Source organism: Streptomyces sp. NPDC050508 (assembly GCF_040655155.1).
GTDB lineage: Bacteria > Actinomycetota > Actinomycetes > Streptomycetales > Streptomycetaceae > Streptomyces.
Genome location: NZ_JBFAJJ010000030.1, coordinates 1 through 56,185 on the forward strand (window position 1 = coordinate 1; position 56,185 = coordinate 56,185).

Here is a 56,185-nt window from a genome sequence, read left to right on the forward strand (position 1 = left end):
CTGCCTGGACGCGCTTGCCGTTCGCGGAGGCCGTGGTGTGGATGTAGCGGGCGATGGGCGTCGAGCCGGCGATGTGCAAAGGAGACGGTCGCTACGCTCCCTTTGCCCACGCTGCGCGTGGGCGGATCCCTGCGCTGCGCTCCGGGATCCAGTGGGGCCGGCCGCTGCGCGGCCAGCACGGCGCGCGGTGCGCGCCCGTCGGGTGAGGGAGTGTCAGGTGCGGCAGTTGGTTGTATGGGTGGGAATTTGGAGAATCCTGCGGACTCCAGGGCGGGTCCGCTGCGCTCCCCCGCCTGAGAGTCCTTCCGGCTGCGCCTCCAGGACCTTGGGGCCCACTGGCGCGGGCAGGGTTGCTTGTGAGGGTGGGGGCGCTCATTCGTGTTGGGTTTGAGTGTAGTGGGTGCATCGAGTTGATGCAGCATGTACCGTTGGCGGAAACGCGAGACACCCACCAACCGCTCGGGCGGAGCGAGAACTTTAAATGGAAAAGAAATCCGGGGAAATGCCTAATATCCAACTCCGGGAACACCAGGTTTACGCGACTTCTGGTATCCGCAAGTGGGTGGGATTCCCTGCGAGATCATCTGTGCCCCCCGAGGGGATCCGTGGCACGGGCGTGTCAGCGACCGGCTCCGGGAAAACGATCACCGCCGCGTGGGCGGCGCTGGAGAACTTCCGGGACGGCCGGGTCCTCGTCATGGTGCCCACCCTGGACCTGCTCGTGCAGACCATCCAGGTGTGGCGCCGGGTCGGGCACCGCTCCTTGATGGTCGCCGTGTGCTCGCTGGAGAGCGACCCCGTGCTGAACGAGCTCGGGGTGCGCACCACCACCAACCCCATCCAGCTCGCCCTGTGGGCCGGACACGGGCCCGTCATCGTGTTCGCCACCTACGCCTCCCTCGTGGACCGGGAGGACCCCGAGGACCCGTGGGGCCAGCGGAAGGTACGCGGGCCGCTGGAGGCCGCTCTGGCTGGCGGGGAGCGGCTGTACGGGCAGCGCATGGACCCGTTCGACTTCGCGGTAGTGGATGAGGCCCACGGCACGGCCGGTGATCTTGGCCGTCCGTGGTCGGCGATCCACGACAACGCCCGCATCCCGGTCGACTACCGCCTCTACCTCACCGCCACCCCGCGCATCCTCGCCTCACCCCGCCCCCAGAAGAGCGCGGACGGCCAGGAGCTGGAGATCGCGTCGATGGGCGCGGACTCCCAGACCTACGGGCCCTGGCTGTTCGAGCTCGGGCTGAGCGAGGCGATCGAACGCGAGATCCTCGCGGGCTTCGAGATCGACGTCCTGGAAATCCGCGACCCCTCCCCCATCCGCGGGGCATCGGAGGAGGCGCAGCGGGGCCGACGCCTGGCCCTGCTGCAGACCGCCCTGTTGGAGCACGCCGCACGCTGGAACCTGAAGACCGTCATGACGTTCCACCAGCGGGTGGAGGAGGCGGAGGCGTTCGCGGCGAAACTCCCGGAGACGGCCGCGGAGTTGTACGTCACCGAGGCATCCGACGACGCCCTGACCAACGCGGAACGCCTGCCGAAGTCGTCGATCGACGCGGAGCTCTACGACCTGGAGGCCGGCCGCCACGTACCCCCGGACCGCGTGTGGTCAGCATGGCTGTGCGGCGACCACCTCGTCACCGAACGGCGCGAGACCATCCGCCAGTTCGCCAACGGCATCGACGCCGACGGCAAGCGGGTCCACCGCGCCTTCCTCGCCTCGGTGCGGGTCCTGGGCGAGGGCGTCGACATCGTCGGCACCAGAGGTGTCGAAGCGATCTGCTTCGCCGACACCCGCGGCTCCCAGGTCGAGATCGTCCAGAACATCGGCCGCGCCCTGCGCCCCAACCCGGACGGCACGACCAAGACCGCCCGGATCATCGTGCCCATCTTCCTGGAACCCGGCGAGAACCCGGACGACATGGTCGCCAGCGCCAGCTTCCGCCCCCTCGTCGCCGTACTCCAAGGCCTCCGCTCGCACGATGAACAACTCGTCGAACAGCTCGCCTCCCGCGCCCTCACCCGCAGCAAGCAGCAGCGCAAAATCCACGTCCGGCGTGACGCGGACGGCCAGATCGTCGGCGCCGGCGAAGGTGACAGTGAAGACCAGGAGCCGGACGACACCGAGGGCGCAGTGGAGTCAGCGCTGCTGCACTTCTCCAGTCCGCGCGACGCGGCGACCATCGCCGCGTTCCTGCGCACCCGGGTCTACCGGCCGGAATCCCTCGTGTGGCTGGAGAGCTACCAAGCCCTGCTCCACTGGCGGAAGAAGCACCACATCACCGGCCTCTACGCCGTCCCCTACGACACCGAGACCACGGTGGGCGTCACGAAGGACTTCCCCCTCGGGCGGTGGGTGCACCAGCAGCGGAAGGCGCTGCGGGCCGGGGAGTTGGAGGAGCGGCGCAAGGAGCTGCTGGACGCCCCCGAGGCCGGGATGGTGTGGGAGCCCGGTGAGGAGGCGTGGGAGACCAAGCTCTCCGCGCTCCGGTCGTACCGGCGGGCCACCGGCCACCTCGCACCCCGGCAGGACGCGGTCCGGGGCGAGGGCGACGCGGTGGTGCCGGTCGGGCAGCACATGGCCAACCTCCGTCGTAAGGGCCAGAAGAACGGCCTGGGCAAGGACCCGGAGCGGGCGGCGGAACGCGCGGCGCAGCTGACCGCCATCGACCCGGACTGGGACTGCCCGTGGCCGCTCGACTGGCAACGCCACTACCGGGTGCTCGCCGACCTGGTCGACGCCGACGGCCCCCTCCCCGACATCGCACCCGGCGTGCTCATGGACGGCGACGACATCGGCAAGTGGCTCAAACAGCAGCAGAATCCGGGCACCTGGGCGCAGCTGTCCACCGAGCAGCAGGAGCGGCTGTCCCAGCTGGGCATACAACCACTTCAGACACCTTCTCCCGCCCCAGCGGCTGTGCGGTCGAAAGGCTCGGGCAAGGCGGAACAGGCGTTCCAGCGAGGCCTGGCGGCCCTCGCTCAGTACATCGCCCGCGAAGGCCACGCCCGCGTCCCCAGGGCTCATGCAGAGCGGATCACGGTCGGCGGCGAGGCTGAACCGGTGACCGTGAAGCTGGGCGTATGGATCTCCAACACCAAGACCCGCCGCGACAAGCTCACCGCAGAACAACACGCCGCCCTCGCGGAGCTGGGAGTCGAGTGGGCCTAGATGAATGAGTGTGGTCCTGCGGCGCCGGATCGGGCGACCCCGCTGACGGACAGGTCAGTCCCACTGCTCGTCCGCGAGGGAGCTGACCGGCTGCGGCTTGCCGATGACGGCCAGAGCGATGAAGAAGTTGATCTGGCCGATCGCGATGGTCAGGGTGGCCAGCGCCTTCTCGTCGTAGTGCTTCGCCGCCTCGGCATACAGCTCGTCGGAGACGCGCTCCTTGCCATGCGGGGCGGGCTGGAGGGTGGCCTCCACCAAGGCCAGGGCGGCGCGCTCGGCGTCGGTGAAGTACGGGGCGTCCTGCCAGGAGGAGACGGCGGTGATGCGCTCCTCGGACTCCCCGGCCTTGCGCAGGAAGCCGGTGTTCAGGATCGTCAGGTAAGTGTTGCCGACGATCTGCCCGGCACGCAGGTGGACGAGATTCATCGTGGTGCGCGGCACCGAGTGGTTGCCCGTGGCCCGGAAGAGGGCGGCGCTGATGTCGTTCAGCTCGGGCACGAACTCGGCCGGGTTGGGCATCCGGGAGATGGAGGTGTTCGTCATGGCTGCTCTCCTTCGCTTCCGCCTGGTTGACGTCTTCACAGCACTGACGGAACGGCGCACGCAGATGTGACAGGAATCCGGAAAAGTTCTCTGGCGTGTTCCGGACCTGGTGACAGCCCTGTCCTTCCCGGGCCGCGCCTAAATTGGGTGAGCCCGATGTCTTCAGTGGTCGCAGGCGATCAGCGAGCGTTTGCCCTTGGAAGCGGCTGCCGAGGTGTTGTGACTGAGCGCTTGAGTTGGCGGATGAGAGTTTCAGGTGGCGGGCTTGTGCTCATTCCGTCCCGAGCGCTGCTGGCGGCGCGCGGCCAGCGTGCCGCCGCTCTGCCGGCAGGCGGCCGGCTCGTATCACGTGAAATTTCTGAGTTCTCGGATCCGCCGGTCGAGCTGCTCCAAGACCGATGGGAGGTGTTCGGCGGCGTATGCGAGAGACTTTGCGGAGCCCTGAAGGCCGCGGGTGTCGAAGACCTCTGCCGCGTACGCCAGTTGCCGCGCGGTGCGCGTGTCAGGGCTTCCTGGGCTGTCCGACATCACAGCGATGATGTTGCGGAGCTCTGTGAGGGCGTCCGATGTGAGCGTTCCAGTCTGCTCCAGCTGGTCGGCGACCTTCTCCAGCCGAGTCACCGGCGGGGTGAACACTGAGATGAGGAGGTCGGTGAGCTGGTCTTCGTCGAGCGGACCGATCCGGTCCAACTGCCGGCCGTGTTCGCCTTCGTGGTCGCGCTTCCACTTCCGAAGGAGCTCGGGTGGATAGAACTCCTCGCCATGGTTCTTGTCGTCGACTTCGGCGTGATGGGCGAGGCAGAGCAGCAGCAGGTTCTTGAACGACTCTCGGTCCCGTGCTTCTTCCTCGGAAGGGCAGGGGCGGTAGCGGGCGGCGGTGCGTTTGACTCCGATGATGCGGGCGATCTGAGCGTTCTTTTGGTAGACGCCCGGGCGGACTTCATAGATCACGGGGAAGGGGCATCCAGGTGCGTAGCAGCGGCCGCTGCTGAGGGTCCAGAGAGCTGCCTCGACGGCGGCGGGAATGCTTCGCCGTCGTGCTGCATCCTCGGGTGATTGCCCCATATGAGCAACCCAGGCGATGTCTTTGTAAGGGTTAAGACCAAAATCCAGCCCGGATCCAATCCGCCGAGTGCATCCGGATGAGCTCCCGATACCCGATCAGCACAACCATCCGAGCCCCGGGCGCCGCCCGCCAATCCAAACGCTCATCCGCCGACTCAAGCGCTCAGTCACAGGTGTCGGCGGGGCTCGCGGCTGTTCGAGATCTACAGGTCGAACTCAAGGTGCTCGATGTCCGTGAAGCGCACCTCCTCCAGGCTGCCGGCGCGGCGGCCGCCGTCCTGGAAGTACACCTCTTTGAGTGCCTCAGCGGCGAGTTCCTGGAGGCGCTGCTCGGTGGCGCCCTGCTCCTGGGCGTCGAACAGGCGCGCGGCGTAGCGGGGCGGCAGGGCGACGGTCAGGTGCCGGATGCGGTCCTGGTCCGTCGACCCGATCGGCGCGGTGTAGCCGAGCCGGGCACGGGTGTCGATGACGATGCCGCCGGTCGTCGCCGCCTTCTGCCGGGCCCTGGCCCGGATCTGCGGCTGCCACCGGGCCTTCACCTCGCGCTCCAGGCGGGCGGCGAGGTCGGGGCGCGGCTTCTTGATCTGGTCCTTGACGTACCGCTCGACGGTGCGCTGGGAGATGCGCAGCATCTGGGCGACCGCCTTGGTGCCGCCCAGCTGCTTGACCAGGTACCGCATCCGCGCGCCCGCGCTCTTGGGCGCCGGGCGGGTGAACGCCTTGCGCACCGCGGCGTCCAGGCCGTCCCCGAACAGGCTCATCGTCGCCTTCTCCTACTCTCCGTTGTCGACGTCGGTGACGGTGCCGTCCTTGATGTACCGGGCCAGGTTGAGCTCGGGGGCGTTGAACCGCTCGCGGACCTCTTCGCCCCACAGGACGTCCTGGGTGCCCTCGTGCTTGACCAGGCCCGGGTTGATGCCGAGCTTGAAGCCGCCCGGCAGCGGCTTTCCGTCCCGGTAGGGCAGGACGGCCAGCGGCGAGGCGCCGCCTGCCGCGTAGACGACGCAGTCGGAGAGGACCGCGATCGGGTACTGCCCGGTGAATGCCGCATGCTTGACGATCTTGCGGTGCAGGTTGATCCGGGTGCGGGAGATGACCGCCGCGCGGATGTCGGGCCGCCACGTCGGGCGGGAAAGCGCCCGCCACGGCTCGCCCGGCCGCCAGCCCTCGCCCCGGGGCCGCTCGCGCAGCTTGCCCAGGCCGCCCTTCACCGTCGCCTTGACCGCGGAGACGACGATCGCCAGTTCCGGGTCACGGCCGCGGTAGCCGTCCACCGCCGCCAGGAAGTCGGCCGGCTCCAGGTCCGCGTGCACGCCGAGGTCGGCCATCGTGGCGAGGAAGGCGTCGCGCAGCCGGTTGTACCAGCCGTCCAGATAGCGGCCGTTCTCGTACCGGACCCACGCCTCGACCGGACGCACCTCGTAGCCGAGCTCCACCGCGTACGCCACGGTCGGCGTCGCGTACCAGGCCGGGCCCTCGGGGCGCTCCCCCTTCGGCGTGAACGGGCTGGGCAGCAGACTCGCGTCCAACTCCGCCCACGTGTCCTTGCCGGCCTTCACGCGGGACAGGTCGACGTGGGACAGGTCCACCAGCCACGAGCCGGGCAGCTTCGCATCGAATACCGGCGCCGTGACATGCGTCGGCGCACCGAGGCCGACGACCAGGCCGTTGGCGCCCGCTGCGAAGGCCATGTTCACGTCGATGCCGACCAGGTGCCGCAGGGTGCACTCGGCATCCGTCATCGGCCGCGCCCAGTCGTACGCCTCCTCGAACAGCTTCTCCGCCGGGCCGCGCGCGTGGAAGCGCGGCAGGTCCTTCAGGAGCGGGTGCCCGTCGGGGGCCTCGCACGGCGCGCAGTCCACCGGGTCCTTCCCGAGCGAGCCGGGGTTGTGCTCGGAGTGCCGCTTGCCGTCGGCGTCCGGCTCGGACGCGCGGGTCGGCGGGTGCAGCGCGGTCATCAGCTCCAGGCCGGTCACGGCGGTCGAACCGCGCGGCGTCATCACCCGCGACGCGTACACGCCCAGGACGCGCGCGAGTTCCGCCGGCGGGAGCTGCCCGGCCTCGCCCCAGTGCCGGGTGTCCAGCGCGTTCCACGACGGGACGCACAGCTGCACGCAGGCCCGCTCCGAACCGGTCGCCGGGCGGTAGATCCGCGCCCACGGCCCGAACCCCCGCTTGGTCAGCTTCCACTCCGCGCGGGCGAGTTGCCTGATGACCTTGTGGCCCTCCGGGATCCGCCCGGCGAGCCGCTCCTCGTCGGTGAGGGCGACGGGCAGGCCGTAGCGCTCCAGCGCCGCCTCGGTGAGCACCAGCAACGGGTCGGCGTCCTTGCCCGGACCGGACAGCTTCGGCTGCCCCAGCTTCGCCTCGCGCAGCGTCCAGTCCACCAGGGCCGGGAGGGACTTGGCGGGCACGTCCAGGACCAGCCCGCCGACGCAGTACGCCAGCACCTGGCCGTCGGCGACGTCGACGACAGCAAGCGGCCCGTTCTCGAACCGCAGGTCGGCACCGCCTGCCGGGAGGGGCTTTCTCTCGCCCTGGCGGCGCGACACCGGCGTGGTCGTGGCGGCCGTATGCGGTGCAGCGGCCGGAGCGGCGGGGCGGCGTGCGGTGTGCGCAGGCTCCGCAGTCGGGCCTGTGGGTGCGGTGCGGGCTCGGGCCGGTTCGGCTGCCGGTGACGCAGGGGCGGCCTCAGCGGCAGGCGTCTGGGGGGCCGCCGTGTCCTCGGGGAGCACGGGAGCGTCGGCGGGGTAGAGCCGGGCGAGCTGCTTGAGCAGGCGGGCGTAGGCATCGCGCTCCGGCGGCCTGGGCTCGGTCTTGCCGGCCTCCCAGCCGCTGACCGTCGCGCGCCGCACCTGCAGTGCGGCGGCCACCTCGTCCAGGGTCAGGCCGTGCGCCTGGCGCAGCCGCTTGCGTTCCTGCGGCGGCGGCAGCGGGGAGCGGGACGCGATGAGCGCGTCGACCGCGTCGAACAGCTCGGACATGCAGCACCTCCTGTCCCACAACCCTAGCGTGAAGCGCACTTTTCGCGTACCAAGCGCGTACGGATGGCGTAAGTGGCGGTTGAGTGTTCACGTTTGCTCCCGGAGGGCGTCCTCGGGCTCGGGCTGTTGCGGGCTCTCTGGCCGAGGGTCCGCGGCGGTGTCTTGGCCATGCCTGAACCGGCCGGGGAGAACCGCCTGGTGTGAGAGATCGGGGAGAGCAGACGGCCGCCGTGCGCCAGCCATCGCGGTGACAGAACACTCGGGGGCGGGCACGGGTGAGATCGTCAAGGGGACGTGAGCGGGCGTTGCTGACCCGTCCCGTGCCCATACGCGACGCCGCCGTCCGATTCCTGCTCAAGACGCAGAAGGGCTCCACGAAGAACGTGGCCGTTTTTCTGGGGATCTCCCCGCGCACGGTACAGAGGCGGGTCACCACCCGGCCGGGAATGCGCCGCCGTCCCCGTGCCGTGCACGCGGAAGGATCGATGAGGCCGTCAGGGCACGGTGGCAGCCCCTGGTACGCGCCCGCCGGCGGGAGCGGGCCGAGGCCGACGGCGTCGTCCTCCGCACCGGGGCGCGATTCGGATCCGCCGCCCCGGCAGGCTCGTCGGACGATCCGCGAGTACGGCTGATCACCCAGTACCTGTCGAAAGAAGTGGCCCGCGAGCTGTTCGCCGCCCGGGACGCCGGCGGAGGCGAGCAGCAGCAGACGGTAATCCTCGCCCGAGCCCTGGGGCATGCCTGCTTCCGGGACACGGGCCGACGCGCCCACGGTCTCGGGATCGCCTTCACCGACGTGGAGTTCGCCGATTTCTCCATCGACTGACGTGCACCAGGGTTCGGACTCAGCGCGTGGGCGGGGTCTGGCGCCGCATCGGCATCGCGTCGTAGCGCTGTGCTTCCTCACGTTCACGCCCGTCCCACCGGGTGCGGCCGGCAGGGCCGGTGCGCTGGCCGGCGGGCGGCTGCGGCGGGCACAGCCCCGCAGCCTCCGCCACGCGCAGCAGGCGGGTGCGGTCGTGAGCGCCGGCCAGCAGATGCCGGTCCTGGCCGGGCGCGAGCCGGGCGAAACACACGGCGGCCTCCAAGAAAGACGCGCGCCCACGGCGGCACCCGGTGGGTGGCGCAGCCGTCGGTGCAGCGGGCGCGGTCGTGCAGTGCCGGGGTGGCCGCGGCATCGTCGTAGTCGCCGGGGCGGGCAGTGGCGAGCTGTGGGAAGGACGCCGGTGAAGAGCGCGGCGGCGAGGGCGGCGGCCGGACGCGGACGGGCGGTCACGGCGGCCAGGCGTCGGGCGATTTCCCGGGCTGTCTGCTCGGTGAGGGGTGCGGGTGGCGGGCGGTGCCGGAAAGTGATCGGCGCCGGCGCGCACGGGGCGGTACAGGGGGCGGGGCTGTCGTAGGAGACGAGGCGCTCCAGCGCGGGCAGAGTCAGCCACCCGCCGGCCGGCCGGACTCTTCAACAGGCGGGGCGGCAGCGGCGGGTGCGCCGCAGCAGTGACGGCGGGCGGCCTGCAAATCGGCGGTGACGCAGTAGTCGGCCGTCCGCAGCACCTGGTGCAAGGCGGCGGGCAGACGGGGACGGTGACAGACCAGGGTCGGATGGATGCCGGTAAGGGCGCGCAGCTCCAGGAAGCGCATCGCGCGGCGGGCGGTGAGGCGGTGGGCGCACAGAACAGCCAGCCGGGTGACGGGCAGGGCGGTGATCCATGCGGTGGCGGCTTCCCAGGCGGGCTGACGGCCGGCGGGAAAACCGCCCGGGAGCAGGGGCGGTTTACCCCAGGGCGGCCAGAAGGCCGTGGGCAAGACCGGTCTCGCCGGTGGTGCCCGGGCCGGGGTGCAGGGTGATCCGGCCGGACGGCACATGGTGGGCGGCCAGGGCGGTGTGCGTGTGGATCACGTCGCCGCCCGCGCCGATGACCACCGCGACGGGTGTCGGCGGCGCGGCGGGCGGCAGGGCGGCGTGGTAGTCAGGCAAGGCGGCTGAAGGCCCGGCGCAGCAGTTCCCGGTCGACACGGGGGCGACCGGTGCGGGCCAGGCCGGTGCGGGCGTGTGCGGTCAGCCGGGCCCACGCGCGGAAGTTGCCGTGTGCGGCGTGCTGGCCGGCGAAGGCGATGTCGTCGGGATCGGCATCCGCCCACACCGGATGGAACAGCAAGATGGCCTCCAGGACCTCGCCGGGGGTCAGGCGGGTGAAGTGCTGCCGGATGAAGATCCGGGAGGACAGCATCGGTTCGCGGCGCAGCACGGTGTGGCAGCCCTCCCCGCCGACGAAGACGACCGCGAGCCGGATCGAGGGTTCGTCCCACAGACAACGGAACTACTCGAACACCTCCCCGCTGAGCCACCGGGCCTCGCCCACCAGGAAGGTGCGGGGACGTTCGGCCAACGCGTTCTTCAGCAGACGGTCGAACTCGCCGGGGTGGCGCGGCGGTTCACCGGCCAGGTCGAGCGCGGTGAACACCTCGTAGCGCACCGCGCGGGCGGTGGGCCGGGCCCGGAAAATGATCCTGCGGACGTCCTCGTGCGACCTCGTCCAAGTGGCCCTCGGCCACATGGAAGCCGGCGCAGCCGAGGCATTCCTCGCGCCCCTGGGGGTCGTGCGGCATCGCGTCGACCGCGCATCCGCAGGCCAGCGCGCATGAGCAACTGGCCAGGTAGTTGCCCGAGATGTTCCACGTCATGACTGCTCCTGAAGGAGGGAGTGCGGCCGTCGTCCGACGGTGCGGACGGCGCTGGCATCAGGAGCGGACCGGCGGGGAACGCGCGGCCTGCGCGGAACGAACACCGCACACCCCGGCCCCGAGCCCGACTCCCCCGTCGGCGGTGCGCGATGCCTCGCCGCTCACGGCCGGGATCCCTGCTGGCGCGACGGGTGCTTCCATGGCCGACTCGACCCGCGAGGTCCGCGGGCGACTCCTCCGCCCCGCGAACCCCTTCTGATTCCCGCGTAGGCGCGCCCGCGGAAGGCATACAGGTCACACCCATGGGCTCCCCCCGCGCCGCCGACTGCACGTGGCTCGTCGCCGTGGCCGTCGGCCGTGCGATCGAACCGCTCAGGGGTGCCCGTTGAGTGTCGTACGGGATGCGATGTGGTCGAGCATCGCGTCCAGCGCCACCTCCAACGGCCTGACCTCACGCTGGATTTGGGTGAGCAGGAGGCCGCCCTGGAGCGCGGCCAGGGTGGCGAGGGCGAGGTCGTCCGGGTCGCCGTCGAGTTCACCGCGCGTGTGCATGGCCCGCAGGCCCTCGCGGATGGCGGCCTCCCAGCGCAGGAACCCGGAGGCCACCGCGAGCCGCGCCTCGGGGTTCGTCTCGGCGACCTCGCTGCCCAGCGAACCGATCGGGCAGCCCCCGCGGCACTGCAGCCGGCGCTGGTATTCCACCAGAGCGTCCCGCCAGCGCCGTAGGCCCGCCATGGAGTCGAGGCTGGCGAACAGGGACTGCTGCATGTCCAGCACGGCCTCGGTCTGGTACTCGATCACGGCCAGCAACAGCGCCTGTTTGTCGGCGAAGTAGTGGTAGATCTGCGAACCGCTCACCCCGGCCGCGGCGCGCACGTCCTCCAGCGTCGCCTCCGTCACGCCCCGCTCGTACATGAGCTCGGCGGCCGCGGCCACGATCCGGTGCCGGGTCTCCTGCCCCTTACGGGTCAGCTTCTTAACCGCCGGGCGGCGCGTCTCAGTGCTCACAGTCGTCCACGCTAGCAGATTCTGGATTGGACAACCCATTTTTTCGTCACCATTGTGGGTCAGGTAACCCATTCCGGTCGCGCGGATCGCGGCCGGACTCCCGGAAGGACCCAGCATGGAACTCTCCGACAAGGTCGCCCTGATCACCGGCTCGACCGGCGGCATCGGCAGCGAGACGGCCCGGCTGATGGCCGCGGCCGGCGCCGAGGTCGTCGTGTCCGGCCGCGACGCCGGACGCGGCGTCGCGACGGTGCGGTCGATCACGGACGCCGGCGGCCGGGCACGCTTCGTCGCGGCCGACCTCACCGACCCGGCCGCGGTACGCCGTCTCGCCGAGGAGGCGGGCGACGTCGACGTCCTGGTCAACAACGCCGCGATCTTCCCCGGCGCACCGACCGTGGACCAGGCCCCGGACTCCCTCGACGAGGCGCTCGCCGCCAACGTCCGGGCCCCGTACCTCCTCACCGCGGCCCTGGCACCCGCCATGATCGCCAAGGGCTCCGGCAGCATCGTCAACGTCAGTACCATGGCCGCCCGCATCGGCATGCCCGGCCTGTCCGTCTACAGCGCGACCAAAGCCGCACTGGAGTCGCTGACCCGCACCTGGGCCGCCGAGTTCAGCCCGGCCGGTGTCCGCGTGAACACCGTCGCGCCCGGCCCGACCCGGACCGACATGGTCCTCGCCACCGTCGGCGAGGAAGGCGCCGAACAATTCGCCAAGACCACCGTGCTCGGCCGGCTCGCGACCCCGCGCGAGATCGCCGAGGTGATCCTCTTCCTCGCCTCGGACCGCGCGAGCTACCTCACCGGCGCCACCATCGCGGCGGACGCCGGCCGGACCGCCGTATAGGCCGTACAGCGGATGCCGCCCAGACCCCCGGACCGGGCGGCATCCCTGCGGAGGCCACAGCGAGCGACAGCCCCTTCGATCCGTGGAGCCCACCCGCACAGTCGCCAGCGGTGGCACATCCGTGGCGGCGCAGGGAAGCGTCCGGTCGACGCGCCGCGCGTCGACCGGACCGGACGGTCGTACGGCAGGGCGCCGCCCGCCCGGCGAGCGAGTCAAGGGCGGCGTCACAGCCCTGCGCAGGACCTGGGCGTCAGCCCGGCGCGGGAACGCGGGTCAAGGCCGGCAGCGCAAGGAGACCGGCCATTGCCCTGCAGAGCAAGCCGCCCCCGCTCCCGCGCCGTGACGAGAGCCATGCACAGCACATCCCGCAGTGCCCGGTGATGGCGGTCCAAGAGGCCCAAACCTCCGGATCGCCGTTCTCCGCCCCGGCCTGCGCGTTGGAGACCAGGCAACACCCACGGGCACACTCCCCGAGCGCCGGGCCTCCATCAGCCCGCCGAAGAACTCGGAGACGGCCGGCAGTGCCCGTTCGTCCTCCGCGAGACGGCGGAGCATCGGCACCGAGCACTGCTCCGGGTAGCAGCGCAGCATGGATCTGATGGAAGTGCCCCGGGGTGGCGTCGGTCGTGACGTACGACTCGGTCAGGTACAGGACACCGGTGCCGCAGGACGCGGCATCGGCCCGGGACATCGTCCTGCACGACCACGGGCCGACCGGCCGGCGCCGCTGCTCATGGGCGGACCTCGCCCTGAGTGGCTCGGCCCGGCGCGACTGGGCGGAGACGAGTGAGCAGATCGCGTCGACCACGGACGGACAACCCAAGCCGGCCGGCTCGCTCGACATCCATCATGCCGCTGAGCAGTCCGAGAACCGCACGGGGCGGTCCGTCCAGAACGAGGTCCGGGTCGGTGGCGCGGCCGAGCCGGGTGTGGATCCGACCGCCTCGCAGCTCGATGACCGCCAACTCGTCGGACGCGACGAGCTGAATGACCGCGGGCGGGCCGTCGGGATCGGCGTCGGTGGTGAACCACGCCGGGCCGTAGGCCAGCCACTGTGCTTGGAACGCGTCGTCCGGCCGTTCCACGGCCATGAACCGCAGACCCCACAACCCGAGCGCCTTCAGTACCGGCTCCAGCTCCAGACCGGCCTCACTCAGGGTGTAGAGCACGGTGGCGACCGGCGGCGGCGCGTCCTCGCGCGTGATCAGTCCGGCGGCCTCAAGGTCCTTGAGGCGACTCGACAGCAGGTTCGCCGCGACACCCGGCAGCCCGTTCTTCAGGTCCGTGAACCGGCACGAACCCTTCAGCAACAGCTCCCGGACGATCAACAGCGTCCAGCGGTCCCCCACGACATCGAGGGCCCGGGCGATCGAACAGTACTGGCCATAACTCCGCATGCACCGAGCCTAGCCCGCGAGTAGTTTATTTTCCGAATCAAGTGGTAGAAAATCTCTACTACATGCGCTTAGTCTTCCACCATGACTCGTACACCGTCGAAACCGCTTGTGCTCGTCGCGCTACTGATGGCCTCGTTCGTGATCAACCTCGACACCACTCTGGTCAACGTGGCGCTCCCGACACTGACGCGTGAACTGGGCACCTCCACCGCACAGCTGCAATGGGTGGTGGACGCCTACAACCTCGTGTTCGCCGCCCTGCTGATGACCTCGGGAAGCCTGTCCGACCGCTTCGGCCGCAAGGGCATGCTCATGGCCGGTCTGCTGGTCTTCGGCGTGGCCGGCTTCGCCGGGGGGTACGCCGGCACCCCGGCGGAGCTGATCGCGGCCCGGGCCGTGATGGGTCTGGGGGCCGCGATGACGTTCCCGGCCACGCTCTCCCTGCTCACCGGCGTCTTCACCAGCCGCAAGGAGCGGGCGCTGTCCATCGGCCTGTGGGGCGCGACGGCCGGTGTGGCCATCGCCCTGGGGCCGATCGCGGGCGGCTTCCTGCTCAGGCACTACAGCTGGTCGAGCGTCTTCTACGCCCTCGGCCCGGTGTCCCTGGCCGTCATCGCCCTGGTGGCATGGTTCGTCCCCAGATCGCACAACCCCCTCCCCCACCGCCTGGACTTCCTGGGCCTCGTCCTGTCCGGCAGTTTCATGGGGCTGCTCGTCTACACCATCATCGAAGCCCCCGACCGTGGCTGGGCATCAGCGGCGTCGCTCGCCGGCTTCGCCGGTACCGTGCTGCTGCTGATCGCGTTCATCGTCGGCGAGCGCCGCGCCGACGAGCCGATGCTCGACGTACGGCTCTTCAGCGACATGCGCTTCAGCGCCGCCAGCGCCTCGGTCACGATCGCGTTCTTCACGCTGTTCGGGTTCATCTTCCTGATGACGCAGTTCTTCCAGTTCGTCCGGACGTACAGCCCCCTGTCCACCGGCGTCCACCTGCTGCCGGTCGCGGTCTCCGTCGCCGTCGGATCGACCCTCGGGACGCGACTCGCGGTCCGCGCCGGCACCAAGGCAATCGTCACCGCCGGGCTGACCCTCCAGGCGATCTTCTACTTCTGGGTCGCCAGCGACATTTCCCCGACACTCAGCTACCGGATCATCGCCATCCAGATGGTCGTCTACGGCCTCGGCATGGGCCTGACCTCCGCCCCCGCGACCGAGTCCATCATGGGAGCAGTCCCCGCCGACCAGGCCGGCGTGGGGTCCGCCGTCAACGACTCCACCCGCCTGCTCGGCGGCACCCTCGGTGTCGCGGTCATCGGCAGCGTGTACGCCTCGCTGTACGACGCCCGGCTCAACTCCGCGCTCCCAGCGGGACTGCCGCCCGCGCTGGCGGACCTCGCCCATCAGTCCGTCGGGGCGGCGTTCGGCGTCTCCAGCCAACTCGCCGCCCACGGCCAGTCCGGCGCAGCCAACGTCGTGCGCCAGGCCGCGACCGGCGCCTTCGACCACGGTCTCAGCGTCGGCTGCGTCGTGGCCGGAGTCGTCGCGCTCGCCGGTGCGCTGCTCGCCGGCCTCTTCCTGCCCGCCCAGCCCCCGCAGCAACCCGCCCCGCAACACCAGCCGCTTGAGCCGGCCGACTCCGCCGGCAAACGAAAGGACCCGGTGCCATGACCTACGGAGAAACCGCCGTCCACCAGACCATCGACCGACTCCTGAGCGACCACCGCGATGTCGACGCCGCGGCCGACGGAGCCCTGGACAACCTCGACCAGTTCCACATCGGCGGCGCCGACGCAGTCGAACTGCTCATCCCCGCCCTCGCCCTGACACACGGTGATGTCGTCCTGGACGTCGGCTCCGGATTCGGCGGACCCGCGCGCCAGATCGCCCGCCGCACCGGCAACCACGTCGTCGGCCTCGACATCACCCCGGCCTACGTCGACGCCGCACGCGACCTCACCGCCCGGGCCGGACTCAGCGACCTCGTCCGCTTCCACACAGGGGACATCGCAGACTTCCAGCCCGACCGGGTCTTCGATGCCGCGCTGACCATGCACGTCCAGATGAACGTGCCGGACAAGACCACCTGGTTCCGTCACATCGCCGAACGCCTCGCCCCGGGCGCGCACCTGGCCGTCTGGGAGGTCTGCCAACCACACCAGGCCGACCTGCCCTGGCCCATGCCCTGGTCACTCGACGGCACCGACAGCTTCGTCGTCTCCGCCGAAACACTGCTCGCCTGCGTCAAGGGCGCGGGGTTCGCCGCGGTCGAATGGACGAACAATTCGGCATGGGTCCAGGACTGGGTCGCCAAGACCTTCGCGAACGGCCTGCCCGCCGGACCCGCACTGCCGATGCTCCTCGACGACGGCTATACCCGCGTCATCAACTACGCCACCGCGCTCACAGACGGCTCCCTCGAAGTCTGGCGCGGCTCTTTCACCAAGGACCCCGACTAACCGCCCCGGGGGAAACAAGGAACACCCCGATCAGGCCGTGACACGAGAAGGACCGCACGGGTTGCGTGAGTTGTGCAGCTGAACTGAGCCCGTTCGATCTGCCGCAGCCCGCCTTGTCCGGCGTCTCCGGCACACATTCCGGCGAGTTGCAGTCACAACTCGCCGAACCGTGGGAAGCGGCCAGCCCGTCCGCGCTGTTCCCGGAGGCCATTCGCTGTAGACCGACTTCCCGGCCGCCAGGGCGACCACGCCGATGTCCACATGCTCAGTGACCTCCACCGACGCGACGACCCGGTCGACGCCGGGATGTGCGATGAGGTCTTGGTGGTTGCCCTACGCCGAGACTGCTTACTGCGCCGCGACGTGCTGACGGCACGCAGCTCGGCCTCCGGCGACGCGGTGAGCGACTGGGGGCACTGCCCATCCTGCTGCGGCGCACCTCAGCGGTAGTCGGGGTTGGCCGCGTCGAGGCGGCAGCCGGCGTCCCACTCGGAGCGCTGGTTGCCGTGCGCCGGGATGCCCTTGGCGCGCTTGAGCATCGCCGCCATGTGCATCAGGTTCCATGCCATGAACGTGGTGTTGCGGTTGGTGAAGTCGTTCTCCGGTCCGCCCGAACCGGGGTCGAGGTAGGAGGGTCCGGGTCCCGCCGGACCGATCCAGCCGGCGTCGGCCTGGGGCGGGATGGTGTAGCCGAGGTGCTGGAGGCTGTAGAGGATGTTCATCGCGCAGTGCTTCACGCCGTCCTCGTTGCCGGTGATCAGACAGCCGCCGACCCGCCCGTAATAGGCGTACTGGCCAGCCGGGTTGAGCAGTCCCGAACCGCCGTAGAGCCGCTCGATGACCTTCTTCATGACCGAGCTGTTGTCGCCCAGCCAGATCGGCCCGGCCAGCACCAGGATGTCCGCGGCCATCACCTGCTCGTACAGCCCGGGCCACTCGTCCCTCGCGAAGCCGTGCTCGGTCATGTCGGGGTAGACGCCGGGGGCGAGTTCGTGGTCGACGGCCCGGATCTCGGAAGTGGTGACCCCTCGCGACATCATGATCGACGCGCTCTTGTCGATCAGCCCCTGGGTGTGGCTGACCTGCGGCGAGGGCTTGAGCGTGCAGTTGATGAACAGGGCAGTGAGGTCGTCGAAGCGGTATGCGTCGTCGGCGGGGTTCTCGACGGTCACAGCGGGCTCCTTCGTATGGGACAGAGGGCCGCCCCGGAGCGGGACGCGTCCAGCCGCAGCCTCTCGCGTGGATCTCCGTTTGTCGCGCTTTGTCCGCCACCCGTCATCGTTCCGACAGATGTCGCGCACGCTCCCGCACTCGCTGGGATCCTGGGCCCATGGCAATCGACGTGACGATGCGGCGCGTGATTCCGCTACCACCCGAACAGGTGGCCGCGTACGCCATGGACTGGCACCACGACACCGAGTGGACCCAGGGCATCGGCAGCGCGGAGCTGACCCGGGAGGCTGACGGCGGCGGAGTCGGGGTGAGCGCCGAGGCCACCCGCACGGCGCGCTTCCTCGGCCGACGCATCCACTACGTGCTGCGCGTGGCCGCGTACGAACCGCCCCGGCTCCTGGACATGATCGCTTCGGCCGCCCCCATGCCCATGCACGTCGCCTACGCCTTCCAGGCCCACCCGTACACCAAGGACCTGCGTGGCCTCGAACAACGGCTCACCGACCGGGAAGGCGACACATAATGGCGTACGACGAAGGGCTGGCCGAGCGGATCCGGGAGCGGCTCGGGGCGGATCCTGACATCACCGAGAAGAAGATGTTCGGCGGCATCGCCTTCCTCCACCGCGGCAACATGGCCGTCGGCGTGACCGGCGACGACCTCATGGTCCGGGTCGGCCCCGATGCCACGGACGCGGCGCTGACCCGGCCGGGTACGCGGATCTTCGATATGACGGGCCGCCCGATGCGCGGCTGGATCGTGGTCGCGGGCTCCGCCGTCGCGGAGGACGAGGCGCTCGGCGAGTGGATCGACGAGGGCCACGCCTTCGCGGCGAGCCTCCCGCCCAAATAGCGGCCCCGCTGGCGCAAGGATCCTTCTGCCGGCCAGGTCCAGGTCTGCGGGAGCCGCCACCGGGTTCACATGGCCGTCCGGTACACGGGCGGTCCCGGAGCCTGCCGCGGAGTGTGGAAGACGAGGAGATGAGGGTCATGACCGGACTGGTATTGACCGAGGTCAGCGCCGTCGTCGCACCCGCACGTGAGGCCGATCTCGTCGCGGCCTATCGTCAGCTCGTCGCCCGCCCCTTCCCCGACGGACTGGTGCGAACCGAATTGCTGAGCGGACAGGACGGGCACTGGCGGATTCAGACGCTGTGGCACGACCGCGCAGCCCTCGACGCCATGCGCGCCGCCTACCCGGGCGGCCCGCCGGCACCCCGACTCTTCCGAGAAGTCGGCGCCGACCCCGCACTCGCACTGCTCCACGTCAAGGTCCACAGCGTCGCGCCGGGCGAACCGAGCTGACCTGGCCCTGAGCCCGGCTGGAGGTGGCGCTTGCACGGATACCACCACCATTAGTCATCAGACGGCAGTCGGTATTCGAGAGGCTGACGACCAGCGCGGCATGCAGGGCTGCCAGGACGGATTCAGCCAGGTCGCCGTCGTCGAAGTCACGGATCATCAGCATCTCCCGGGCGTACTCGTGGTGGGTCGGCAGCCGCTCCGGGTACAGCTTCAGACACGACGGATCACCGGCCCCAGCTGCTCCGCGACGAACTGCCGGCCACCCCAGGCGGAACTTCGGCCGGCGCCGACAAGAAGGTGCCCAGCGGTGCAGGATGGCCGCGAGGGCCTCGGCCAGGCCGGGAACGATGTTCCCGGCCGCCGCGGTGCCGGGGACGGTCTGCTCGTCGAGAGCGGCCACGACCTGCTGGGCCACCTGCCGCGCGGTCCGCAACCTGGGGGCCGCTTCGAGGAAAGTGCGGGTGATCTCCTCGCCTCCGGCCTGGGCCAGTGCAGGGCCAGCACCCCCGGATCATCAACGGCAGGGGCAAAGACTCCTACCGGCCCTGGAGGCCACGAACCCCAACCGGGCTCCACAAGCAAGGGTAGCGGGGAAGAGGAACTCCAGGACGTAGGTCCGGAAAGCGAAGGTGAACGCGTCGATCTCGCGTTTCAGTGCCGGTGGGAGTCCACGCGTCGCGCGCACCCACGGATGCTGGGCCAGGTGGTGCTTGGATTGCACCAGAACGTGCAGGCTCAGCACTGCCTGCGAGGCAGGCGAATAGGAGAACCCCACCCGCTCCGTGGCAGTAGCCCGGACCCGGAACTCGATCGTCATGCTCCGCCCGTTCGGTCCGGGTCACGCATGCGCAGATGTAGCTCTGTCAGAGGGGGATAAGTGACGTGCTGCCCGTTTCGTGCTTGCAGCTGGGGCTGTCGGGCTGGCGGTGGCCTCTCCGGGTGGCTATGGCCGTGAGTGGGTGAACAACCCCTGCTCGGGCTCGATGAGGATCCCGCGTTCGACCAGCCGCTTCAGCTTCAGCCGGACGTTGTTGACGTTGCTGGGCGCGATCTCCAGATCCATCGCTTCGCAGACCGCCCGTGCCCGCAGCGGGGCGTCGGCCGCGGTGAACACCGCCATGATCTGCCGGTAGGCCGGATGGTCCGGCAGCTTCGCGGCCGGCGGCGTCGGCGGGGACGGATCAGGCAGCGCCAGCAGGGTCTTGCGGGTGATGCGGACCTCCTCGGCGACCCGGTCGAACTCCTCCAATTGCGCGGCGAGTTCCGCGATGCGTCCTCGTGTGGCCTCGGCCTGCGCGGCGATCTCGCGCTCTTGCTCCTCCAGGCGCGCCAGCACCGCTCCCAAGGTCAGCTCGCCACCGCTCACGCGCCGCGCCAGGTGGGAGTGGAGGTCGCGGTCAGCATCCGGGCCATCCGGTCGCTTATGGCCCAGTACACCCTGGACTCGGCGGAGGCGGGCCGGTGCTCGTAGTCCCGTACCAGCCTGCGGTACAGCATCATGATCCCGTTTACCTGCTCCACCACCCACCTCTTGGGCTGCGGGACGAACCCGCTGGCTGCCGGGTTGCGCTCGACGACTTCGACGTCGATGCCCACCTTCCGCCCGCGGTCGATGACAGCGGTCTTGAACCCCTGGTCCACCAGGGCCTTCTGTACCGCGTCGATGTCGGCGGCGACCTTGTCCAGCAAGGCGATGCCGGCGGCGTTGTCGTGCGCCGACGCGGCCAGCACCACCACCGCGATCACCAGACCGAGAACATCAACTGCCAGGCCGCGCTTGCGGCCTGGGACTTTTTTTGCCGCGTCCCTTCCGGTGGTGTCGGCGGGCACTCCGACGGCCGCGTGCAGGCTCTGGGGGTCGAGCACCACCAGGCTCGGGTCGGCCTTGCGCCCCGGCTCTCGCGGACCTGCCAGCGCAGCAGGTCGTGGATGGTCTGGTCGGTGCCGTCGTCGCGCCACGTGTAGAAGTAGTACTTCACCGCGCCGACCGGGGGCAGGTCGTGGGGGAGGTAGTCCCACTGGCAGCCGGTACGGGACTGGTAGAGCAGGGCGTTGACGATCTCCCGCATCTCGTAGGCGCCCTGGTGGCCACTGACGGGGGGATGCTGAGCCTTCCAGGAGGCGATGACGGGCTCGATCAGGGCCCACCGCTCGTCGGACAAGTCGCTCTTGTAAGGCTGGCGGTCGCTCACGAAGAACACCCCAGCACGACAGGACTCCCCGATCAGTCCCGATACGCCTGTGCCACACATTCCAGCGACGACAAACGCGGCATCACGTCATATACCACCCTCTGAGGCGGGCGGCGTCAGCTGGTGTCCGGCCAGTCCTGCGGAAGGCCACCGTCTCCTCGATCCCGGCACGACGCAGAAAATCGGCACCCATCCGTGTGGGCGACGGCTACGAATGACGGGCGAGGGACAGGAAGCGGTGCTCTCACACGTCGCCCGGCTGCTGCCGGGACGCTCCAGCCGGGCGACGAGAGGGGTGCCAGGCGGGTGCCATCAGGCCCATAAAGGTGCAGGTCGAAGCCGACAAACCACATCGTCTATGCGGTTAGGGGCTGGCCGACGCCGTTGCGGGACCCTACCGGCTCACGCCTCGGCGGGCTGCTGGCCCATCTTGTGGGAGAGGCGGGCGGCCACCTCCGGGGTCACCAGTTCCACCTACTACTTCGCCGCGGGGCGAGACGACGGGGCTGACCAGATCATTCATGAACTCCTGCGCTGCCAGGTCCGTGAGAGGGCTCACCGATCAGAGGACCGGACGCTGGCGGTGCTGGACACCCAGAGTTTCCACGTGGCTGCGGGGTCCCCGCTTCCACGACCGGCCACGATCCCGGCAAGCGGGTACCGGGCCGCAAGCGCGGCTTGGCCGTGGACGTGCTGGGCCTGGTCATCGTGGTCGTCGTCCTTGCCGCGAACATCCACGACAACACCGCGGCATCGTCCTGCTGGACCAGGTCGCCGAACACACCGGTGACACCGTCCGCAAAGCCCTGGTCGACAGCGGATGGCCTTCTGTCGGCGGACCGGTATGGAACGGGGGCATGATCAGGAGGAGGCGGCGTCAGTGCGTGATCAGCGGCACCTGGGGCTCGGGGCCCGCGTCCGTGAGCGGGTCGGTCGGTGTGTGGCGGGGGTCGGCCTTGACGAGGGTCACCACTGTGACGCCGGCGGCGAGCACGATGCCCACGCCGACCCAGGCGGCGTTGGCGTAGCCGTGAACCATGCCGTGGAGCTGGATCAGTTGCCGCTGGGTCGTCGTCGTGGCCGGGGTGACGTGGTCCCTGACGTAAGAGGTCATGGCGGATGCGGCGACGGTGTTGAGCAGGGCCGTGCCGATCGCGCCGCCCAACTGCTGCGAGGTGTTGACCATGGCGGAGGCGACACCGGCGTCCCGTGGCTCCACCTCGCGTGTGGCCACGGTGTTGGCGGGCATGAACACGGCGCCCAGGCCGAGGCCGACGATCAGTTGGGCCGGCAGCAGGAGGCCGACGTAGGAGGAGTCGACCTGCATCCGGGTCAGCAGGAACATGCCGATGGCGACGGTCAGGAAGCCGGGGCCCATCAGTAGCCGGGTCGGGACGCGGTTCACCAGGCGGACGCTGATCTGGGTCGAGCCGATGACCACGCCCACGATCATGGGCAGAAAGGCGAAGCCGGTCTGCACGGGCGAGAAGCCCTTGATGACCTGGAGGTAGTAGGTGAAGAAGAGGAACACGCCGTAGACCGCGATGTTCGCGAGGCCCAGGGAGAGGAAGGCACCGCCGCGGTTGCGTTCGGTGACCACGCGCAGGGGCAGCAGCGGGGCCTTGACCCGGGCCTGGGTGAGGACGAAGGCGACCAGCAGGACGACGGAGGCCGCGAACACGCCGAGCGTGAGGGGGTCGGCCCAGCCGTCGGACTCCGCGCGGGTGAAGCCGTAGACGAGTGCGAACAGGCCGGTGGCGGACAGGATCACGCCGGGGATGTCGAGCGGGGAACGGTTGCGGCCGGTCTGCGGCTCGCGGATGACGAACCAAGCGCCCACTACGACGATCGCGACGACGGGGATGTTGACGAAGAAGTTCCAGCGCCAGTCCAGGTACTGGGTGAGGACTCCGCCGAGGACGAGGCCCACGACGCCGCCGGCGCCGGAGACCACGCTAAAGACGCCGAATGCCCTGGCGCGTTCCTTGGGGTCGGTGAACAGTACGGAGAGCAGGGACAGTGCGGCGGGGGCGAGTACCGCGCCGAACACGCCCTGCAGTGCACGGGCGCTGAACAGCATGACCTGGTTGGTGGCGGCGCCGCCCAGTGCCGAGGCCGCGCCGAATCCGATCAGACCGACGATGAAGGCGCGCTTGCGCCCCCACAGGTCGGAGACACGGCCGCCGAACAGGAGCAGGCCGCCGAACGCGAGGGCGTAGGCCGTGATGACCCATTGCCGGTTGCCGTCGGAGATGCCCAGGTCCCGCTGGGCGGACGGCAGGGCGATGTTGACGATGGTGGCGTCCAGGACGACCACCAGCTGGGCCAGCGCGATGAAGACGAGAGCCTGCCAGCGGTTGGCCTCGGGGCCCGTGGGAGCTTTACGGGCTGTTTCGGACATGGAGAGTGTTCCTTCGCGACTCGTAAGGGAATGGCGTGACGTGGAGTGGCGTAACGCTTCGGGCCGGTCGCTCGTGTCAGGCCGAGAGGGCGGCGGCGTAGGACACGCCGGTCAGGTCCTCGGACAGGTCCCACAGTCGGCGCGCGGTCTCCGGGTCCTCGGCGGCGGGATCCGGCTGGACGACCTTGGGGTGTCCGCGCAACTCCCGCCAGCCGTCGGGGCCGTAGAACTGTCCGCTCTCGGCATCCGCCGTGGTCGCCGCGTACAGCTGGGGCAGGACGCCGGTCTCGGCGTCCTGCCCGATCAGTCGGGTGGCGAGGGAGGTTCCCATGCGGAGCAGTCCGGTGGGGCCGCTGGTCTGCAGGTTCGTGGCCGAGAGTCCGGGGTGGGCGAGCAAGCTGCGCGCGGGGCTGTGGGCCGCGCGGAGTCTGCGGTCGAGCTCCAAACCGAACAGGACGTTGGCGAACTTCGACTGGTCGTAGAACTTCATCGGCGCGTAGGTGCGGGCGCCAGTCAGGTCGTCGAAGTGGATCCGGCCGCCGTGGTGCGCGATCGAACTGACCGTGACCACGCGGGGATCGCGGCCTGTTCGAAGGAGGTCCAGCAGCAGGCCGGTGAGGGCGAAGTGGCCGAGATGGTTGGCGGCGAACTGCAGCTCGTGCCCCTGCGCGCTGAGGGCGTGGGGCGGTGCCATCACCCCCGCGTTGTTGATCAGGACGTCCACCGGCACGCCGTCGGCGTGGAGGCCGGCGGCGAACGCCCTCACCGAGTCGAGGTCGGCGAGGTCCAGGCGGCGGAGTTGGAGGTCGGCGCCGGGCTGGGCGTCGCTGATCCCGGCGGCGGCCCGGCGGCCCTTGACCTCGTTGCGGACGGCCATGACGACGTGTGCCCCGTGGCGGGCGAGGTGCCGGGTGGTGGCCAGTCCGAGGCCGCTGTTGGCCCCGGTGACGACGAAGGTCCGGCCGCTCAGGTCGGGGATACGGGCACTGTCCCATGCGCTCTCTGCCATGCGGCCCAGGCTGACACTCATGGCACAGTGAGTCAAGCTTGGCCTTTCGAGACGAAACTAGCGCGAGGTAGCATCGGTGCGTGGTGGATACGAAGACGGCTCCCGCGGCGAACATGGTGGAACGCAAGCGTCGGCTGGTACGTGACGAACTGGCCCGGGCCGCCATGAAGTTGATGGCGTATCAGGGATTCGAGGAGACGACGGTCGACCAGATCGTGGCCGCCGTGGGGATGTCACGCCGTACGTTCTCCCGCTACTTCGACTCCAAGGAAGACGTGGTCGTGCACACGATCACGGAAGCCGCCGAGCGGATGTGCGCGGAGCTGAGCGGGCGGCCCGCCGACGAGCCGTCCGCGGTGGCACTCCGCCACGCCGTGTCGGTACTGACCTGCCTGAGCGTCGACGACGCGGACAAGATGCTGCGGCAGATCAGGCTGATCCTCGACACACCGGCCCTGCTGGCCCGCTACCTGGAGCGGCAGTCGCAGTGGCAGGCCGAGATCACCGGCATCCTCGCCCGGCGCACCGGACTGGACGCCGACGCCGACCTGCGCCCCGCCCTCGCCGCGGGCGTCGCACTCACCGCGGCCCAGACCGCGCTGACCCACTGGGCGGACAGCGGCGCCACCAAGAACATGGACGAACTGGTCGACCAGGCCTTCGCGCTCGTGACACCGGCACTCACCCTCACCGACGACGCGAGCTGACCCCACCCGTCGGCTCTGGTCGAGGCGTAGCTGGAATGCAGGCCGATGCCGGTGAGCCACGCCATGCCGCCACTGGACATCAGCATGCCGACGAGGTCACAGCACCAGGTAGGCCACCGTCTCGGTCAAATCCCGACGGCAGTGAGCCCGGGCGCCCGCCCAGGCCGGCTCCGGGACGATCGGCGCGATCGCGGCCCGCTGCGTGTCGGACCGATCCGTCGGACACCCACGCCGGCGCGGTTGGCGATCCGAGTCGTTGCCGTAGCGATGCGCCGGGCTGTCGCACGATATGGCGGGGCACTCGGGGCCGGCCTCGTCGATCGCGCACAAGAAAGCACCGGGGCCTCCTGATGTTCGTCAACTCTGCTGGGGCTGCCCGGTGCGCACGATGTTCGCCAGTTGCTGCCCGGCCGCGAATCGGGCCAGTTGTGCCGCGATCAAGCGGTCGGCCCGCGGCGCGAACGCGGAGCTCAATCCGCCGACGTGCGGCGAGATCAGCACGCCGGGAGTGCGCCACAGCGGGTGGTCGGGGGGCAGCGGCTCGGGTTCTGTGACGTCCAGCGCGGCTGTGATGCGCCCGGAGGACAGTTCGGCCACCAGGGCTGCGGTATCGACCAGCTTCCCGCGTGCCACGTTGACCAGCAGCGCGCCGTCGGGCAGCAGGGCCAGTTCGCGTACGCCGAGCATGCCCTCGGTCTGCGGTGTGTGCGGGGCGGTGACGAACACGACGTCCGCCTGCGGCAGTAGCGCGTCCATGTCGCTGAAGGGGTGGACGAGCGGGGACCCGGCCTGGCCTCGGCGGGACACCCGGGTCACCGAGTCGACTTCGAAGCCTTGCAGGCGTGCCTCGATCGCCGCGCCGATACGGCCGTAGCCGACGATCAGCACCCGCTTGTCGGCCAGTGAGCGGCCGGGGTGCCGGTTCCAGATGCCGTGGGGCTGGTTGCGGGCGAACACGTCCAGCTGCCGTCCGCCGGCCAGGGCCAGTGCCACCGCCAGTTCCGCGGTGCTGGCATCGTGCAGCCCGGCCGCGTTGCACAGTGTCACCCGGTCCGGCAGCAGCGGGAGGACGTCCTCGTAGCCCGCGGTGAGTGCTTGCACGGCCTCCAGCCGCGGCATGTGGTGCACCTTGTCCAGCACCGACGTGCCCTTCAGGTAGGGCAGGACGTAGAACGCGACCTCGTCGAGCGAGTCCGGCAGCTTGTCGCCGTCGGCTCGGTAGAAGTCGAGGTCCAGTCCGTCGGGGATGCCGCCCAGGCGCCGTTCCGCTTCGGCACGGTCGGCGTAGGGCACCCAGGCGAGTGGCACGGATCGTTCTCCTTCGGGTTCAGCCTGCTCTCCATGGCCCCGGCCTGGGGGACATGGTCACGTGGACGGTGTTCCCCAGGCCGCTTCCGGCTTTCCGCCGTGACCGTGAGCTAGCCGAGGAGCCCGTATCGCTGTGCTTTGGCGCGTTCTTCGGTGATGCCGAGGAAGGAGTCGAACTCCAAGTAGGCGTCGTAGCCTCCCTCGGGTTCGGGGGCGATGCCGTCCTGCGCCAGGGCCTGGAGGGCCTGCTCGATGGAGGCCTTCGCCGCCAGTTGGGTCAGGGCCAGGTAGATGATCACGTCGGCGTGTTTGCCGAGGGCGGCGGTGGTGCTGCCCAGCCGGTCGAGGGCGAAGATCGGGACGCTCACCTCCTGGCGGAGGCGGGCGGCGTCCGGCTCGTCGGGGATACCCGACATCATGACTGCGCTCGCGCCGGCTTCCTGATACGCCAGGAGGCGGTCGATGGCGGCGTTCATTCCCTCGGTCCCGGCCGCGTCGGTCCGCGCGATGATCAGGAGGTCCTCCGAGTCGCGGGCGTCGAGCGCGGCCTTGAGCTTGTCGACGGCCTTGTCCAGGGGAAGGATCACTTTCCTGGCACCGAGGTGCTTGCCGAACTCGTGGTCCTCAAGGTGGATGGCTGCCGCTCCGGCCTCCTCCAGGACGCGGATCGCGCGGGCGACGTGCAGCGGGTTGCCCCATCCTCCTTCGCCGTCGACGACGAGCGGCATCTGGGCCGCGGCCGCCAGCCGTCGCACCTGGTCGGCCATGTCGTCCAGGCTGATGAAGCCGATGTCGGGGAGGCCGTACTTCGTGGCGCCGGTGGCCCAGCTGCCGATGTAGGCCGCTTCGAAGCCCGCGGCTTTGGCCGCCAGGGCGGAGATGCCGTCGTAGATCGACGGTGCGACGAGCGGGTGGCGGTTGTTGATGAGGCTGGTCAGTGAGCTCATTGCCCGGCTCCGATCTGTGCCCGGAGGAGGTCGCGGTCGAGGCCGGCTCCTCCGATGATGACGCGGTCGATGTCTCGTGTGTGCGTGATGTCCGTGAGCGGGTCGCCGTTGAGGACGAGCAGGTCGGCCCGTTTGCCGGGGGCGATGGCGCCGCGGTCGGCAAGGCCGAGCAGCTGGGCCGGCACGGCGGTCGCGGCACGGATGGCCGCCAGCGGAGTCATTCCCGCCCCGACCATCGCCTCGAGTTCGCGGTGCTCGGCATATCCCGGGATCTGCCAGGCCCTGGCCCCGGTGTCGCCCGACAGGGCGATCCGTACTCCGGCGTCGATGTACGACCGGAACGAGTCCTCCAGGACGGCGTAGGCGTCGGCGACCTGGCGGGCGCTGTCCGTCGGCAGCTGTTCACGGATCGCCTGGATGACAGTGCGCGGGACGGTTTCGGCCAGCGCCGGTTCGTCGAGCCACGACGCGTCGTGGGCGTTCTGGATGGACAGCGACGAGAACTGGAAGACGTCCCGCTCAAGGATCGCTTCGAGGACGGCCCGGTCGGGTGCCCGGGTCCGCACCAGGTGGGCGAGCCCGTCGGCGCCGGCGGCGACGGCGATCTTCGCGTCGCTGAGGTCGTGGATGTGGGCGATGGCCGTGAGCCCGTGCGCGTGGGCTTCCCGCACCGCTGCCTCAGCGAGGTCCGACGGGAGCTTCGCCTTGGTCCCGCGCCGGTCGTCGATCCACAGCTTGACCACGTCGACCCGCTTGCCCGCGACCCGTCGCACAGCCTCCCGGGCCTGCTCCGCCGTCGTGGCCTCGTTCATGACGTCGGTCGCGAAGTGCGGTCCGCCGTTGCCGTTACCCGGGGTGGGCGCGACGATGCCGGTGCCGGCCGTCAGGAGCAGGGCCAGCTCCGGATCGGAAAGCTTGCCCGCGCGCTGTTCGTCGCGGATGCCGATCTCGGTATCGTTCCGGTCGGTGCCCAGGGACAGCAGGGCACTGACACCGTAGTAGGCCAGACGGCGCAGGTGGTCCAGCGCGTTCTCGCGGGAGAAGTTCTGCGAGGCTACCCGGCCCGATTTCCAGTACCCGAGATGCCCGTGCGTGTCGATGATCGTCGGCATGACGGTCTTGCCCGTCAGGTCGATCCGCTCCATGGCGCCGCCGGGTACCGCGGTGCCGACGGACTCGATGACACCGTCCCGGACCGTGATCGCAGCCCCGTCGATCGGCGCGGTACCGTCGCCGGGGATCACCCGGCATCCCGTGTAGACCGTCGCGGCCCTATCAGGCACCGGGCACCTCCAGCCGGAAGGAGGAGCCGTCGCGCACCACGAGGCCTCCGGTCGGTTCCCCGAAGTGGCTCCCGAGCACGAGCGTCCGCGTGCCGGCGAACCTGTCCAGGAACTCACGCCGGGTCCGGGCGGCACGGGTCTGATCGGTGTCCAGGCTCGCGGACCACTCGGGCCGGGCGATCTGGTACGGGGAGTGCATGAGGTCTCCGGTGATCACGGCGCTCTCACCCCGCGACTCGATCAGCACCGACACGTGACCAGGGGTGTGGCCCGGGGTGCCGATCAGCGAGATCTCCGGCGCGACGTGATCGCCCGCCTGCGCCCACGCGATGAGCCCGGCGTCGGCCACCGGTTTCAGGGAGTCCTCGAACACGGCCTCACCGTCGACCTGGTCGTGCGCGTCGGCGGAGTAGACGGCGCCCATCGCCGGGTCGCTCGCGTACGCCTGCCAGTGCGCGTACTCGTCCTTGCCGAAGAAGTGCTTCGCCTGCGGGAAGGTGGGAATCCAGGTGTCCCCCTCCAGCCGGGTGTTCCACCCCACGTGGTCTCCATGCAGGTGAGTGCAGATCACGCCGTCGACGTCCTTCGGGGCGAACACCTCCCCGAAACGCTCCAGGTAGTCGGTCGCCAACCCGTCGAAGAACGGATTCGCCCGCTTCTTCCCGTTACCGATACCGGTGTCCACGACCAGCTTCTGGTCGGGCGTCTCGATCAGGAAGGAATGCACACCCCCGCCCATGGTGCCGTCCCGAAGGAACGTCGGGGTCAGCCAGGCTATGCGCTCGACCTCCTCGCGAGACGCGTCCGGAACAGCCGACTGCGTCATCTCGACAGGCGCCCAGCCGCCGAACTCAACGAGCTTGGTGATGCTTACGTTGCCGATCGTCCATTGCTCCATTGCCGTCCACCTTTTTCCCGCCCTCGCCCCACCTTCCGGCGAGGGCGGGGCAAATTACCTGAAACATGCCGTTCGACCACGCGAGCCGGTTGGCCGGAGCGATGAGAAGAACGAGCGCGGTGTGCGCTGTCGCCGCGGTCCGAGACGCCGGGCCCACTCGGGTTCTGACGCCGGGGCCCGTCGCGACCGCCACCGGACCTGCCGCTCACAACGGGACCGACATGTCATCAACTACTGATCTGGACCTGGTGATGCCTTGTCCGCGACGGCGGCAGACAGCCCGCCGCCGTCGGCGTAGTCCAGGACTGCGGGCCGCTACCAGGAGACCGCCGGCTTGGCTCCGCCTCCGTCGACGTCGATCGTCGCGCAGTTGACATAGGCGGAAGCCGGCGAAGCCAGGAAGGCGACCACCTCTGCCACGTCTTCGGGCTCACAAACCCGGCCCAGCGCCATCATGTCCGCGAACCGCTGACGCGTCTGCTCGTCGAAGATCTTGCGAACACCGTCGGTGAGCACGAACCCCGGCCGCACGACATTGCTGCGGATGCCGCTCGTGCCGTGCTGGGCGCCCGTGTACAGACTGAACGTCTCCAGGGCGGCCTTGCAGGCGCCGTAGGCGGCCTTGGTGGCGGTGGGAACACGGGACGCACCGGACGAGACGTTGATGATCGACCCGCCGCCGTCGCTCGCGAGCATCGCCGGGATCCCGTGCCGCGCGCCCCAGACCGCCGCCATCACAGCGATGTCGAACGTCTGCTGCCACGCCTTGTCCGTCGAGGTGGCCGTCCCGGTGTCCTCGTGTTGCTCCAGTACGGCGTTGTTGTCCAGCACATCCAGGCGTCCGAACGAGTCGAGCGCGGCGTCGACCAGGCTCTTGACGCCTTCCTCGGTGGAGATGTCAGCGTGCAGTGCCACCGCACTGTCGCCCAGCTCGCGGGCCACGACGTCCAGTCCTTGGTCGTCGATGTCGCCCAGCACCACCCGCGCTCCGTCACGGACCAGTAGACGCGCCGTCGCAGCGCCGATGCCGTTCGCGGCGCCGGTGACGATCGCCACCTTGCCTTCCATGCGCTTCGCCATAGTTCTCACCTTCACGTTTCCACCGGAGACATTCAGTCTCTTATGTGAGACAGAGTATCACTACAGGCACATGGTATCCTTTGATCATGGAAATTCCACCGGGTGAGCAGGCTCTGCCACTGCGAGCGCGCACACGCCTGGCCGTGAAGACCCAGGTCGCCGAGATCGCGCTGGAACTGTTCCTGTCCCGCGGCTTCGAGAAGACGACGATCGACCAGATCGCCAAGGCCGCGGGCATGTCGCGCGCGACGTTCTTCCGCTACTTCCCCACCAAGGAAGACGTGCTGTTGGTCATGGTGGAGGACTACGCCTGGCACGCAAGGGACGCACTAGCGGCACGGCCGGACGGCGAACCGGTGTGGACAGCGCTGCGCCACGCCCTGGAGCCCGCCGTACGCCAAGAGGGGAAGGACCCCGCAGCCGCGCTGCAGACGGCCCGGGCCATCGTCCAATCGCCCTCGGTCCGCAGCCGCTACCAAGAGCGCTACCTACAGCTGCGAGAACTCCTCCATCCCGAGATCGTCCGTCGGCTCACACTGCCGGACCCCTCACAGGCCGATCCAGGCGCATCGGCTCTCATTGCCAGTGCCCTGAGTTGCCTCGACGCGGCCATCGAGACCTGGGTCGAGCGCGGCGGCACGTCCGCCTTGCCAGATCTTCTGGACCAGGCCATGGGTGCGGTTCACCCGCTCGACCCCCACTAGGGTCCGTCTTCAAAGATCACCGGATGTGAAGGGGCCCACCGCTCCGTGGCGAGGGCCGGTGGCCGCGTCGTCGCGGGCCGGTCAGCTGGAGATCGCGCCCAGCAACGTCAACAACGTCCGGCTGAAGCTGAAGCGGCTGGTCGAACGCGGGATCCTGATCGAGCCCGAGCAGGGGTTGTTCACCCAGTCGCGGCCATAGCCCCCCGGAGAGGCCACCGCCAGCCCGACAGCCCCAGCTGCAAGCACGAAACGGGCAGCACGTCACTTACCACCCTCTCAGAAAGCGTGTCTCCGCGTCGCGCGGATCGAAGCCGCTCACGTCGCGGATGCGTTGCAGGCGATAGCGGAAGGTGTTCGGGTGGCAGGTGCAGCTGCGCGGCCGCGGCGTTGGTGTCGCCGAAATGGTCCAGGTAGCAACGGAGGGTGGCCAGGAGTTGGGTCCTTGAACGGTCCTCGGCGTCGGCGTCGTCCGTCAACTCCGGCCACAGGAGTACCGCGTAGGTGGTGCGGTCGTGGCTTGCGACGAGGGAGCGGGGGTGCGCTGTCGTCAGGTACAGACGCAGGACGTCCGACGGGATCTCCCCGAGCGCCGTATCGCTCACCGGCTGGCACGACGCGGCGGCCAGCACGGTGGCCTTGGCGACGGTCAGGCCCAGCCGGACGGCAGCCTGTTCGGCAGCCGCCGTGCCGAGCGGCACGGCCCCCAGGTCGTCCTGCTCGGTGGTGCCCTGCCCGCCGGTACGGCTCATGCGGACGGCGATCGCCTGCGCGGCGGCACGGAAGTGCGCCGTCTCTTGCGGGTCGAACGGGGTCTGCGTGCTGGCCCAGAGGTATCCGAGGTGCGGCCCGTCGTGTTGGACGCGGCAGGCCATCCGGGGCTTGGCATGGTCGGCAGCTGGCTGCAGGAAGGCGGGCTCCGGGAACCTGATCAGGCGCGCCCGCGAGCGCAGCACCTCGACAAGCCAGGGTTGGGCCTGCCGCTCAAGGATCCCCGAGACCCTTTCCTCATCCGCGGACTGCTGACCTTTCGACCAGGCCAGCGAGGTGTCCTGCGGTGGCGAAACGGCTCATGTCGACGCCGATCTCGGCGATCAGGACCTGGGCGAGGGTCAGGCTGATCCCGGGAATCGTGATCAGCAGGTCGACCTGCTGCCGCAGGGGCTACAGCTGACGGTCGATCTCCTCGCTCAGGCGGGAAATCCGGTTGTCAGCCTCGTCGATGGCCCGCAGCATCGAAACGATCATGAACGCGTGGTGCCCGTTGAAGTCACCGGTCAGGGCACGGGTGAGCAAGGGGACCTTGCCTTGCAGACTGCCCAGGGCGAGGGATGCCAGCACCTACGGGTCCCGTTCGCCTGCCACCAGGGCATCCAGGATGACCCGCGCCGAGCAGCCGGTGATGTCGGTGACGACCGAGGACAGCTTGATCCCGGTGTCTTCCAGGAACATCGCGTGACGGTTCACGTCGCGGGCCCGGTCCCGGACGGTCTCGGTGCGATACCGGGTTAGGTCCCGCAGCTGACGGATGCCACGGGGGTGCCCCTATCTGTTTGGTCAAGGCGGGTGAGGATGGTCGGCATGACGGATCGAGATCGGTTGGGGCGGACGGCGGTGCACTATGCGGCTGCCGATGGGGACGCGGATGGCCTGAGGGTGCTCTTGGCCGGAGGTGCCGCCGCGGAGGCAGTCGACGATGCGGGGTGGACGCCGCTGCATTTCGCGGCTCAGGCTCAAGCCCCATCGGTTGTCGAGGTTCTCCTGGCCGCAGGTGCGGCGGTTGATACCGCGGATCGTCATGGCAATACGCCGTTGTGGAGGGCGGTGTTCTGTTCACAGGGCGAGGGCGCGACGATCCGGCTGCTGCTGGAGGCCGGTGCCGACCCTGACCGAGACAACGGCCATGGCATGAGCCCGCGGGTGTTGGCGGGACGCATCGCCAACTATGACGTGGCTGCTCACTTGCCTGCCGGAGACGCGACTTCCGCCTAGGCTCCACCGCCCGTGGTGGCGGGCTGGGGCTCGTAGAAGGCCCCATTGCGGAGCCACGAAAAAGGTAACTGTGAGAGTGGAGCTGCGGCCCGGGTTGGGTTGCTGTCAGGATCGAAGCCGACGTTCCGGCATGACTCACAAGGTAACTGACGGCTCGTCAGAGTCTGTCGTGCCCCCGAGATGTCTGCCGCACGTCGACGTCGGCCTGGCCCACCCCGTTGGCTTGATCAGCAGCTTGTCCGCCATCTCGACGTGACTCATCACAGTTCTGCGGGGGGAACGAAAGAGGGGCGGACCAGGCCGTGTTCGACCAGCTTGCAGATCCACTGGCAGTCCTTCACGTCGGTCTTGCGACCGGGAACCGTCTTGATGTGTTGGGCGTTCGGCAGCCACGGCTCGATCCCCTCAGTGGCCTCGAGCAGGTAGAACAGCGGCTTCCAGTACGAAGCCGTAGCCTCCATGCCGATCCGGGCGATCCTGTTCTCCGCCAGCCAGTCCCGCAATTCCAGCACCACTGGACTCCTGCGCTCGGCCCAGCGTCCGACTACCAAACGGGCTCAATGTTCGACACCAAGCTCGATCGACGTCCTCCGGACGGGCACCAGCCCCGATTTTTCCGGCTGCGGGGCGCGACCGACAGGGCCCGGGATGACTACCAAGAGGCCCTGCTGCCATGCGTCGGCCCTCACGCGATCACCCGATCGACTCGGTGGCGCAGGGTGACGAAGATCCCGTCGGCGCCGGCGCACGTAGTGTTCGGCGGGGCGCGGGTGGTCGCCAGGTCGGCGTCCTGGCCGCGCTTTGAAACTCAGTAAGTCGCACGGCGGGCGGCTCAGGATCGCTCCCGTGCCGCCCGCGCTGTGGTGCTCCAGACGATCAGGCTCCGCGCTGTGCGATCAACTCACCGATCGAGGCGTGGATCTCGGCGAGGGCATCGTGCTTCCAATACTGCGTGCTGAGGTGCACGGCCCGTTCCCTGTACGTGGGCGTGTCGAGCACGCTCTCGACGGCCTTGCGGATGTCGGCGACCGCAGGACGCTGCGTGGCCAGGTTGATGGCCGCTCCGGCCCACGCCGTGCGCGCGGTGACCTCGACCTTGTCCTCCGACTGTCCGGCGAGCACCATCGGCACGCCGTACCGCAGCGCCTGCTGAACCCCACCGTAACCGCCGTTGCTGACCAGAACGCTCGCGTGCGGCAGCAGGTCGGTGAAAGGGATGAACTCGGCAACCCGCGCATTGGCCGGGACGTCAGCCAACTGAGCGTCACGTCCGAGGGCCGCGACGACCAGGACGTCGAGATCCGCGAGAGCCTTGAGCGTGGGCTCTATCAACTCGGTGAGATCGTGGTTCGCGAGTGTGCCCTGCGTGACCACGACCACCCGCTCCGCCGCCTCCACCTCCGACCACCACTCGGGCAGCGGCACAGACCGCGTCGAGCGCTCGTCCGGCACCGCACCGACGAAACGCAGCGACGCGGGCGCATCGCTGCGCGGATATTCGAGATCTTCGATCGACAGGTGCAGGTAGCGGTCCGGCACGGTGACCGCAGCGTCGAGGAAGAAGGGCAGTTCCCGGGTCGCGCCCGTCGAACGGACGGTCTCGACAGCGAGGCTCTGGATCTCGGCGAATGCATCCTGGACCGCGCGGTTCGCCTCGATGTTGCGTGCACGGCCTTCGGGCGACGCGTCCGGCGGCAGCCCAAGGCCGAAGGGGGCCGTGTCGGTGCTTGACAGGGTGAGCGGCACGATGCCGATTCCGATCACCGCGGCCGGGCGGATGCCGGGAGCGCCGAGCCCCATGGGCATCGCGCCCAGGTAGGAGGTGTCGTGCAGGACCACCACCGGCTCGCCGTGGTGCTCCGCGAGCAGTCGCTGTAGCGCGGCATGCTGCAGCGGGATCGGCTTGATGAACACGTTGGTGAGATCCCAGGACATCGCCGCCGGGCCGGGCTCGAGCTCGGCGCGCTCAGGGTGCCGGGCGACCAGTTCCGCGATATCGAAATCGGCCTCCCCCGGCAGCGCGACGAACCGCGCGCCAGTCTCCTCGATCGAGGCGCGGAAGGCGCTGCCGGTCAGGAAGGTCACCTGGTTGCCGCGGCGCACCAGGTCCGCCGCGATCGGCCGCAACGGTGCGACGTGCCCGTAGGCCGGTGTCGCCGCGATGATGATGTGGGTCATGGTTCTGATCTCTTTCTCGAGGCGCGTCTCGCCGCCTCGCGGTGTACGCCGGCTCTTCGAACTTGGGGAGGGTTTGACTGCTCGTGATGCCGACAGGCACACATGCAGTAGTGAGGGCCACTGGCTGCCTGAGTGATCATGTCGGTTGTCTACGCAGAACGATCACAACAGGGAAGAGCCACGGGCATGGTCAGCGATACGACTCGTCTGCCGGGCCTTGCCGGCCTGGCCGTCGTATCGTCCGGGTTGCTCGCTCGCGCGATCTGCGCGGTCAGAGCAGGGACTTGCTCACCGGAACGGGAACGGAGGGACGACGCACAACCCGACAGCTACATCGGCCTGCGGAACAGCACCGAGCATGCCCGTTGATCACGCCGCCGCACCGGGAAACTCCAAGATCCCCGACAAGTCAAGCTCAGTGGTGCCATGCGCCGTGCTTGTCTGCAGCCAGGCGTCGATGGTTGCCGCCAGCTCGTCGAGTTGAGTGAAGACATGTCCGTTCATGCCGGTGGTCTGCGCGGCGCGTACGTTCTCCTCGCGGTCGTCGACGAAGAGGAAGTCGGCGGGCGCGGCTTGCATGGCGACAGCGCAGTGATGGAATGCTGCCGGGGCCGGCTTCGCCGCCTTGATCTTTCCGGAGAAGGCCACGTGGTCCAGACGGTGCAGCCAGGGCTGCGCGGCGAGGAAGGCGTCCGCGTGGTCCGAGGGAATGTTTGACAGCAGGGCGACCTCGGCTACGTCGCGCAGGGACTGGACGTAGGCAACCATGCGGTCGTCGACACGTGACCAGCTGTCGATGTCGGCGAGCCGCAGCTCCTCGATCCTGTCGGCGTCGACGGGGAGAGACAGCGACCGCAGGACGGCCGTCCAGTACTCGGACGCGGAGCACTGCCCGGCGTCGTAGGGCAGGCGGTGGGCCCAGTAGGTGTCAGCGAAGGCGTCGGCGGGTGCGTTGCACCGGGCGGCCATCTCTGCCAGGGCGCCGGGGCGCTGGTGGAGGGCGATGACCCCGAAGAGGTCGAACAGCACGATGCGTCGGTCGGTGGGCATGGCGAGGGGTTCCTCCGGGTTTTGACGGTTCCGGTTCAGGGGCGGGGATCGAGGGCGCGAGCGAGCGAGTCGAGGGACACCAGGGCGTCGGGGCCGACCGGAGCGAGGACGACGCTGGTCGCGCCGGCCGCGTGCCGGGCCTTGATCGCTTCGTGTGCCTGGTCGGGAGTGCCGGCGATACTCAGTTGGCGGATCCAGGCGGCGGGCATGGTCTGGGTGAACTGCCTGGCGTCGGCGCAGGCTGCCTGGTGTTCGCGGAGCTGCGCGGCGAAGGGCAGTGGGTCGATGTGCGCGGCCCAGTCCGGATCGCCGATGGCGATCAGGGCGCCGCGAACGCGGGCAAGAGCAGCGTCCTCGTCGTCATCGACAGCGGCGGCGTCGTAGGTGACGATTTCGGCGCCGCTCGCGTCCGAAGCGCTGCCCATATGCCGCAGCGAGGCGGCGATGTAGGCGGGGGCCGCGGGCTCGGCCAGCAGGAGTCCGTCGGCGACTTCACCCGCGGCTGCCTGTGACCTGGGGCCGCGTACACCGAGGATGACCGGCGGGACGATCTCCGGGGTCTCGGTGAGGACGACGCCTTCACAGCGCACGTAGCGGCCGTTTGCCGGGCCGGGCTCGCCGCGCATGAGCAGCCGCAGCGCGGTCGTGTACTCCTTGATCAGCGTCAGGGGACTGGCGGGCCAGGCTCCGGCCTGACGCATCCAGTCGGGCATGCCGTGGCCGATGCCGGTGATCAACCGGCCGGGGTAGAGCTGGGCGAGGGTTGCCAGTTCCATCGCGGCGAAGCACACGTTGCGGGCGCCGGCGGGCATGATGCCGATACCGACGGTGATGCCGGTAGTACTGGCGAGGACGGAGGCGGCCTGTGCCAGTCCGCCGCGCCAGCCGAGGTCCTCCACCACCCATACCTGGTCGAATCTCAGCTCCTCGGCTCGCCGGGCGTAGGGCAGCACGTCCCGGATGGGCAGGTCGCGGGGGAGCATGACACCGACACGGCCACGGGCGGGAGTGGCGTCTGTCTCGGTCATCAAGGGCTCCTTCTGTTGGCGGTGGGTTCCCCTTCACCGGTCTGGCGGCCGGCCGGGGGCGACGAGGAGAGGCCTGTGCGGCACGGAGTGAGCCGTGCCGCACAGGCGGTCAGTGGCTGCTGCGTGCCATCTCGCGCGTGCGATCGGATTCGGTGCGCAGGACTCCGGCGGCCGCGGCGGCGATGGCGCACAGCAGGGTCAGTAGCAGCAAGGCATGGTTCAGTGGCACGAGATGGGTCAGCCAGCCGATGACGGCGGGTCCGGAGAGCATGCCGAGGTAGCCGATCCCGGCGACGCGGGAGACATTGGCCCCTGTGGCGGAGGGGTCGACGCGCCCGGCCGCGCTGAAGAGCTGGGGGACACAGCCGGACAGTCCCAGGCCGAACAGCGCCCAGCCCGCGAACGCGGCCCACAGCCACGGCGAGACGGCCACGATCGTGATCCCGACGGCGGCCGTGGCCGCACCGTAGCGCAGGATGGCCATGGGCCCGAACCGGCCGGACATACGGTCGGCGAGCAGTCGGCCGGTGGTCATCGCCGCCGCGTAGGTGCCGTACCCGACGGCGGCGACGCTCGCAGATGCGCCGAGGATGTCCTTCAGGTGCAGAGCGCTCCAGTCGTTGGCGGCTCCCTCACTCAGCATGACCATCGCAGCCAGGGAAGCGAGGACCCAGATACGCCCGGAGGCCCGGCGCCGCTTCCCGGCAGGGGCCCCCTCACTCTCCGCGGTGGCGGCGGGCGCCGTCGCGGTCGGCAGCAGACCACGGGCCGACACCAGTGCCGTCGCAACGCCCACGAGTCCCACGGCGCCCATGCCCGCCGCCGGGCTCATCCCGGCGCTCGCCGCGCCGGCTCCGACGAGCGAGGCGAAGACGCCGCCGACGGAGAACATGGCGTGGAAGGCCGACATGACGGGCCGGTTGTATGCCTTCTCCACATGCACGGCGTGGGCGTTCATGCTCACGTCGAGCAGGCCGTTGCAGAAGCCGAAGACCAGCAGGGCACCCGCCAGCATCCAGGGATCCCGGGGCAGGCCGGGCAGCACCACAGCCACGCTGGACAGAACGCCGGCGACGGGAAGCACGACGCGTGCCCCGAGGCGGTCGGCCAGCCGGCCGGCCACCTGCATACCGGTGAAGGCCCCGATGCCCAGCAGCACCAGGAGGCTCCCCAGCGTCGCGTGGCTGATGCCCACGCGCTCCTCCATGGCGGGGATGTGCACCACCCAGGTGCCCATCAGGGTGCCGCAGAGGATGAAGTAGGCGAAGGTCGCCACACGGGCGGCTCGAAGCGGACGGTTCATACCGACCAACATAACGAACATTTCCAATGCGCGAAAGTCCATCTAGCAACCACATTGAATGTTCATTTCGAGTGGTGTTCAATCGCGGTATGAGCAACACAGACCGGCACGGGACGATCGCCCACGCCGTCAGGGAGTCGGGCAGCGCCACGGTCCAGGAACTCGCCGAGCTGACCGGCGCCTCGGAGATGACCATCCGACGCGACCTCGACACACTGTCCGCGCAAGGCGTCCTCGAACGCATCCGGGGCGGGGCGCGCACCCTGCTGCTCCGGGGCGAGGAGCCGCCCTTCGCGCTGCGTGCTCACGAGGCCGTCGACGCCAAGCGCCGCATCGCCGCCGAGGTGTCCTCGCTCATCGCCGACGGCGAGACCGTCCTCCTCGACAGCGGCACCACCTGCCTGGAGGTGGCCCGCCTCCTGCGTCAACGGCCGGTCAAAGTGATGCCCCTGTCGCTGCAGGCCATCCACCTACTCGGCGAAACGCCGGGCCCGACCACACTGATGGTGCCCGGCGGACGACCCCGCGCCGCCGAGGGAGCCCTCACCGGCCCCCTCACCCTCACCTCCCTGTCGGCACTGCGCTTCGACACCGCAGTCATCGGCTGCTGCGGCCTGAGCGCAGCCGAGGGCCTGACCGCCTACGACCTCGACGACGCGGCGGTGAAGAAGGCAAGCATCGCCTCCGCACGCCGCATCATCGTCGCTGCGGACGGCAGCAAACTCGGCCACACCGCCCACGCCTACGTCGGCCCGTCCACGCTCCTGCACACCCTCGTCACCGACACCACGGCGCCCGCCGAAGAAGTCGCCGCACTCGAAGCCGCGAGCACCGTTGTCAAGACAGTCTGACGAGCGGCGTCGGTCCGGGCTGGTGGTCAAGCAGTCGATCCAGCGCCCACCGACGAGGGCGGCCCAGCGCTCTGTCGTGCGGGACTCAATGCCGATGAGGTCGGGCAACCACGATGGGTCGCAGGTCGGTGATCGCTTCCGTCATGGCGGTGCGGCGTGCGGCGCGGACAGCAGGTCGAGGCGACGCAACGCGTCCGCGAGGCCCATGGGTTGCGCGCCCGGCCAGGGGCCTGCCCCGGCAGCAGGAAGGCCGGACCGCCGCCCCGGGACGAGCCGGCGGATCGCGGCCGCGCGTCGTCGTTGGGTGGGAGATCCCGGGAACGAAGGCAGAGTTCGAGCTCAAGGGATGTCGCACATTGGATCGACAGGCGGACCCGCGGAAGATGCCTGCGACTTCCTGGTGGACCGGTCCATCAGAGAGAGCCCGATGACGGCGATCACCGCGAAGGTGGCCGGTACGAGGAAGACATGGGGCAGGCCGACCGCCGCGACCCCCAGCCCACCGACGGACCCTCCCAGCGCGGAACTGAGCGCCGTGGAGCTCATGAAGATCGCGGAAGCGGTGGCCACGGCACTGGGGAGAAGGCGCTGGGCCATGATGATCCCGAGTGCCGCGAAGACCCCCCACACCCCGCCCATGAGGATCTGCCCGGCGAAGAGTCCGGGCGCGCTGCCGGTGGTGGCGAAGCAGACGTTGGCGGCGACGCCGAAGCCGGCCGCGACGACCATGAGCCGCATCATGCCGATCCTTCGGGCGGCCAGGACAGCGAACGGCATCAGTATCAGTTCCACCAGCGGCTGGATGCCGATGATCGCGCCTTCGATCCCGGAGGGGAGGTTCAGTCGATCGGTCATGTAGATCGGCAAGTATGCGTATTTGATTGGCTCGCCGGCGTACACGAACACATACAGCGCCGTGAACAGCAGCAGCGGTCGCATCGTCCGCACCTGCGTCCGAAGGGGGGCATCCGGCCGCATGGGCTTCGGCGACGGGTTCACGTGCGCCGGTTTCGACGGCGTCCGGAGCATGCCCAGCGGGACGAGCTGCAGCAGGGTGCACAGTGCGGTGGCGAACAGCATGGGCCGCAGTCCGAAGCGGGCCGCGAGGATGGCTCCGGCGGACGGTCCGACGATCCAGCCGGCGGTCAGCGCCATCCGCACGATGGAGACCACGCCGTCGCCGGCCGCGCTGGGGTGGATGCTCAGTTCGTCGTGGATGGCCGCGAAGATCTGGGAGGCGGCGGCACCGGCGAAGCCGAGGACGACGGCGCTGATGGCGAAGGGCATCCACAGCTGCGTCGCGCAGGCGATGCCCGCCCAGCCCAGGAAGCCCGCTACAGCGCACAGGCGGGACAGTCCCAGCCGTCCCCCGGTGCGGTCGGACCGTGCACCGACCAGGTAGCCGGCCACCGGCGCGGTCAGGCTGGTGAGGTAGAACAGGCCGGCGGTGGTCAGCGAGCCGCCCAGCTCCTTGGTCAGGAACAGGGCGATCTGCGGCGCGGCCGCAGACTGCCCCAGCCCCGCCAGGAACAGGGCGATGGTCGCGCCGCGGTACAGGGGCGAGGCCAGGACCAGCCGGAGCGCGGAGTCCCGTGCCGGAACCGCGCTCGCCACCGCTCCCGGGACCACGTCTTCGATGGAACCCGGCTGCCGCCCGATGCCGTCACGTTGGCTCATGCGCTGACTGGTGTCCTCCCTGCGGGCGTTCCGGCGCCCGCCTCAACCAACGATGTTTCTTGCCGACCGACCCGCCGCGGTGATCCTGCCGGTCGGCCGGCGCAAGACTGCAGATACGGTCAGTCGGTCCACCAGAGGGTGCTGTCCCCCGGTAGCACGACATGGTTTTCCGCTACGTGGATCCCGTCCGTGGCACTCGCCAACAGCAGTTGGCCGTGCACGGGTATGCGTGCAGGCTCCTGTGTCGTGTTTGAGGTGCACACAAGGCGTCGACCGTCTTCCGCGGTCCGGCGGAAGGCAAGAACACCGGCCGCCGCATCAAGCCACTGAACGCAGTTCCCTGCCCCGAGCGCAGAGTGCTGGCGCCGAACAGCCAGAGCCATTCGATACAGTTCGAGCGTGGACTCGGGCCTGCCGGACTGTGCCTCAACGCTCAACCGGCCCCAGTCCGCGGGTTGGGGCAGCCAGGAACCTCCCGAGCCGAATCCGTACGACGGCCCGCTGACGGTCCAGGGTATGGGCACCCGGCAACCGTCACGGAACCCGTCCTGGCCACGTGCACGGCGGAACGACGGGTCCTGGCGTGCCCCGTCCGGCAGCGAGACGACGTCTGGCAGGCCGAGTTCCTCGCCCTGCCACAGGTAGGCGGAGCCGGGCAGCGCCAGCATCAGCAGCGTCGCGGCACGGGCGCGGCGCAGCCCGAGCTCCACGTCCCCCGCGGTGCCGATCTGGGTGCCGAGGCCGGGCGGGTTCGCGAAGCGGGTGGTGTGCCGGGTGACGTCGTGGTTGGACAGCACCCATGTCGTGGGAGCGCCGACGGGGCGCATGGCGTCGAGGGAGCTGTCGATGACGTCGCGCAGCTCCTCGGCGTCCCAGTAGGCGCTCAGGTAGTGGAAGTTGAAGGCCTGGTGGAGTTCATCGGGTCGTACGTAGAGGGCGGTGCGCTCCGCGGTCGGCGTCCACGCCTCGGCGACGAAGACACAGTCGTCTCCGTATTCTTCGAGGACTTTCCGCCAGCCTCGGTAGATCTCGTGCACTCCGTCCTGATCGAAGAACGGCATCGTGTCGTTGCCGAGCAGCGTCAGCTGGTCGCCCGTGCCGATGTCCGGGAGCCCGGCCGCCTTCACCAGTCCGTGGGCGACATCGACGCGGAAGCCGTCGACACCCGTGTCGAGCCAGAAGCGGAGGATGGAGCGGAATTCCTCGTCGACGGCGGGGTGTTCCCAGTTGAGGTCGGGTTGCTCGGAGGCGAACAGGTGGAGGTACCACTCCCCGCCCTCGACCCGCGTCCAGGCCGGGCCGCCGAATATGGACTCCCAGTCGTTGGGGGGCAGTTCGCCGTTCTCGCCCTTGCCGGAGTGGAAGTGGAATCGCTTGCGCAGCGGGGAGCCCGGTCCGTCCTGGATCGCCTTCCGGAACCACGCGTGCTGGTCGGACACGTGGTTGGGGACGACGTCGACGATGATGCGCAGCCCGAGCGCGTGGGCGTCGCGGATGAGGGCGTCGGCGTCGAGGAGGTCGCCGAACATGGGGGCGACGGCCCGGTAGTCGGCGACGTCGTAGCCCGCGTCCGCCTGCGGCGATTCGTAGAACGGGCTGAGCCATACGGCATCGACGCCGAGCTCCTTGAGGTAAGGCAACCGGCTGCGGATGCCTTCGAGGTCTCCCATCCCGTCGCCGTTGCCGTCGGCGAAGCTGCGCGGGTAGACCTGGTAGATCACCGCGTCCCGCCACCACTCGGGCTGACTCGCGGTCGCGGGGTCGGTGATCTGGGACTGGTCGACTGGGTGTTGACTCATGATGTCCTTGTTCTGCGTGGTGGGGCTGAGGACAGCGCGCGTCGGCAGCAGGACGCGACGGCTGCCCCCGGCCGTCGCCAGGTTCCGGCCCGGGTCGATCGGTGGCGCGCCGCTCGGGTCACGCGGACGCGATCGCGAGGGTGTTGCTGATCTGCGGCGAGGTGATACTGCGGCCGGCCTCGATGGCGTAGGCGCCCGGCTCCGTCGTCCATTGCCCGGCGGTTTCGTCCCAGATCTGGAAGGTGCGGTCGGGCAGGTCGATCGTCGCCTCGACGCTCTCGCCGGCCCCCGCTTCGACGGTGGCGAAGCCTGCGAGCCAGCGCACCGGCCGCTCGACCCGGCGATCGGCCGGAGTGACATAGACCTGGACGACTTCGCGCCCTCGTCGTGTGCCGGTGTTGCGCAGCCGGACCGTGAGGGTGCGACCCGCCAGGTCCAGCCTTTCGTAGGACCAGTCGGTGTAGCCCAGGCCGTGGCCGAAGGGATAGGCGGGGGCGATCCCGGTCCGCTGCCAGGCGCGGTAGCCGATGAAGATGCCTTCGTCGTAGTGCAACGTGCCGTTCTCGGGGACCACCTGCGTCACCGGCGCGTCCTCCAGGCGCACGGGCCAGGTGGTGGGGAGACGGCCGCCCGGTTCCTCGATACCGAGCAGGACGTCGGCGAGTGCAGCGCCCGCCTCCTGCCCGGGGAACCAGGCGATCAGTACGGCGGCCACTTCCTCCCGCCAGGGCAGCTCCACCGGGGCGCCGGCGTTGACGACCACGATGGTGCGGGGGTTGGCGGCGGCGACGCGGGAGACGAGTTCGTCCTGGCGGCCGGGCAGCTTGAGCGAGGTGCGGTCGGCGCCTTCGCCCTCCACGGTCTCGGTGGTCGCCACGACCACCACGGCGACGTCGGCGGCCTCGGCGGCCGTGACCGCCTCCTCGATCAGTTCGTCGGCGTCGCGCTCCGGTTCGCGGTACATGAGCGAGAAGACGACCGCCTGGTTGTGGGCCTCCACCGGCTTCGGGGCGATGTGGAACAGGCTGACTTCGACCGGTTGCCCGGCGGTGAGGTCGGCGGTTCCGCAGGAGACCGGCGAGGTGAAGTAGGCGGCAAGCGGATCATCCGTCTCCGGTGCATCGGTCTCGTCGTCGTAGCGCACCTGACCGTTCACGATCAAGCGGAGGTGTCCCAGCCCCTTGAAACCGAAGGTGTGCGCTCCGCTCTTGCGCGGCGTGAAGGTACCCACTGTTTCCACGCTGTGCAGAGTCTCGTACGACACCCCCTCGGGCATGTCGGTGCCGGACCACTGCACCTCGGCCGTGGGCAGGGCGCTCTCACCCAGCACGTGTCCCTCGGCGTCTCGCACGATGGCGCGCAGGCTGAAACCCTCGGCGGCGAGGTCGAGTTCGTCGGTGAGCCGGGTGCCGAGGCAGTAGGTGAGGTGGACGTCGTCCGGCAGGGCCTGGCGCAGCCCGTCCAGCGGGGAGACCACTCGCTCGGGGAACACCTGGGCCGCTCCCCCGCCCATCACTCGGGCATCCCGCGCCGCGCTGCCGATGAGCGCGATGTCCCGCAGCACCGTGGCGTCGAGGGGCAGCGCCGCGTTCTCGTTGCGGAGCAGCACGAAGCCCCGGTATGCGACCTCCCGGGCGAGTGCGGTGCCGTCGATCGGCATGGGCGGCTCGGGGACGGCCGGGGGCGCGCCCTCCAGGAGTCCGACGCGGGCCGCGAGCAGCAGCACACGCCTGACGGCGTCGTCGACCAGGGACTCCTTCACGAGTCCCTCGCGCACGGCCCGGGCCAACGGGCCGCCGTACACCGTCTGCGGGCCGGGCATGGCCACGTCCATGCCGCCGGTGATGGCGCCGACGGTGTCGCGAGCGGCCATCCAGTCCGAGACGACACAGCCGTCGAAGCCCCACTCGCCGCGCAGGACCTCGTTCTGCAGGTAGTGGTGCTCGGTCATGGTGGGGCCGTTGACCGCGTTGTACGCGGACATGATGCCCCAGGGGTGGGCCTTCTCGACGACCGTCTCGAATGGGGCGAGGTACAGCTCGCGCAGGGCGCGCGGGCTCACGATGTTGTTCACCGAGTAGCGGGCGGTCTCGGCCTCGTTGGCGACGAAGTGCTTGGCGGTGGTGCCCACACCACCGTCCTGCACTCCGGCGACGTAGGCGGCGGCCAGGACACCGGTGAGATACGGATCTTCACTGAACGCCTCGAAGTGCCGCCCGCCCAGCGGGGACCGGTGCAGGTTGATCGTCGGACCGAGCAGGACGTGCACGCCCTTGCGGCGCGCCTCCTGTGCCAGCAACCAGCCGACTCGCCGGGCGAGTTCAGGGTCCCAGGAGGCAGCCAGCGCGGTGCCGCTGGGCAGGGCGATCGACGGATCCTCGGGCGTCCAGCGCACTCCGCGCACGCCGATCGGGCCGTCGGAGAACACCAGTGGCCGCAGCCCGATCCCTGGCAGGTCCGGCAGGGCCCATTCGTCCTGGCCGGCGAGCAGCCGTGCTTTGGTGTCGAGGTCGAGTCGGGCGAGGGCGGCCTCGACGACCCGCATGCGCTCGGTGTCGGTCATGGTGCGTGCTCTCCGATCAGTTCGCTGAGGTACGCGTAGCTCTTGGTGGCCGCTTCGAGGGAGCCGCACTCCACGGAGAGCACGACGTCGTGGTCGGCCTTGGCGAGCGTGGCGACGATGCGCTCCCAGTCGATGACGCCCTCGCCGCAGGCGCAGCCGAGCATGCCGCGGACCTTGCCGCGGTAGCGGGCGGCGTCCTCGTGCGAGATGTCCTTGGCGTGCAGGTGGGTGACCCGGTCGACGATGGACTCCAGCCAGGCGTGGGGGTCGTTGCCGCTGAGGTAGCTGTTGCCGGTGTCGAGGTTGATGGTCAGCGCCGGGCTGTCGATGAGCTTCATGAGCCGGTCGAGCCGCTCGGGGGTGGCGGTGTACTCGCCGTGGGTCTCGACAGCGATGGCGATGCCGCGCGGTTCCGCGACCAGGGCGGCCTCCTGGAGGGTGTACCGCATGAGGGTGTAGTTCTCCTCCTCGGTGGTCCAGGACGGCATTGGCCCGTCGTCGATCATGATCATCGGGGCGCCGCACTCGGCGGCGTAGCGGATCGACTGCCGCAGGTATTCGACGCTTACCTCAGGCTTGGCGAGCGGCGCGTGGCTGGACAGCGACGAGATGCTCAGCCCGCGGCTCTCCGCCGCCCGCTTCAGGCGCAGCGGGTCGTCGAGCATGGAGATGCTGTGGAAGTACCCTGCGGCGCTGAGGAGTTCGCGGCCCCAGTGGACCATCGGCTCGACGTACCTGTAGCCGATCTCGGCGGCGTGATCCATGGCCCACTCGAAGGAGCCGTTCTCGAACCGGGCGAATTCCAGGTTCAGTCCGAGCTTGATGTTGCCCATCTCGCGTGAACCTCCCTTCTTCCTAGAAGCCGCGGCCCTGGACGTACTCGTCGCGGGTCTGGCCGTGGTAGGCGGGGACGGTGATGTCCCACCAGCCGGTCGGGTGCATCTCGGTCCAGGGCAGTTCGTGGGCGCTCATGGCCTCGATGACCACGGGGCCGGGGGTCTCGAAGGCGCGGCGTACGGCGTCCTCGAGCTTCTCCGGGTCCTCGACGCGCTCGGCGGTGCAGCCGAGGGAGCGGGCGAACTCGGTGATGTCGGCGAAGTACGGCTTGCCGTCCTTCGTGGTCCAGCCGCTGACGATCTGGCGCTCGCGGCCGAAGAGGTTGATCTGGAGGTCCTTGATCGCCTCCCAGCCGCCGTTGTTGAGCACGACGACCACGAGCGGCAGGCCGAGCATGGCGGCGGTGGCGAGTTCGGTGCCCGTCTGCAGGAAGCTGCCGTCGCCGACCATCGCCAGGACGGGCTTGTCGCCGGCACCGACCTGCGCGCCGATCGCCGCCGGCAGGCCGAAGCCGATGCCCGACATACCGCCGGCCACGATGTTGGTGCGGGGTCCGTAGACCGGGAATTCGTTGAAGGCCTGGTTGGCGGGGTTGCTGGAGTCCGTGACGAGGATGCCGTCGCGCGGGAGAGCCTTGCGGATCTCCACCATGGCGCGTGAGTTGGTCATCGGCAGGTAGTCGGTCGTCCGCATCGGGCGCAGGTGCTCCTCCCACTGCGCCTTGAGGTCCCGCAGCTCGGCGAAGTAGGCGGAGGCGCGCCAGTCCGGGGCCTCGCCCAGCTTCGCCAGCTCGCTCAACAGGGAGGCAAGGCAGGACTTGGCGTCGCCCACGATGCCGACCTCGGCGGGGTAGTTGCGGCCGATCTCGAAGCCGTCGATGTCGATCTGCACCAGCTTGGTGTCCGGGATGCTGAAGGTGACGCCGGGCTTGTACGAGGAGGTGATGCGGTCGCTGAAGCGGCAGCCGACGGCGAGGATCACGTCGGCGGTCCGGGTGACGGCGTTGCCGGGGATCGAGCCCATGTCGCCGCAGGGCCAGGCGTACAGGTCGTGGTCGGCGGGGAAGGCGCCCTTGCCCATGAAGGAGTGGGTCACCGGAGCGCCGAGCCGCTCGGCGACGGCCAGGAGTTCCTCGCTCGCCTCGGAGGCGATCACACCGCCGCCGGTCAGGATGACCGGGCGCTGGGCGCCCGCGAGCAGTCGGGCCGCCTCGGAGATCTGCCCCGGGTCGCCTCCCGTCCGGCCGTGCGCGCGCCGTCGCTGCGTCACCTCCGGCTCGTACTCGCCGTACTCGGCCTGCAGGTCCTGGGGAATGTCGAGCAGGACCGGGCCGCGCCGGCCCTCGTACATCGTGTTGAAGGCCTGCGCCAGGACGGTGGGCAGCTGGTCGACCCGGTTCGGCTGCCACCAGCGCTTGACGACCGGTTCGGCCATGCGCGGGAAGTTGTTGCCGTGCGGCCGGTCGATCTCCTGCAGGACGCCCCGGTTCTCCATGTACGTGTGGACGGCACCGGTGATCAGCAGGAAGGGCTGGGAGTCGGCGAAGGCCGTGGTGAGGCCGGTGAGCGTGTTGGTCGCGCCCGGGCCGATGGACGTACAGCACACGGCGACCTTGCCGGTGGCACGGTAATAGCCGTCGGCCATGTGGGCGGCGCCCTGTTCGTGCATGGCCGGGACGACCTCGATCTCGTCGGCGCGGTCGACGAACGCGTCGAGGAGTGCTGTGTTGCCGTGTCCGGGGATGGCGAAGACCTTCTCGACTCCTTCGCGGATGAGGAAGTCGACGACGATCTGGCCGCCGCTGTACTGGGGCATGGCTACCTCTTGGTCGTGTGCTGGGCGGGGGCGGTTACGGAGGTGGAGGCGTTGTCGGGCGTGGTGCCGGTGAGGTGGTCCGCGACCCGTAGGGCGTTCGCAGCGATGGTCAGCGCCGGGTTCATCACCGGCAGCGACGGGAAGAAGGCGGAGTCGACGACGTAGAGGTTGTCGACGTCGTGGGAGCGGCAGTCGGCGTCGAGGGCGGAGGCCGCCGGATCGCTGCCGGCCCGCACGGTGCCGGCCTGGTGGGAGTTGACCTCGATGCCCGTGGTCTGGCTGAAGACCAGGGGATATCCCATACCGCGCAGGAGCTTGCGGGTCTCGCGGACGAGGACCTCGTGTGCGCGGACGTTGTTGGGGACCCAGCGGATCTGGATGTCACCCTTAGGAGTCAGCGAGACCCGGTTCTCCGGATCCGGCATGTCCTCGGTGAACAGCCACCAGTCCATGCTGCGATGCGCGGCATAGCTCAGAGCCCACTTGGGGATGGCCGGGCGCCGGCCGGCCAGCATCTCCGCCTGGAGCTTGCCGATGAGCTGCACATGGCCCAGCGGATAGGGATGGTCCGCGGTGCCCTTGGTGTAGAAGTCGTTGAAGTACAGGGTCTTCTGGAACTCGGCGGTGTTCTTCCGGGTCGGATGGACGGCCACCATCACCGTGTTGTTGTGGACCATGTAGTGCCGACCGACGGTTCCGGAGGAGTTGCCAAGGCCCTGCGGGTGCTGGTCGGTCGCCGAACGCAGTAGCAGGGCGGCCGAGTTGACGGCTCCGCAGGAGACGATGACGGTTCCGGCATCGATGCTGATAGAGGTGCCGCTGTGGGTGACGTCCACGCCGGTCGCGCGGGTCCCGGTCGCATCAGTCCGTACACGGGCGACATACGCGTTGGTCAACAGCTCCACCGAGCCGGACTCCAGGGCGGGGCGGACACAGCGGACGTCGGCGTCGGACTTCGCCAGCACGCGGCAGGGAAACCCGTCGCAGGTGGCACAGCGGATGCAGCTGCCGCCGTCGCGCAGGTCGATGCCGAGCGGAATGTTCGAGGGCGTGAAGCCCATGCGCTTCATCGCGTCGGCCGCCTCCTGGACGGGAGGCTCGTGGCCAATGGCCGGATAGGGGAAGGGCTCGGAGCGCTCCAGCGTCGGGTCGTCGAACTGGTCGCCGTGCACCCGGTAGAGCTGCTCTGCGCGCAGGTAGTAGGGCCGCAGGTCGTCGTACTGGAAGGGCCATGCGGGAGAGGTGCCGTCCGCGTGCTCCGTCGCCCTGAAGTCCTCGCGGCGGAAACGCACCAGAGAAGAGCCGTACAGCTTGGTATTGCCGCCGACGTAGTAGTAGTTACCGGGGGTGAAGGCCTTCCCCTGGGGGTCGTACCACTGCTCGGCATTCTGGTACCGGTGCTTCACGAAAATCGCCTCGGCGTCCCAGTTCTGCTTCTCCTGCGGCAGGAAATCACCGCGCTCGATCAGCAGCACGCTGGCACCGGAGTCCTTCAGGGCGTACGCCATCGTGGCACCGCCCATGCCGGAGCCCACGATCACGAAGTCGTAGTGCGACCTCGTCGGGCCGTCGTCGGGAAGGGTTGGTTCTACGGTCACGGGGCTTCGTCCCTCGCTGAGATCCGGGCTTGCGAAAGATTTTGGTTATTCGATTAACCAAATAGGAGGCTAACAGCCTGGCCTGCGGTGTCAACGGCTAAGGTGGGGGCCGTCCGGGAGAGGGGAACAAGCACCCGTGGTCACGATGCGCGACGTCGCCCAGGCGGCGGGGGTGTCCCAGGCCGCGGTCTCGTACGCCTACAACCGTCCCGGCAAACTCTCTGAAGCACAGCGGGACCGCATCTTCCAGGTCGCCGAGGAACTCGGCTACATCGGACCGCACGCCACCGGCCGCAGCCTGCGTACCGGTCTGGTCGGCGCCCTCGGCCTGATGATCACCGACTCGCTGCCCTACGCCTTCGACGATCCGGCCACCGCCGCGCTCCTCAAGGGCATCTCCGAGGTCGGAGAACTTTCCGAGGTGGCCCTGACCCTGCTGCCCTGCCCGCTGGAGTCGGACCGGATGGCACAGGGTTCGGGGGTATTGCTGCGCGGTCTGGTGGACGGGTTCCTCGCCTATGCGATGCCCGAGGGACATCCCGCGGTGGAGACCGTCCTGCGGCGGCGACTGCCGGTCGTGATCATCGACGGCCCGAATCCGGGCGGGCTGCCCCGGGTGGGCATCCGCGACCGTGAGGCCGCGCGCGAGGCGGCGTCGTACGTGCTGTCGCTCGGGCACCGCTCGGTCGGCATCCTGGTCGACCGGCTCCTGCCCGACGGCCACAGCGGGCTTGTCACTCCGGCCAGACGGCGGCAGGCTCGCGACCTGGTGATGAAGGAGCGGCTGGCCGGCTACGCGGCCGCCTTCCGCTCCGCGGGCATCCCCTGGAGCTCTGCAACCATCGTCGAGGCGGGTGGATTCCACGAGGAGGCCTCGCTGGCAGCCGCCGAGTCCCTGCTCGGGGGAGAGCCAGTGAGCGCCGTTCTCGCCGCCACCGACGTCCTCGCCCTTGCCACGATCGGTGCTGCCCGGCGGCGGGGCCTGCGCATCCCGCAGGACCTGTCGGTGATCGGTTTCGACGACCTGCCGGTGGCGGCCGCCGCCGACCTGTCCACCGTGCGGCAGCCCCTGGTCGAGAAGGGCCGGCAGGCGGCTCGCCTGCTGCTGGGTGTCATCGGGGGCGAGGAGCCGCGGGAGATCGTCCTGCCGACGGAGTTGGTCGTGCGGGCGACCACCGCTCCTCCGGGCGGCTGAGGGGAAGATTGACACGGCTACGACCTCGCGTCGCCGAGGCGTACGTCGTGCCCCGTCCACGGCAGCGGGGCCCCGCCGTGGCGCGCGGCACGCAGGTCGCCGGAGCGGGCGTGTCCCTCGAAGTTCTCCAGCCGGGAGGCCCGGCCGCAGATCTCGCCGAGCATGGCGCTGCTGCCGGTGTCGCGGATCTCCTGGTAGGTGACGGTCTTGAGGTACTTGCCGACCCACAGACCGCCGGTGTAGCGGGCGGCGCCCAGCGTCGGCAGCACGTGGTTGGTGCCGATGACCTTGTCGCCGTACGCGACACAGGTGTCCTGGCCGAGGAACAGCGCCCCGTAGTCCCGCATACCGGTGAGCGCGTCGCGCGGCTCGGCGGTGAAGATCTGCACGTGTTCGCTCGCGTAGGTGTCGGCCAGGGCGAAGGCCTCCTCCTGGTTCTCCACCAGGAGGACCTCGCCGTGGTCGCGCCAGGCCGCCCCGGCGACCTTGCCGGTCGGCAGATCGGGCAGCAGCGCGTCGACGTACCCGATGGCGCGCAGGCCGACCTCGCGTGAGGTGGTGATGAGCACGGCCGGGGAGTCGGGACCGTGCTCCGCCTGGCTGAGCAGGTCCACGGCGATGGTGAACGGGTCCGCGGTCTCGTCGGCGACGATCAGCACCTCGGTCGGGCCGGCGAACAGGTCGATGCCGACCTCGCCGAAGAGCTGCCGCTTGGCCTCCGCCACGTACGCGTTGCCGGGACCGGCCAGCATGTTGACCGGATCGATCGTCTCGGTGCCCAGCGCGAGGGCGGCCACGGCCTGCACACCGCCGAGTACGTGGATCTCCTCGGCGCCGGCCAGGTGCATGGCGGCGACGCTGATGGGCGGCGGTGCCCCTTCGTTGGGCGGGGTCGTGGCGGCGACCCGCTCCACGCCGGCGACCTTGGCCGTGACGATGGTCATGTGCGCCGACGCCGTCAGCGGATACCGGCCACCGGGGACGTAGGCTCCGGCAGCCGTCACCGGGATGTTGCGCTGCCCGAGGAAGACGCCCGGAAGTGTCTCGATCTCGAAGTCGTGGACGGAATCTCGCTGTGCCTGGGCGAAGTTCTGCACCTGCCGCTGCACGAACCGCAGGTCGTCGAGAACGCTCGTCGGAACTCCGGCGACGATCGACCTGATCTCGTCGGCGGCGAGCCGGTACGAGGGCCTGTCCCAGGCGTCGAACTTCGTCGAGTACCGGCGGACCGCCTCGTCCCCATGGGCACGTACGTCCGCGATGATCTCGGCCACTGTGTCGACGACATCGGGACGACTGCTGTGCACGCTGCTCTTGGACGTCGCGGACTTGAGTACGACGGGCACGGCTGGGTCTCCTCGCGGGGGTGAAAAAGACGGGAAATGAGGGGGATTGTGCAGCGCTCAGCGCTGCCAGGTGGCGCGGGTAGCGCTCTCGACGGTCAGTCTCGCCGTCGCGCGCCGCCGCGCCACAGACGCACAGTGGGAATGAAATCCCGGATGGACTGCACACTCTGTACGGTCGTGCCTGGGTCAGGCTCGGAAGACCAGGCAGAGTCCGTCGTGGCCCGGCAACTCGACGCAGACGGCTCGCATGTCGTCGACCACGCCGACATCCCGGCCGGTCAGGGCGTCGTAGGCCGTCCATCCAGGCTCGAAGAACTCCGAGGCCACCGCACCCGAGACAGGTGTGGAACCGAAGTTGAGTACGGTCGCCTGAATCCGTCCCGTCCCGTCGATGCGGTGAACCATGGCGAGCAGCGCCGGGTGCGGGACCGGGGGGATTTCGAGTTGGTCGGCCGTGGCGATCCCCGTTTCCTCGCGCACCCGCAACAGGTGTTTGAGGCGTGAGGCGAAGGAGTTGGGGTCCGCGAGCTGGGCCGGGAGACTGCCGTACAGGCTGTGTCCCTTCGGCATGCCCGAGCTGGAGGTGGTCGCGTCGGGCTGGTAGTCCATCAGGTCGTAGGCGGCCCGGTGGATCCATCGGGTGTCGCCGGTGGCCAGCAGCGTCCCCACCCGCTCACGGTCCAGGGTCAACAGACCGCACAGGTCCCAGCCGGAGAGCGAGAACACCCCGGGTTGCAGGGCGTTGAACATCGCCAGGAGCAGATGTGCCCGCTTGATCTCCCGCACGTCCTGGTCTGTCAACCTGTCCAGCGTCGTGTGCCCGAGTGCGGCAGCGATGATGCTGACCGTCGTGGAGGCGATGCCGTTCGTGGTGAAGATGGCGTTGTAGGACGCGTTGGGGCCGGTCAGTGTCTGTACCAACTCGGCGCGGATGTGCTCGGCCAGCTGCCCGCCGGTGACCTCCACGCCGTGGTAGGTGAAGAGATCACTGCTGTGGAGAGTGGCGAAGTGCACCAGCTCGTAGGTGAGTTCGTCATGGTTCTGCAGTGCGTGGACCAGGCCGGCCGCCGCTACTCCGCTCTGCAGGGCGATGTTCAGGGTGAGCCTCAGAAACTCGGTGTCCGAGGTGGCCAGGGCGTGGTGGTAGGCGGGCCGGTTGACGAAGTCGTACGACAGGTCGGCGCCGGCCTCGGACGTGATCCTGATGTCGTCCACGGTCAGGTTCAGTTCCTGGAAGGTGAAGCCACCCAGCTTGCGCACCATGCTCGCGATGAGCTGGTTGGCGGCCTCCGACAGCGGGTGTCCCTCCGACCAGGCCGGCAGACCCTCCGCGCTCTTCTCGACACCGAGGAAGCCGTTGGCGTCCAGCCGCAGTGCGCCCGAACCGAGGTCGCCGATGGAGTGGAGGGCGTCGCCGATGACGAGCCTCATGCCGGCGAAGGTGGCATCGAGCCAGTTGATGGACGGTTGGCCCTCCTTGAAGTAGTGCAGGTAGACCCAGCGCCGGGTGACACCGTCGGTCCCGAGGACGGGGCCCGTCGCACTCCAGTTGGTGTCCTTGACGCCGGGGTCGTGGAAGATCACCCGCTGGAGGCGGCCGATGATGTAGCCCGCCTTCTCCAGCGCCTCTTCGGCCCCGGCGTCGAGGTTGGCCGAGTCACGCCCTGGCCCCACCGCGGGCAGCAGGTGCCAGTCCTCCGGGGCGATCTGGACCATGTGGTAGATGCCGGGGTAGTCGTCGACGTTCATCTCGGCGAGGCGGAAGTCGGGTCCCTTGCCGGTGTGCCCGGGCACGACGTCGTCGATGATCGTGCCGCCTTGGTCGGCGGCCACCTGGCACATGCGCCGGAAGTCGTCCTCCGTCCCGAACACCTCGTCAATGGCAGTGCTGATGCGGTCGAAGTGGCCGTCGACGCTCGCCGTGGTGTCCCAGCCAGAGATGCCGCCGGCGCGCTTGACCGGCCCCGTGTGCACTGCCCGGATACCGATCTCGGCGAAGGTGCGCCACAGGTCCGGGTCGGCCAGCGTGCCGAGGAAGCTCCGGCCGGCGGGGGTGATGAGGGAGATGGGGTACGCCGTGAACCACACCGGGGCGGCGCTGACAGCGGCCTTGGGATTGGGGCGCGCGAACGGGTTCTGCCACATGCTGCCCTGGCCGGTGAGCTGGACGGAGAGGTCCCGAGCGTCCTGCAGCATGGAGTTGCGCCGCAGCCAGGAAACGTACTCGGGGTTGGTGCCGACCGGATCTCCGCTGCGCTCATGGGGCCGGGGCTGTTCCTGAGGCCGCAGCCGTGCGCGCGGACGCAGGGAGCGGGGGCGCGCCGGATAGAACTGCTCGGAGTACGTGATCTCTGTCGGTTCGTGCCGGATCTGGTGCGGGTCGTCTGCCGGCCCCTGCTCGTCGGTCATGAGTGCGCTTCTCCCTGCTGCTTCGGTTCAGGCGAGTCGGTTACCCCGGAAGGAGCCGCGGAACGGTCGGCGAAGGACCGAGTCGGCAGCGGACGTATCGCGCCAGTCAGCAGCACGGCGGCGGCGAGCAGGGCGGCAACGGCGGCCACAGCGCGCACCACGGTCACCTCGTGGCCGAGGAACCCGATGAGTGACGGACCCGCCAGGAAGGCCGTGAAGGCGATGGAGGAGCAGACGCCGACGCGAGCCGCGGCCATGCCCGGGTCGTCGGCGGCGGCGCTGAGTCCCACGGGAAAACCGAGGGAGACACCGGCACCCCACAGAAGAGCGCCCGCCAGGGCCAGCGGTGTGGCGATGTCGGCGACGAACAGCGCGACACCGGCGATGCTGACGATGCCGAGCACACGCACCGCGCGCACCCGCCCGTAGCGGCCGATCAGTTGCGGACCGAACCAGCGGCTCACGGTAATGGCCGTCAGGAAGGCCACAACTCCCAGTGTGCCCACGGCCGGTGTGGCCCGGTAGTCGTCGACGAGCGCGACGCTGATCCAGTCGTTGCCCGTGCCCTCGGCGAATGCGAACGCGAGGATGAAGAGGCCGATGAGCAGGGTTCGGCGTTCCCGCCAGGCCCGCAGCGGAGCGGCTGCCGTCTCGGCTGCGGGTGGGTTGGGGATGAATCCGCGGACGGCGAAGGGAATGGCCGTGGCCACGACGACACCGACCAGGGCCAGATGCACGGCGAGCGGAACCCGCAGCGCGATCATCGCAGCGCCGGCGAGTCCTCCGGCAACCGTGCCGACGCTGTAGACGGCGTGGAAACGCGACATGAGCGCGCGTCCGCTGCGGTGTTCGACGACCGCTCCCTGCATGTTCATGGCCACGTCCCAGCCGCCTTGCCCGAAGCCGAAGACGAAGAGGCCGACCACAACCGGAATCACCCCGAATCGGTAGCCGACGGCGATCGTCAGAAACCCCGCTCCTGCGACGAAGGACGTCACCGCGACGGCGTGCCGTGATCCGAACCGGGCAACCGCTGGGCCTGCCAGCAGAAGTCCGAGAAGGGATCCGGCGGCACCCGTCAGCAGCACCAGGCCCAGCGCGGACGGATCCAGCTTCAACTGCTCCTTGATCTGCGGGATGCGGGAGAGCCAGGACGCGAAGACGAACCCGGCGCCGACGAAAGCCGCATAGGTGGCACGGGCCGCCGAGCGGGCATCGGTGGGGTCGGGCACGGAAACGACGTGAGTCACGGAGCCTTCTTGCGAGACGCTGGAGGGTCTACCGGGGCTTGCGAGACGGGGTGGGTCTACGCGATGGGTGCCGTGGTGCGTTGTTCGGCGGGCCGGGCGAGTTGGCGCTCGGCGGCGTCGAGGACGGCGACGAT

Annotated in this window: 54 protein-coding genes and 2 pseudogenes (1 of these 56 cut by a window edge); 15 read left to right on the plus strand and 41 right to left on the minus strand. The window is 69.5% G+C overall.

Annotated elements, in window-relative coordinates; all coding sequences use genetic code 11:
• Positions 1–502: 502 nt before the first annotated feature.
• Positions 503–3,172 carry a Helicase associated domain protein gene (locus AB0I69_RS45440; RefSeq protein ID WP_363101721.1) on the plus strand — a complete coding sequence of 890 codons (2,670 nt, stop codon included), beginning with the start codon at positions 503–505 and terminating at the stop codon, positions 3,170–3,172.
• Between the two features lie 54 nt (positions 3,173–3,226).
• Here AB0I69_RS45440 and AB0I69_RS45445 read toward each other — a convergent pair whose 3' ends face one another.
• The 4 genes from AB0I69_RS45445 to AB0I69_RS45460 form a co-directional block, all read right to left on the minus strand.
• On the minus strand, positions 3,227–3,715 hold the full coding sequence (locus tag AB0I69_RS45445) for a carboxymuconolactone decarboxylase family protein (RefSeq protein ID WP_363101722.1): 489 nt from the start codon (positions 3,713–3,715) through the stop codon (positions 3,227–3,229).
• Positions 3,716–4,060: 345 nt separating this feature from the next.
• The gene (locus AB0I69_RS45450; RefSeq protein WP_363101723.1) at positions 4,061–4,666 is read right to left on the minus strand and encodes a hypothetical protein; all 606 of its coding nucleotides are present in this window, start codon (positions 4,664–4,666) and stop codon (positions 4,061–4,063) included.
• Between the two features lie 317 nt (positions 4,667–4,983).
• Positions 4,984–5,541 carry an XRE family transcriptional regulator gene (locus AB0I69_RS45455; RefSeq protein ID WP_363101724.1) on the minus strand — a complete coding sequence of 186 codons (558 nt, stop codon included), beginning with the start codon at positions 5,539–5,541 and terminating at the stop codon, positions 4,984–4,986.
• 12 nt (positions 5,542–5,553) lie between these two features.
• Positions 5,554–7,764 (minus strand): helix-turn-helix transcriptional regulator, encoded by a 2,211-nt coding sequence (locus tag AB0I69_RS45460; RefSeq protein ID WP_363101725.1) that lies wholly within the window; start codon positions 7,762–7,764, stop codon positions 5,554–5,556.
• Between the two features lie 655 nt (positions 7,765–8,419).
• On the opposite strand from AB0I69_RS45460, the gene AB0I69_RS45465 reads away from it, so the two are divergent.
• Positions 8,420–8,590, plus strand: a complete 171-nt coding sequence (locus AB0I69_RS45465) for a terminal protein Tpg-like protein (protein WP_363101726.1) — start codon at positions 8,420–8,422, stop codon at positions 8,588–8,590.
• Between the two features lie 19 nt (positions 8,591–8,609).
• Here AB0I69_RS45465 and AB0I69_RS45470 read toward each other — a convergent pair whose 3' ends face one another.
• From AB0I69_RS45470 to AB0I69_RS45495, 6 genes are all read right to left on the minus strand, one after another.
• Complete coding sequence (locus AB0I69_RS45470; protein WP_363101727.1) at positions 8,610–8,840, minus strand: hypothetical protein; 231 nt, start codon at positions 8,838–8,840, stop codon at positions 8,610–8,612.
• 352 nt (positions 8,841–9,192) lie between these two features.
• A complete protein-coding gene (locus AB0I69_RS45475; protein WP_363101728.1) occupies positions 9,193–9,567 on the minus strand; it encodes a hypothetical protein in 375 nt (124 codons plus the stop codon).
• On the minus strand, positions 9,536–9,739 hold the full coding sequence (locus AB0I69_RS45480) for a hypothetical protein (protein WP_363101729.1): 204 nt from the start codon (positions 9,737–9,739) through the stop codon (positions 9,536–9,538). The genes AB0I69_RS45475 and AB0I69_RS45480 overlap by 32 nt, the downstream gene beginning before the upstream one ends.
• Positions 9,732–10,010, minus strand: a complete 279-nt coding sequence (locus AB0I69_RS45485) for a hypothetical protein (RefSeq protein ID WP_363101730.1) — start codon at positions 10,008–10,010, stop codon at positions 9,732–9,734. The genes AB0I69_RS45480 and AB0I69_RS45485 overlap by 8 nt, the downstream gene beginning before the upstream one ends.
• Positions 10,011–10,082: 72 nt before the next feature.
• Positions 10,083–10,319 carry a hypothetical protein gene (locus AB0I69_RS45490; protein ID WP_363101731.1) on the minus strand — a complete coding sequence of 79 codons (237 nt, stop codon included), beginning with the start codon at positions 10,317–10,319 and terminating at the stop codon, positions 10,083–10,085.
• 499 nt (positions 10,320–10,818) lie between these two features.
• On the minus strand, positions 10,819–11,454 hold the full coding sequence (locus tag AB0I69_RS45495) for a TetR family transcriptional regulator (protein ID WP_363101732.1): 636 nt from the start codon (positions 11,452–11,454) through the stop codon (positions 10,819–10,821).
• A gap of 115 nt (positions 11,455–11,569) precedes the next feature.
• Here AB0I69_RS45495 and AB0I69_RS45500 point away from each other — a divergent pair, with 115 nt between their 5' ends.
• Positions 11,570–12,304, plus strand: a complete 735-nt coding sequence (locus AB0I69_RS45500) for an SDR family oxidoreductase (RefSeq protein WP_363101733.1) — start codon at positions 11,570–11,572, stop codon at positions 12,302–12,304.
• 731 nt (positions 12,305–13,035) lie between these two features.
• Here AB0I69_RS45500 and AB0I69_RS45505 read toward each other — a convergent pair.
• A complete protein-coding gene (locus AB0I69_RS45505) occupies positions 13,036–13,701 on the minus strand; it encodes a helix-turn-helix domain-containing protein (protein ID WP_363101734.1) in 666 nt (221 codons plus the stop codon).
• 81 nt (positions 13,702–13,782) lie between these two features.
• On the opposite strand from AB0I69_RS45505, the gene AB0I69_RS45510 reads away from it, so the two are divergent.
• Both AB0I69_RS45510 and AB0I69_RS45515 read left to right on the plus strand, forming a co-directional pair.
• Positions 13,783–15,369 carry a DHA2 family efflux MFS transporter permease subunit gene (locus tag AB0I69_RS45510; RefSeq protein ID WP_363101735.1) on the plus strand — a complete coding sequence of 529 codons (1,587 nt, stop codon included), beginning with the start codon at positions 13,783–13,785 and terminating at the stop codon, positions 15,367–15,369.
• A complete protein-coding gene (locus AB0I69_RS45515; RefSeq protein WP_363101736.1) occupies positions 15,366–16,157 on the plus strand; it encodes a class I SAM-dependent methyltransferase in 792 nt (263 codons plus the stop codon). The genes AB0I69_RS45510 and AB0I69_RS45515 overlap by 4 nt, the downstream gene beginning before the upstream one ends.
• Before the next feature lie 440 nt (positions 16,158–16,597).
• On the opposite strand, the gene AB0I69_RS45520 is transcribed toward AB0I69_RS45515, so the two are convergent.
• Complete coding sequence (locus AB0I69_RS45520) at positions 16,598–17,329, minus strand: flavodoxin family protein (RefSeq protein WP_363101737.1); 732 nt, start codon at positions 17,327–17,329, stop codon at positions 16,598–16,600.
• A 158-nt stretch (positions 17,330–17,487) separates the two neighbouring features.
• Between AB0I69_RS45520 and AB0I69_RS45525 the strand changes: the two genes are divergently transcribed.
• From AB0I69_RS45525 to AB0I69_RS45535, 3 genes are all read left to right on the plus strand, one after another.
• The gene (locus AB0I69_RS45525; RefSeq protein ID WP_363101738.1) at positions 17,488–17,853 is read left to right on the plus strand and encodes an SRPBCC family protein; all 366 of its coding nucleotides are present in this window, start codon (positions 17,488–17,490) and stop codon (positions 17,851–17,853) included.
• Positions 17,853–18,182, plus strand: a complete 330-nt coding sequence (locus tag AB0I69_RS45530) for a TfoX/Sxy family protein (RefSeq protein ID WP_363101739.1) — start codon at positions 17,853–17,855, stop codon at positions 18,180–18,182. The genes AB0I69_RS45525 and AB0I69_RS45530 overlap by 1 nt, the downstream gene beginning before the upstream one ends.
• A gap of 137 nt (positions 18,183–18,319) precedes the next feature.
• Positions 18,320–18,634 carry a hypothetical protein gene (locus tag AB0I69_RS45535; protein ID WP_363101740.1) on the plus strand — a complete coding sequence of 105 codons (315 nt, stop codon included), beginning with the start codon at positions 18,320–18,322 and terminating at the stop codon, positions 18,632–18,634.
• Here the strand turns inward: AB0I69_RS45535 and AB0I69_RS45540 are convergent.
• The 4 genes and pseudogenes from AB0I69_RS45540 to AB0I69_RS45555 all read right to left on the minus strand — a co-directional run bounded on the left by AB0I69_RS45540 (position 18,597) and on the right by AB0I69_RS45555 (position 20,826).
• The gene (locus AB0I69_RS45540) at positions 18,597–19,049 is read right to left on the minus strand and encodes a hypothetical protein (protein ID WP_363101741.1); all 453 of its coding nucleotides are present in this window, start codon (positions 19,047–19,049) and stop codon (positions 18,597–18,599) included. The genes AB0I69_RS45535 and AB0I69_RS45540 overlap by 38 nt on opposite strands.
• Positions 19,050–19,148: 99 nt before the next feature.
• Entirely contained in the window at positions 19,149–19,451 is a 303-nt protein-coding gene (locus AB0I69_RS45545) for a DUF5937 family protein (RefSeq protein ID WP_363101742.1), read from the minus strand.
• A gap of 126 nt (positions 19,452–19,577) precedes the next feature.
• Positions 19,578–20,000 carry a hypothetical protein gene (locus AB0I69_RS45550; protein WP_363101743.1) on the minus strand — a complete coding sequence of 141 codons (423 nt, stop codon included), beginning with the start codon at positions 19,998–20,000 and terminating at the stop codon, positions 19,578–19,580.
• Positions 19,997–20,826 (minus strand): annotated as a pseudogene (locus tag AB0I69_RS45555) (IS5 family transposase). Before AB0I69_RS45555 ends, AB0I69_RS45550 begins: the two are co-directional and overlap by 4 nt.
• A gap of 466 nt (positions 20,827–21,292) precedes the next feature.
• Between AB0I69_RS45555 and AB0I69_RS45560 the strand changes: the two are divergent.
• Positions 21,293–21,650: pseudogene (locus tag AB0I69_RS45560) on the plus strand (transposase); the annotation flags it as partial.
• 53 nt (positions 21,651–21,703) lie between these two features.
• On the opposite strand, the gene AB0I69_RS45565 reads toward AB0I69_RS45560, so the two are convergent.
• A complete protein-coding gene (locus AB0I69_RS45565) occupies positions 21,704–23,227 on the minus strand; it encodes an MFS transporter (protein WP_363101744.1) in 1,524 nt (507 codons plus the stop codon).
• A gap of 76 nt (positions 23,228–23,303) precedes the next feature.
• Entirely contained in the window at positions 23,304–24,236 is a 933-nt protein-coding gene (locus AB0I69_RS45570; RefSeq protein WP_363101745.1) for an oxidoreductase, read from the minus strand.
• Positions 24,237–24,349: 113 nt separating this feature from the next.
• Here AB0I69_RS45570 and AB0I69_RS45575 point away from each other — a divergent pair, with 113 nt between their 5' ends.
• Complete coding sequence (locus AB0I69_RS45575; protein WP_363101789.1) at positions 24,350–24,943, plus strand: TetR family transcriptional regulator; 594 nt, start codon at positions 24,350–24,352, stop codon at positions 24,941–24,943.
• 357 nt (positions 24,944–25,300) lie between these two features.
• Here AB0I69_RS45575 and AB0I69_RS45580 read toward each other — a convergent pair whose 3' ends face one another.
• From AB0I69_RS45580 to AB0I69_RS45600, 5 genes are all read right to left on the minus strand, one after another.
• Positions 25,301–26,251 carry a 2-hydroxyacid dehydrogenase gene (locus AB0I69_RS45580; protein WP_363101746.1) on the minus strand — a complete coding sequence of 317 codons (951 nt, stop codon included), beginning with the start codon at positions 26,249–26,251 and terminating at the stop codon, positions 25,301–25,303.
• A 110-nt stretch (positions 26,252–26,361) separates the two neighbouring features.
• Complete coding sequence (locus tag AB0I69_RS45585) at positions 26,362–27,198, minus strand: isocitrate lyase/PEP mutase family protein (protein ID WP_363101747.1); 837 nt, start codon at positions 27,196–27,198, stop codon at positions 26,362–26,364.
• Positions 27,195–28,481, minus strand: a complete 1,287-nt coding sequence (locus tag AB0I69_RS45590; RefSeq protein WP_363101748.1) for an amidohydrolase family protein — start codon at positions 28,479–28,481, stop codon at positions 27,195–27,197. The genes AB0I69_RS45585 and AB0I69_RS45590 overlap by 4 nt, the downstream gene beginning before the upstream one ends.
• Entirely contained in the window at positions 28,474–29,379 is a 906-nt protein-coding gene (locus AB0I69_RS45595; protein ID WP_363101749.1) for an MBL fold metallo-hydrolase, read from the minus strand. The genes AB0I69_RS45590 and AB0I69_RS45595 overlap by 8 nt, the downstream gene beginning before the upstream one ends.
• A gap of 315 nt (positions 29,380–29,694) precedes the next feature.
• Positions 29,695–30,459, minus strand: a complete 765-nt coding sequence (locus AB0I69_RS45600) for an SDR family oxidoreductase (protein WP_363101750.1) — start codon at positions 30,457–30,459, stop codon at positions 29,695–29,697.
• 86 nt (positions 30,460–30,545) lie between these two features.
• Between AB0I69_RS45600 and AB0I69_RS45605 the strand changes: the two genes are divergently transcribed.
• Both AB0I69_RS45605 and AB0I69_RS45610 read left to right on the plus strand, forming a co-directional pair.
• Positions 30,546–31,163: a TetR family transcriptional regulator gene (locus AB0I69_RS45605; RefSeq protein WP_363101751.1), complete on the plus strand. Its 618-nt coding sequence runs from the start codon at positions 30,546–30,548 to the stop codon at positions 31,161–31,163.
• 58 nt (positions 31,164–31,221) lie between these two features.
• Entirely contained in the window at positions 31,222–31,362 is a 141-nt protein-coding gene (locus tag AB0I69_RS45610; RefSeq protein WP_363101752.1) for a hypothetical protein, read from the plus strand.
• Between the two features lie 66 nt (positions 31,363–31,428).
• Here AB0I69_RS45610 and AB0I69_RS45615 read toward each other — a convergent pair whose 3' ends face one another.
• From AB0I69_RS45615 to AB0I69_RS45625, 3 genes are all read right to left on the minus strand, one after another.
• Entirely contained in the window at positions 31,429–31,566 is a 138-nt protein-coding gene (locus AB0I69_RS45615) for a helix-turn-helix domain-containing protein (protein WP_363101790.1), read from the minus strand.
• A 602-nt stretch (positions 31,567–32,168) separates the two neighbouring features.
• Positions 32,169–32,321, minus strand: a complete 153-nt coding sequence (locus AB0I69_RS45620) for a transposase (protein WP_363101791.1) — start codon at positions 32,319–32,321, stop codon at positions 32,169–32,171.
• Between the two features lie 3 nt (positions 32,322–32,324).
• The gene (locus AB0I69_RS45625; RefSeq protein ID WP_363101753.1) at positions 32,325–32,501 is read right to left on the minus strand and encodes a hypothetical protein; all 177 of its coding nucleotides are present in this window, start codon (positions 32,499–32,501) and stop codon (positions 32,325–32,327) included.
• A 240-nt stretch (positions 32,502–32,741) separates the two neighbouring features.
• Between AB0I69_RS45625 and AB0I69_RS45630 the strand changes: the two genes are divergently transcribed.
• The gene (locus tag AB0I69_RS45630; RefSeq protein WP_363101754.1) at positions 32,742–33,152 is read left to right on the plus strand and encodes an ankyrin repeat domain-containing protein; all 411 of its coding nucleotides are present in this window, start codon (positions 32,742–32,744) and stop codon (positions 33,150–33,152) included.
• A gap of 260 nt (positions 33,153–33,412) precedes the next feature.
• On the opposite strand, the gene AB0I69_RS45635 is transcribed toward AB0I69_RS45630, so the two are convergent.
• The 5 genes from AB0I69_RS45635 to AB0I69_RS45655 form a co-directional block, all read right to left on the minus strand.
• The gene (locus tag AB0I69_RS45635; protein WP_363101755.1) at positions 33,413–33,667 is read right to left on the minus strand and encodes a transposase; all 255 of its coding nucleotides are present in this window, start codon (positions 33,665–33,667) and stop codon (positions 33,413–33,415) included.
• Between the two features lie 361 nt (positions 33,668–34,028).
• Positions 34,029–35,330: a nucleotide disphospho-sugar-binding domain-containing protein gene (locus AB0I69_RS45640; protein WP_363101756.1), complete on the minus strand. Its 1,302-nt coding sequence runs from the start codon at positions 35,328–35,330 to the stop codon at positions 34,029–34,031.
• Between the two features lie 369 nt (positions 35,331–35,699).
• Positions 35,700–36,380 (minus strand): HAD-IA family hydrolase, encoded by a 681-nt coding sequence (locus AB0I69_RS45645; protein WP_363101757.1) that lies wholly within the window; start codon positions 36,378–36,380, stop codon positions 35,700–35,702.
• 35 nt (positions 36,381–36,415) lie between these two features.
• Positions 36,416–37,408 carry an LLM class flavin-dependent oxidoreductase gene (locus AB0I69_RS45650; RefSeq protein WP_363101758.1) on the minus strand — a complete coding sequence of 331 codons (993 nt, stop codon included), beginning with the start codon at positions 37,406–37,408 and terminating at the stop codon, positions 36,416–36,418.
• Between the two features lie 109 nt (positions 37,409–37,517).
• Positions 37,518–38,711, minus strand: a complete 1,194-nt coding sequence (locus AB0I69_RS45655; RefSeq protein WP_363101759.1) for an MFS transporter — start codon at positions 38,709–38,711, stop codon at positions 37,518–37,520.
• Positions 38,712–38,800: 89 nt separating this feature from the next.
• On the opposite strand from AB0I69_RS45655, the gene AB0I69_RS45660 reads away from it, so the two are divergent.
• Positions 38,801–39,562, plus strand: coding sequence for a DeoR/GlpR family DNA-binding transcription regulator (locus AB0I69_RS45660; RefSeq protein ID WP_363101760.1), 762 nt, complete (start codon positions 38,801–38,803; stop codon positions 39,560–39,562).
• 339 nt (positions 39,563–39,901) lie between these two features.
• Here the strand turns inward: AB0I69_RS45660 and AB0I69_RS45665 are convergent, their stop codons facing one another.
• From AB0I69_RS45665 to AB0I69_RS45690, 6 genes are all read right to left on the minus strand, one after another.
• A complete protein-coding gene (locus AB0I69_RS45665; RefSeq protein WP_363101761.1) occupies positions 39,902–41,239 on the minus strand; it encodes an MFS transporter in 1,338 nt (445 codons plus the stop codon).
• Between the two features lie 119 nt (positions 41,240–41,358).
• Positions 41,359–43,038 (minus strand): glycoside hydrolase family 13 protein, encoded by a 1,680-nt coding sequence (locus AB0I69_RS45670; protein WP_363101762.1) that lies wholly within the window; start codon positions 43,036–43,038, stop codon positions 41,359–41,361.
• Positions 43,039–43,156: 118 nt separating this feature from the next.
• Positions 43,157–45,601 (minus strand): glycoside hydrolase family 3 C-terminal domain-containing protein, encoded by a 2,445-nt coding sequence (locus tag AB0I69_RS45675; protein ID WP_363101763.1) that lies wholly within the window; start codon positions 45,599–45,601, stop codon positions 43,157–43,159.
• A complete protein-coding gene (locus AB0I69_RS45680) occupies positions 45,598–46,434 on the minus strand; it encodes a sugar phosphate isomerase/epimerase family protein (RefSeq protein ID WP_363101764.1) in 837 nt (278 codons plus the stop codon). Before AB0I69_RS45680 ends, AB0I69_RS45675 begins: the two co-directional genes overlap by 4 nt.
• A gap of 22 nt (positions 46,435–46,456) precedes the next feature.
• Positions 46,457–48,253 (minus strand): thiamine pyrophosphate-binding protein, encoded by a 1,797-nt coding sequence (locus AB0I69_RS45685; protein ID WP_363101765.1) that lies wholly within the window; start codon positions 48,251–48,253, stop codon positions 46,457–46,459.
• A gap of 2 nt (positions 48,254–48,255) precedes the next feature.
• Entirely contained in the window at positions 48,256–49,851 is a 1,596-nt protein-coding gene (locus AB0I69_RS45690) for a GMC family oxidoreductase (protein ID WP_363101766.1), read from the minus strand.
• A gap of 145 nt (positions 49,852–49,996) precedes the next feature.
• Between AB0I69_RS45690 and AB0I69_RS45695 the strand changes: the two genes are divergently transcribed.
• On the plus strand, positions 49,997–51,046 hold the full coding sequence (locus AB0I69_RS45695) for a LacI family DNA-binding transcriptional regulator (protein ID WP_363101792.1): 1,050 nt from the start codon (positions 49,997–49,999) through the stop codon (positions 51,044–51,046).
• Between the two features lie 17 nt (positions 51,047–51,063).
• On the opposite strand, the gene hisD is transcribed toward AB0I69_RS45695, so the two are convergent.
• From hisD to AB0I69_RS45715, 4 genes are all read right to left on the minus strand, one after another.
• A complete protein-coding gene (gene hisD, locus AB0I69_RS45700) occupies positions 51,064–52,392 on the minus strand; it encodes a histidinol dehydrogenase (protein WP_363101767.1) in 1,329 nt (442 codons plus the stop codon).
• Between the two features lie 186 nt (positions 52,393–52,578).
• Positions 52,579–54,801, minus strand: a complete 2,223-nt coding sequence (treS, locus tag AB0I69_RS45705; protein WP_363101768.1) for a maltose alpha-D-glucosyltransferase — start codon at positions 54,799–54,801, stop codon at positions 52,579–52,581.
• A complete protein-coding gene (locus AB0I69_RS45710) occupies positions 54,798–56,051 on the minus strand; it encodes an MFS transporter (RefSeq protein WP_363101769.1) in 1,254 nt (417 codons plus the stop codon). Before AB0I69_RS45710 ends, treS begins: the two co-directional genes overlap by 4 nt.
• A 56-nt stretch (positions 56,052–56,107) precedes the next feature.
• Positions 56,108–56,185: the 3' end of a Gfo/Idh/MocA family oxidoreductase gene (locus AB0I69_RS45715; RefSeq protein WP_363101770.1), read on the minus strand. It continues 909 nt past the right edge of the window; only the last 78 of its 987 coding nucleotides appear in the window; its start codon lies off the right edge, out of view — the gene reads right to left on this strand; it ends in the stop codon at positions 56,108–56,110.

Coding starts and splice junctions, on each gene's coding strand:
- AB0I69_RS45595 (WP_363101749.1), bottom strand. CDS start 29,379: ATGGAGCAATGGACGATCGGCAACGTAAGCATCACCAAGCTCGTTGAG.
- AB0I69_RS45455 (WP_363101724.1), bottom strand. CDS start 5,541: ATGAGCCTGTTCGGGGACGGCCTGGACGCCGCGGTGCGCAAGGCGTTC.
- AB0I69_RS45510 (WP_363101735.1), top strand. CDS start 13,783: ATGACTCGTACACCGTCGAAACCGCTTGTGCTCGTCGCGCTACTGATG.
- AB0I69_RS45500 (WP_363101733.1), top strand. CDS start 11,570: ATGGAACTCTCCGACAAGGTCGCCCTGATCACCGGCTCGACCGGCGGC.
- AB0I69_RS45565 (WP_363101744.1), bottom strand. CDS start 23,227: ATGTCCGAAACAGCCCGTAAAGCTCCCACGGGCCCCGAGGCCAACCGC.
- AB0I69_RS45665 (WP_363101761.1), bottom strand. CDS start 41,239: ATGAGCCAACGTGACGGCATCGGGCGGCAGCCGGGTTCCATCGAAGAC.
- AB0I69_RS45585 (WP_363101747.1), bottom strand. CDS start 27,198: ATGAGCTCACTGACCAGCCTCATCAACAACCGCCACCCGCTCGTCGCA.
- AB0I69_RS45505 (WP_363101734.1), bottom strand. CDS start 13,701: ATGCGGAGTTATGGCCAGTACTGTTCGATCGCCCGGGCCCTCGATGTC.
- AB0I69_RS45575 (WP_363101789.1), top strand. CDS start 24,350: ATGGTGGAACGCAAGCGTCGGCTGGTACGTGACGAACTGGCCCGGGCC.
- AB0I69_RS45570 (WP_363101745.1), bottom strand. CDS start 24,236: ATGGCAGAGAGCGCATGGGACAGTGCCCGTATCCCCGACCTGAGCGGC.
- AB0I69_RS45675 (WP_363101763.1), bottom strand. CDS start 45,601: ATGACCGACACCGAGCGCATGCGGGTCGTCGAGGCCGCCCTCGCCCGA.
- AB0I69_RS45670 (WP_363101762.1), bottom strand. CDS start 43,038: ATGAGTCAACACCCAGTCGACCAGTCCCAGATCACCGACCCCGCGACC.
- AB0I69_RS45445 (WP_363101722.1), bottom strand. CDS start 3,715: ATGACGAACACCTCCATCTCCCGGATGCCCAACCCGGCCGAGTTCGTG.
- AB0I69_RS45695 (WP_363101792.1), top strand. CDS start 49,997: ATGCGCGACGTCGCCCAGGCGGCGGGGGTGTCCCAGGCCGCGGTCTCG.
- AB0I69_RS45530 (WP_363101739.1), top strand. CDS start 17,853: ATGGCGTACGACGAAGGGCTGGCCGAGCGGATCCGGGAGCGGCTCGGG.
- AB0I69_RS45660 (WP_363101760.1), top strand. CDS start 38,801: ATGAGCAACACAGACCGGCACGGGACGATCGCCCACGCCGTCAGGGAG.
- AB0I69_RS45640 (WP_363101756.1), bottom strand. CDS start 35,330: ATGACCCACATCATCATCGCGGCGACACCGGCCTACGGGCACGTCGCA.
- AB0I69_RS45680 (WP_363101764.1), bottom strand. CDS start 46,434: ATGGGCAACATCAAGCTCGGACTGAACCTGGAATTCGCCCGGTTCGAG.
- AB0I69_RS45645 (WP_363101757.1), bottom strand. CDS start 36,380: ATGCCCACCGACCGACGCATCGTGCTGTTCGACCTCTTCGGGGTCATC.
- AB0I69_RS45600 (WP_363101750.1), bottom strand. CDS start 30,459: ATGGCGAAGCGCATGGAAGGCAAGGTGGCGATCGTCACCGGCGCCGCG.
- treS (WP_363101768.1), bottom strand. CDS start 54,801: ATGACCGACGAGCAGGGGCCGGCAGACGACCCGCACCAGATCCGGCAC.
- AB0I69_RS45630 (WP_363101754.1), top strand. CDS start 32,742: ATGACGGATCGAGATCGGTTGGGGCGGACGGCGGTGCACTATGCGGCT.
- AB0I69_RS45490 (WP_363101731.1), bottom strand. CDS start 10,319: ATGTGGCCGAGGGCCACTTGGACGAGGTCGCACGAGGACGTCCGCAGG.
- AB0I69_RS45655 (WP_363101759.1), bottom strand. CDS start 38,711: ATGAACCGTCCGCTTCGAGCCGCCCGTGTGGCGACCTTCGCCTACTTC.
- AB0I69_RS45525 (WP_363101738.1), top strand. CDS start 17,488: ATGGCAATCGACGTGACGATGCGGCGCGTGATTCCGCTACCACCCGAA.
- AB0I69_RS45440 (WP_363101721.1), top strand. CDS start 503: ATGCCTAATATCCAACTCCGGGAACACCAGGTTTACGCGACTTCTGGT.
- AB0I69_RS45460 (WP_363101725.1), bottom strand. CDS start 7,764: ATGTCCGAGCTGTTCGACGCGGTCGACGCGCTCATCGCGTCCCGCTCC.
- AB0I69_RS45535 (WP_363101740.1), top strand. CDS start 18,320: ATGACCGGACTGGTATTGACCGAGGTCAGCGCCGTCGTCGCACCCGCA.
- AB0I69_RS45650 (WP_363101758.1), bottom strand. CDS start 37,408: ATGACCGAGACAGACGCCACTCCCGCCCGTGGCCGTGTCGGTGTCATG.
- AB0I69_RS45545 (WP_363101742.1), bottom strand. CDS start 19,451: ATGACGATCGAGTTCCGGGTCCGGGCTACTGCCACGGAGCGGGTGGGG.
- AB0I69_RS45685 (WP_363101765.1), bottom strand. CDS start 48,253: ATGCCCCAGTACAGCGGCGGCCAGATCGTCGTCGACTTCCTCATCCGC.
- AB0I69_RS45605 (WP_363101751.1), top strand. CDS start 30,546: ATGGAAATTCCACCGGGTGAGCAGGCTCTGCCACTGCGAGCGCGCACA.
- AB0I69_RS45515 (WP_363101736.1), top strand. CDS start 15,366: ATGACCTACGGAGAAACCGCCGTCCACCAGACCATCGACCGACTCCTG.